Here is a 57,671-nt window from a genome sequence, read left to right as displayed (position 1 = left end):
AAAGATCAACCGCCCCTGCAAAATCGTCAACGGCGCACCCAGTTCCGCCGCCGCCATCCCCAACGCACTCGACAACTGATATTGCCCATCGACAATCTGCACCTGCCCATCGCCAGTCAGCGCCTGCCCCGGCACCTGCGCCACCCGCACCGCGCCCAACAACCGCCCGCGCACCCCAAAACCATCAAGCGTCACCTTCTGCCCCAAGATCACCCGCAGGTCTAACCGCAGCGGCAACGGTGACGACGGTTTGGCGGTGGTCAACACAATGTCCGGCGATGCCGTCACCGTACCCACCGGCAACGTGCGCGGGCGAATCCGCGCCTCCGGCACCCGTATCTCACCACCCAACGTCGCCCCCGTCGCCCCCACTTCCAGCGTCAGTTGCGGCGACACCAGCGCAAAATACTCTTTTGTATTCGCCACTTGCAGCCGCTCACCGCTGGCTGCGAGCTGCAACTGCCAATCAGAACGCGACCAGCGCCCGTCACCCGTCAATGTCACCAGTCCCCCGCCCAGCAGCGCCTGCCCCGACACCGCCACCTGATTCGGCAGCGGCGTCGTCAGCGTCAACGCCCCTTCCGTCAGCGCCAAACCCAGCCCCGTCATCTCAACATTCAACTCCCGCACCTGCGCACTTCCCCGCAGCGCCGGAGCTGCCACCGTCCCCGCCAGCGTCATCTCCGCTGTCAGCGTCCCCCGCAATTGCGCCAGCGCCGGCACCAGCGGCTCCAATCGCGCCAGCGTCAACACCTGCACCTGCATCTTGCCGCGCAGCGGTTGTTCATCACGCAGCGGCGCAGCAGGCACCCAGCCGGGCAACGCCAGCTCCGCCGTCACCGTTCCCAATTCCTTAACCGGAACCGCGATCTGCGCCGTCAAACCCGCCGCCGTCAGCGCCGCCGTCAACGCCGTCCCGCTCAGATCAAAGGTCTCACCGCCACTGCGCACCAGCCCCCGCTGCCAGCGTCCGCGCCATGATCCAGTCAACTTGCCCGCCACCGCCTGCACCACACCATGAGCATCCAACGCCCCTTCGAGATGCAGCGGCGGCGGCACCAGCGCCCGCACCACTTCCATTTCCAAACGCGGCACCTCCAGCGTCGCCGCCCAATCCTGCGCCGTCTGCATGGTCAGCGTCACACAGCCCCGCGAACCGCCCTCGTGCCGCACACACAACGGCGTTGCCGTCACTTGCGGCGCTTGCCACTCCACCGTCAACGGCTGCTGCAATTGCCAACGACCCGTTTCCGGCGCCAGCCAGTGCGCTCGCGTCACCGTCCCACGCCAGCCACCCGCTGGCAGCAGCGCCCCAGTTGCCACCACTTCCAGCGCCCGCTTGGCACCAGTGAGCGTCATCTGCCACTGCTGCGTCGTCCGCTGTCCGCTACCGCGCAGCGTCAAATGCGTCCACGACTGTGTACCCAATTGCAGCGCAGTCCCATCAACCGTCACCGCCACCCGCCCCGCCCCGCTCAGATCAAGATCACCGCTGCCCACCAATCGCTTCACCTGCTGCCCGGCAAGCTGCACCTCTGCCGCATCGACTGCAAACGTGATCTGCGGAGCCGTCAGCGCCCCACGCCAGCGCCCGTTCACCGTCACCCGCCCACTCGCTCCCGGCCACACCTGCGCCAAATCTGGTGCCGTGAGCGCCAACGTCAAATCACTGACTCCCGCCGTAGTCGCCATTCCGTCCACACGCAAGCGACTAGAACCGAGCTGCGCGGTCACTTCCGTGAAGCGCAGCATGTCACCGTCCAGCGTCACCGTTCCCGCCGCCGTCACCGGCGCACCGCGCAAGGTTCCGCTGAGTTGTTCCAATTGCAGCGTGCTCATCAGCACTGCCGTTGGTTCCGTCGTTGCGGGCAATTGTCCCTGCGTGGTCAAACGCCCACTGATGCGCCCGCGCCACTCCGCAGCGATCACCCCCGGATCAAAATCAGTCCACTCCAACTGCGCCGTCCAGCGCGGCTGCGGCATCAGCACCAAACTGCCCTGTCCGCGCACCGCTCCCGCTCCCGTCTCCACCTGCAACGCCGTCACCGTCACCTGCTGCTCACGCACCGTCCCGCTGATCGCCAACTGCGCCGGAAGCGGCACCTCGCCGGGCGTGAGCGTTGGCAGCAGCGCCGTTGCCGTCACCTGATAGTCCAGCGCCGTCGGAGTGCCGGCGAGCGTGACCACGCCCTGCGCCGAGGTCAGCAGCGACGCACCCTGCAACGGCCAGCGCAGCGCCTGCCACTCTCCGCGCAGTTGCGCGTGCGGCGTCGGCGAGGTCAACGCGATTTGACCAGTCAACCGCAGCAGTGCCGGAGTCAACGCCGCTGCTGCTGGCGGCACCTGTTGCGTCAACTGCACCGTGCGCAGCGTCAATTCCGCCGGTTGCCAACCGAGATCAAGCGCGAGATCAGCGCCGCCCCACTCCGAATGGTGCAGCGTGAGCTGTCCGCTGACATCAGCCGCCGTCAGGGTGCCGCGAGTGGTGAGCTGACCCTGCACCGTGAGCGGCGGCAAGGTCGGTTCTAAGCTGACCAGCGCCAGCGGCTCCAGCGTGATCGCGCCTTCCCAAGTCGGCGCAGTCAGCAGCGCGTCCACCTGTCCCGTGATCTGCGCGGTGATCGCGCCGCTGGTGGTCAGTGCCAAGCGCAGATGCTGCACATCACCAGTGCCATGCCCGTATCCGCGCCAGTGGTGCGGCGTGTTGGGGCTGAGTTCCCACCCGACATCCAGCGCCAGCGGATAGTCGCCCGTGACGGTCAATTGACCACTGGCGCTGACGGTGAGAGCGGAAGCGGGTAACTGCGCGATGAGGTGGCGAATGGTGAGCTGGGTGTCTTGCCACTGCGCGGCTAAACGCAGGTGCTGGAGTTGAAATGGGGCGGCGGGCGCGACGGGCTGAACGCGCAGATTGGTGAGCGTTGCTTGCGTCACTTCAAGTGGAAATGGCAGGCGCAGCGATGGCAGGGCAAAGGGAACGGCTGGCGCGGGGCTGGGTAGCAATGTGACGCTGACATCGGTCAGGGTGAGCTGGTCGAGATGCAGGATGCCGGTGAACAACGATAACGCTGACCAATCTACCCCGACGCTGCCGAATTGAAGGGTGGCGGTGGGCAAGTTCACGGTGACGCCGTGCAGTTGCCAATGTCCGATCACGCGCCCGTCTGCGCCCGCGATGTGGAGCTGTGCGGGAAAAAGTGCTTCGGCGCTGGCACACAGTAGCCGCAGCCCGGTTTGGGTGGTCAGCAGCATGATTCCGCTCGCCAGCAGCAGGCGTCCGCTGATCGTCAGCACGACGTGACGCCACCAGCGCCAGCGCCCGCTCCGATCAATGCGCGGCGGCACTGCGGCTGGGGCGGGAGCAGCGGCAGCGGTCATAAATCTGGACCGATCACGAGATGCAGTCGCGCCGGTGGTACGCCGTGACGCTGCGGGTCTTCTGACAAGGCGAAGGCTAAATCACAGCGAATCTGGCCGAGTGGTGATGCCCAGCGCACGCCGATGCCGGCGCTGAGTTCAGGAGCTGGGGCGTTGAGGCGATCAAAGGCGTTGCCAAAATCGGTGAAGAGGGCGCTGCTCCAGCGTCCGGCAAGCTGGCGCTCTATTTCGATGCTGCCGACGGCGAGGTAGCGTCCACCGCTGACGCGGTTGTCATCGGTACGCGGTCCCAGCGTCCCAAAACCCCAGCCGCGCAGCGATTGGTCGCCACCGGCATAAAAGCGCCGACTCAGCGGCAGGTCGCGCACTGCGGCGGTGAGGGTGACGCCAAGATCGCCGCGAACGATGAGGCGATAATGATCGGCAAATGCTTGAATGCCTTTGTATTGCAGTTCTCCGCTGAGATAGGTGGCTTCCGCTAACACGCCTTCTAAACCACCCAGCAGGCTGTATTTGAGCCGGTAGCCGTGCTGCGTCAGCAGTGGGTCATCGGTGAGGGTTTTTGCCCACGATACGGTGGGCACCAGTTCGTTGGTGGCACCGAGATCGCGCCCGTTGCCATCCAAATCTTCGTAGCGGTAATCAACGCCAAGGCTGCGTCGCCATCCGGTGGCGGTGCTGCTGATGTGGGCAATTTGCAGCGTTTGAGTCCAGCCGCTGCCGAGCGCGGTTTCTTCGGTGACGCTGAATTGCGGTTTGATGCTGAGGTAATCGCGGGCGGGATCGTGTAACGGGATGCGGTAATCCAGCATCAATGTGGATTCGGTTGGCGCGAGGCTCAGGGCGGTGCGCAGGCGATGTCCCCAGCGATTGAGATAGCGGCGTTGCCAATCAAGGCGCAGGCGCGGGCCGAGATCGGTGGCATATCCCAGTCCCAGCCGGTAGTGGTTTGGCAGGCTGGGGGTGGTGACGACGGTGATGGGTATCCAGTGCGCGGGACCGGGCGGAGTGGGTTGCGGGATGAGTTCGACGCTGCGGAAATAGTCGCTACCCAGCAGGCGACTTTGCAGTTGAATCAAGCGGTTGGGTGTGTACAGTGCGCCCGCGTGAAAGGTGACGTAGCGTTGCAGCAGTCCGACATCGAGATGCGGGGATTGAAAGGTGACGGCGCCTAGAAAATAGCGCGGCCCGGTGGCGAGATGGAGCTGGACGGCGGCGTGGTTGGTGGCGGGATCAACCTGCACTTGGTGAATAAGCCAGTGGGCGTCTTTATAGCCAGCGCGGGCGGCGCACGCCTGCACCTGCGCTTTGGCGGCTTCGTAGGCGCTGTGCTGGAGAACGTCGCCGCGCCGCAGCGGTAAGCTGACCGGAAAGATGGGATCGGTCGCGCCCTCTCCGCTGAGTTGATAGTCCACCGTGCTGATTGTGACTGGTGCGCCGAGGGTGATGTGGTAATGCGCTTGCCAGCGGTCGCCATGTTGCTGCACGGTGGCGTCAAGCTGCGTTTGATAAAAACCAAATGGAATCAAGGCGTCGCGGATTTGCGCTGGCGCGAGGCGATGGAGATAGTCAAGGCGGGCGGGCGTGAGTTCGCGGTCGCTGCGTTCTTGATAAATGCCTAATTGCGCCAACACGTTGCGGCGTTCTGCGCCGGTGACGCCAGTCACAGTGACTTCGAGCGTGAGCGCAGAAACCGCACTCGCAAACCACCACAAAACCCAGCTCAGGAGGCATCCCTGCCAGCGCCGCCGCCGGCGCTGCTGTGGCAGGTGAAGTGCGGAAAGAGCAGGCATGTGATCCGACAGTTGTTACACCTGCCCGATCAATTCATCTACATGCGTCGCAACGCTGCGTCCCAATGCGGAGAGCGCATATCCCCCTTCTAAACAGGACACCACCCGCTCTTGGCAATGTTTGCGGGCTAATAAATGAATCTCGCGGGTGAGCCAGCCAAAGTCGGCAGTGTGCAAATTGAAATGCGCCATATCGTCTTCGAGATGCCCATCAAAACCAGCGGAAATCATCAGCAATTGCGGCGCAAACGCATCCAATCGCGCCAGCCACGCTGCGCCCACCGCCGCCCGAAACGCTGCGCCGTCAGTCAAACGCGGCAGCGGGACGTTAATCACGTTGGGAGCGGTGCTGTCAGCGCCGGTGCCGGGATAAAACGGATGCTGGAAACTCGAACACAGCAGCACCCGCGCCTCGCCGCTGAAAATGTCTTCGGTGCCGTCGCCGTGATGGACATCAAAATCCACAATCCCGATGCGCTCCAGCCCATGTACCGCCAGCGCGTGTGCCGCGCCGACTGCCAGATTGTTGAATAAACAAAAGCCGCCGCTGGTGCGACGTCCGGCGTGATGCCCCGGCGGACGCACCGCGCAAAAAGCGGCGTGGTGGCGATCACTCAGCACCAAATCCACCGCTAAAATCGCCGCGCCAGCAGCATGTTGCGCCGCCTCCAGCGTGTGGCAATTCAACGCCGTGTCGCCATCAAGCCACACCAGCGCCAGCGGATCGGTGCCGGTGGGCGCGGCAGCAAAAATGCGTTGCACATAATCGGCATCGTGAACGCGGGTGAGCTGTTCAATGGTCGCTGCTGGCGCGTCGTAATGCGTCACCAACATCTCCATCCCGGACGCGACTAACCGATCTTGAATCGCGTACAGACGTTCGGGACATTCGGGATGATGCGCACCCATGCGATGGGCTTGACAAGAAGGATGAGAAATCAAGGCGAGGTTCAACGGACGTTCTCGCGGCAAGTGAATGGTGACGCGATGCTAATCGCAACCCAACTCGTGTGCTCGATAAAAAAGTGCCATCGACTCCACATGCGCAGTGTGCGGAAACATATCCATCACTCCCGCCGCGTGCAGCCGATAGCCCAAACTGACGAGCTGGGCGGCGTCCCGCGCCAGCGTCGCCGGGTTGCATGAGACATACACAATGCGCTCAACGCCCAAACGCGGTAACACCTCCAGCACCGCCTGCGCCCCGCTGCGCGGTGGATCAAGCAGCGCGACGGTGAACCGCTCTTGCAGCCACGGCTGGTGCTCCAAGCTGCCATCGAGATTGGCCGCATAAAACGTCACATTATCAAGCTGATTGTGGGCAGCATTGGCTTGTGCCCGCGCCACCAAACCGGCGTCGCCTTCCACACCAATCACCCGCGCCGCCTGTTGCGCCAGCGGCAAGGTGAAATTGCCCAGCCCGCAAAATAAATCCAACACCGCCTCGTGCGGCTGGATCGCTAACAATTCCAACGCTTGCGCCACCATGAGCTGATTAAGCGCCCCATTCACCTGCGTGAAATCGTGCGGCAAAAACGCCAATTGCAGCCCCAAATGCGGAAATTGATAATATAAATCAACCGCTTGCCCGGGCAACGGGCGGATCGTCTCCACCCCGCCTTCCTGCACATACAGCCGCCACTGTTCCTCCGCTGCGAGCGCCAGCAACAAGTGCTCATCCGCCGCACTCAGCGGCTGCATCACCCGCAGCACCAGCACCGTCGCCGCATCACCAACTGCGATCTCCACCTGCGGCACCTGCTCGCGGATGCTCAACTGATCCAGCGTCGCCGCCAGCGCCGTCAACCGCGTGCCGATGCTGGGATGCAACACCGCGCAGGTGCTCAAATCAGCGAGAAATCCGCTGTGGCGCTCCCGAAATCCGACCAAGGTGCGCCCTTTTTTGTGGACATAACGCACGCCCAGCCGCGCCTTACGGCGATAGCCCCAAGATTCCGCCACCACCGGCGGCAGCCATGCGCTCGGCGTCACCTTGCCGATGCGCGTCAACAGGTCAGCGAGGCTCGCTTGTTTGACCGCAATCTGCGCTCCCGCGTGCAAATGTTGCAGGCTACAGCCGCCGCACAGACCAAAATGTGGACATTGCGGCGTCACCCGTTCCGGCGCAGCGCGGAGCACTTCCACCACCGTCGCCTCATCAAAATGCCGCTGAATGCGGGTGTAACGGTAGCGCACCCGCTCACCCGCCAGCGCCCCGTCCACGAAGACGGTTTTGCCGTCGATATGCGTGAGACCGCGCCCCTCGTGAGTGAGCGCAGTGATGTCAGCCTCGACCACTTCAGTTGGCGGTGATTGACGTTTTCTGGACATGCCATGAATTCCAATAGTGCAATAAAAACTGCAATTAAGGTGTCGGTAAATGATCGTGTACGATCATCAATTTTGCGCCAGCGCGACCGCTAAACATTTGTAAATCTTCACTGAGTTGTTGCCAGCACTGTTCGCGTAATAAACTGCCATCGCCGCCCACCGTTACGGTTAAAAATAAATCCGGTTCCAATAAAAAGAAGTGAATGGTGAGCGCCGTCGGCGTGGCAGTTGTTCCATATAACATTAACTTCAATTCAAATGAGGCAGTGGCTAAACGCGGGCGCTGCGTTTCCACCCGAGCGAGACCGCAATTGGGTTCGCGGCACCGGCGGCGCAAGGCATACGCTAATTCACGCTCACAAAAGACACAAATGGCGCGTTCAATCTCGGCGAGATGACGGCGAGCATCGCGCAGGCGCTGCGGCGTATCAATTCCCGTGCGAATTTGCGTGCGCAACACGCGCCGTAACCGATCAAAGGCTTTGGGTAATGTGCCGCTGTGAAAACCGCGCTGTAATAAGCCCCGCATCGTTTCGCCGTGATGACCAATAATTGCTAATTCAATTGCCGCACATTCAATGAGCACGGGCTGAAGTGGTGGTGCGGAGACGACGGGCACGGGCGCTTTTTTAGTGAACCAGCGCCATGACCACGCATGACGCAGCCGCCATTTCAATCCGGTAAATTTGCGCCATTTCTCTTTGAAAAACGAGCTTTTCATTTTTTTGCCAACCGCTGGATGCGGCGGATGGCGGTGATTGGCGGCGTACAGTTTCCAGTTTTCTTTGAGTTCCCAGACTAAAAAACCAGCCAAGCCCGGCAATAATAAAACGGTGATAGTAACGACGGGATAAGCGACCCATTTTGGTAAAATGGTGGCGGTGACGGTGAGCAAAAAACTGGTGATGAGCGGAAAAAATGGCAACATCAATTTATGCCCAATTGTCACCAGAGGAAAGTGTTTAATTGGATTGACCTGCGGTTCCACCAAGACAGTGACATAAAATTGCATCACTGCATCGATCAGCCGCCAAATCGGTACCAATAAGGCTTTTATAATAAGCTCTAAACGTGATTCACCTAAGCGATGACTCAATAATTCTTCAATCCAATGCAAGCCTTGTTGAAAGCGGCGCGTGACTTCTTTGAAAAATTGGATGAGTTCGCGCACTAAACCAATAATGAGAGTTTGATTGACAATGCGCACCACGCGCCCCACACCGCTGGCGGTGTCATCGAGTAAATGCCGACCGGCTGGCGTATTGCGTACCAAGGTACCAAGTGCTAATGCTAACGCAAAAACAGAGAGTTCTGGCGTGGTTAATTCACCCGCAACAAGGCTATTGATTGCGATAATTGGCGTTAATAAAAAGCTGCCAACGAAAAATGGACGCAGTAAATGGCGATCAACGCTGCGCACGACGGTGGTGTCGAGCAATTGCAGCAGCGGTTGCCAGCGCAGGAGGCGGCGTAAACCGTCGTAAAGCAGGAGCCGCACGCCCCACCACAGCCCGCGCAGCAGCGCCAGCAAGATGGTGCGCACGCCGTGCGCGTGGACGATCACGTTTATCAGCGTGCCGACGGCGATGACGAGCCACAGCGGGGTTAAATCCACGCTGTGATGCGTCAATACGTCAATCAAAACGTGCAGCGTTTTTAAGCCCAAAAAGGCGAATCCAAACGGCAAAATCAGATGCGCCAAGATCAGACGTCCAACGGCGGTGCCGAACAGCGGTGCGCCCAGTTGCTGCAATCCTTTCAAATAAAACTCGCCGGGTTTGTACACGCCCGGCAGCGTGTGGGCGGCGCTGCGGTCGAACTGCGCCAAGCGGTCGCCGTTGACCAGCGCGGCGGCGGTGAAATCCGGCAGGCGCAGCAGGTTGCGGGCGACGATGTCGCGCACGTCGGTGAATTTGAGATGCCGGCGATGTTCAATCACGTCGAGCAGCTCGCGCAGCACCTTGTGCGCGGCGATTGCCTCGCGGTGATCGTGGGGACAAAAACCTGCTGCGGTCAGCGCGTGCTGCAAATGCGGTTTGAGCTGCTGTTCCAAGTGGACGGTCAGTTGCTGCGCTAGTTGGTGCAGCGGCTGATGGAAGCGTTCCACCAAGAGCGGCTCCCAGCCGAGTTGTTCTAAGCGCGTCAAGCTGGTGTCGAGAGCGCGGAGGGCTTTGAGATTGGCTTGAAAGGGCAACACCTGTCGCAGGTGGGTTTTGCCCATGCTCAATATCCACACCAGCGGGCGCAGCTCGTAATACGTCGTGCGACTTTCCAACAAGACGCGCTCTAAATCGTGCAGCAGGGTTCGCGCCGTCCAGGTGTCAGCGGGAGCAAGGCTGGCTGCACCCAGATGACTGACGAGCTGGCTGAGTTCGTGGGCGCTGCTGGCGTCTAAATTCCACTGCTGCGCCAGCAGCATCGGCAAGGCGCGTTCAGCCGCTCGTCGGCGCTGCGCCAAGCGTTCCGCTAAAGGTGTGCTGGCATCCGCGCAGGTGGTGTCGAGATGGTGAAGACGGCGCTGCGCGGCGGCGAACTGGTCAATCACGGTCGCAAATTGATCGCGGCGTTCAGCCGCTGCCGCCGTGCGCAGGGCGTGGCGTAATAGCAGCAGGGCGCAGCGCCAGCGTAATTCGGTCACGACGGCGGGAATGCCGGTGCGCCACCAAAAAGGTCGCGGCAGCGCCAAGAGGATGTCGAGAAGCGGGGCGATGCTGCCTAACACGACATCGCGCAGCCGTCCGCGCCAAGTGGTGACGGGCGTTGGCGTCATGTCGCAAGCATTCAGGGCTTGCGCGGCGGCACAGGTGCGGCGCTGTAACGGACAGGCATGAGTGGGTTCACAGGTTGCTGGCGCGGGAGCTGGCGCTGGTGGCGCGGCGATTTGGCGTTCTGGCGGCTGCCAACTCGCATCAGTGCGGGCATAAGGCAGATCGTTGGGCAGGCGCAGCGGTTGGGCTGCGGCTCCGCAGCGTTCATCCGGGCGGAGGCGTTGTAATAACGTCGGCAGCGGATCGGCAGATGGTGCGGGCGTTAAGTGCAGTCCGCTGGCGTGTAGCCAGTCGTCAATGGCTGCCCAGTCGGGAATTGCGGGAAAAAAGAAGCCGCGCACACCGGGGCTGAAATAATGCAGACGGACAATCAAGGCGACGAAGCTGCGGGTGATGAGGGCGGGGCTGAGACCAGCGGGAATGACGGCATCGCGGGTTAATAATTCGCGGATTTCTGCCAGCGCGGGCGCACCGATTAACGCGCTCAGGGCGCTGGTGGCGTCATCGCGGCGCAGATCGCGCTCGGCTTGCCACGTCCGCGCTACTTCCGCTTCAAATCGCCGCGCCCAATAGTCGCGCAGCAGGCGGGTGAAGCCAGCGGCATCTAACCGTTGCTCCACCGGCATCGGGAGCAAAATCACCTGCGCGGGTAAATTGAGACCTTCGATGATGGCGAGGGCTTCGGGATTTTCTGATTCGAGGCCGCTTAAAAAGTCCGTTGCCGCCATCAAGTAATACGTCAGCGCGGGGACGGAGGTCTCATAACCGTGCGCAGCAAGATGCTCGGCGATCAGGCGTTCCATCGCTCGCGGATGAAAGAGGAAGACGCCTTCGGTCGGTTTGAACACCCGCGCTCGAAAGAGGCGCAGGATGGAATCGGCGTCAGTCAATGACGAAAATGGCACGGGTGAATAGGCTCAAGTGGTCGCAAACATCGACAGGGCTGGTGGTTAGCAAAACGATTTGAACGCGGAAAATCAAGCGTATATTAAGCACGGAAAGGCGGCGGCGCGGGCAATTTTTCGCGCTGTGATACCCGCAGATGGTTGATTGTCATCAGAATAGTGCGAGAAGTTGCGTGTCAGTTGTCAGAAGATGCGCAACCACCTCAACTGTTCAATACTGCCACCGCGTCATGTGATTGGGTGCGCGGATGTGGCGCAAAATTTTGACCGTGTATGGTGAACTTCAATAGGAAGATTGCGTAATGCACTATCGTGTTTTTTATTTATTTGAGCGTAGCGGCGAAGCGGTATCGTCGGTGAATGCGATTGAAATGACTGCCCGCACGATTTGCGAACAGTTATTGCCGCGTTTGCAGAGTGAAGATGATTATCTTGGTTTAATTGATGCGCAGGATAATGTGTTGCAAATTTTTCGGGCGGGTGCGACCGAGTATTGGTTGGAATTGCCAATTGAAGCCGCCAAAGCCTCGTATAGTTGCCGTTTAGAATTTGCGCCATTGCAAGCATTGTTGCTGAAATTACCCGCCGTGTTTCAGCGCGAAGATATTCCTGATTTGGAATATCGCCCCTGGTAAGTGGCGCTGCTGCGTTAATTCGCCGGTTCCGATTCTGGCGGCGGTGGTTTGAAAGTGCCGCGCACCAAACGCACTCGCGCTGCTTGAAGCGTGCTGGAACGATAGGCTAAACCACTAAAAAAACTCAGGCTCCAAATGCGTTCAACGCCGCCGCTATCTATTGATGAAGTCCAAAATAATGCGGATGGCGTATTGGGAAAAACTTGCAGATTGATCGCGGGTGAGACATGACATTTTTCAATAATGCTCATCAATTCTTGTCCAGTTGGCAGCCGCCAGCCCTCGGTCAACAGCGGCGTCAAACGTCCGACTTGCAGCCAAGAGAAGGTTTTGGGACGTCCGGCGCAACGGTTTTCAGCCGCTGCCCAAGTTTGCCCCAAGGCGCAGCGTTGCCACTCCAATTCGGTGGGGGCATGGCGGACGCGGCTGCCGTCATCAAGCGCAGCAAACGCAGTGGAGGGCGTGGTTTCGGTTTGCCCGCCCACGCAAGCACCGGCGGCGCTGGGAATGTCTGCCGCCAGCGCGGGCTGCTGCGCCAGCACTGTCAGCAGCACGATGCCAATATAAAAAGTGCGGCGCATGTCAGGGGCACGGCTTGAGAATGCTGGACATCAGCCCGGCGGCGTCATGCGGCAGCGGGAGCGGCATTCCGCCCCAACCGCCGCCAGATTTGAGGCGAATGAGGTATTCCGCCCACTGTAACGGTCGCGGCAGATAGCCGACTTGTGCAGCAAATTGATTGATTTCAATCACAAAATTGTGATCGCACAGCCCAACGGGGGCGGGTGAATTGAGGCACAAATCGTGACGCATACAGGCGGCATCAAACTCATCAATCGGCGGCAGCGCCACCGTGTTGGGATGTCCGGGGCCGCACCAGTTGCCGTACAGCGGCAGGCATTTGAAAGCGTGAGCGGGCAGCGGCAGCAGACTGAGTGCCGCTACTGCGGTGCAAATAAAGGGAATGAAGCGTTGGTTCATCATGGATCAAACTCCAAATGCAATCAGGATGAAATGGCGCAACTGCCGTTGCGTGATAAAAGATATACCATCGCGCACAATTGGCAATAGTCGCGCGTGACGCTTGTGCCAAAGTTGATCCGCCCCGCGCCAGCAAGCAATTGAGTGACACTGACAAAACAGTTTACTTTGCGCTAAAAATAGCAATAACCGTTCAGAATAGAAAACTAACGGTTACGGCGTCGAATAGTTGAGGAATGAAATCACCATGAGCCGCACAATTAGTATTGAACCAGTGACGCGCATCGAAGGTCACGCCCGCATCAGTTTGCACCTCGATGATGATGGCGCAGTCACCGATGCGCGTTTTCATCTCACCCAATTTCGCGGTTTTGAGAAATTTTGCGAAGGTCGCCCCTACCGCGAAATGCCCGCACTCACTGCCCGCACCTGCGGCATCTGTCCGGTCAGTCATTTATTAGCATCTAATAAAGCCTGCGATCATTTATTAGCTATCAGTATTCCGCCGACCGCAGAAAAATTGCGGCGCATTATGAATTTAGCGCAGTTTTTACAATCGCACGCGCTGTCATTTTTTCATTTATCGTCACCGGATTTGCTATTTGGTTGGGATTCCGATCCCGCCACCCGCAACATTTTTGGCGTGATGCGCAATTATCCCGAATTGGCGCGAGATGGCATTCGGTTGCGCCAGATTGGACAAACCATTATTGAAACGCTCGGCGGCAAAAAGATTCATCCGACTTGGGTGGTGCCCGGCGGCGTTAATGAAGCGTTGACGATAGAAAAACGCGACGCGCTGCTCGCGCTATTGCCAGAAGCATTAGATATTGCGCGGCGTACTTATACGTTTTTCAAAACGCTGGTGCCTAAATTCAAAGATGAAGCCAATCATTTTGGTACCGTCCCCACGCTATTTTTAAGTTTAGTGACGCCGCAGGGTAATTTGGAACATTACGACGGTTTGTTACGCATTAAAGATGCGCAAGGTCGTATTGTTGAAGATATGGTGCCGCTGGAAGATTACGAGCGCCTGATTGGAGAAGCGGTTGAGGATTTCAGTTATATGAAATTCCCGTATTACAAACCGCAAGGCTATCCGCAAGGCATTTATCGCGTAGGGCCGCTGGCGCGATTAAATAATGCCCAAGCCTGCGGGACACCGTATGCAGATGTGGCGCTGGCTGAATTCCACATGCTCCAAGAATCCGGTCCCATCACCAGCAGCTTTCATTATCATTATGCGCGATTGGTAGAAAGCATTTATGCGATTGAAATGATGGAACGGCACTTAAAAGACCCGAGTATTCTTGATGCCCGCGTGCGTGCGCGTGCTCGCAGCAATCGTAATGTCGGGATTGGCATTTCAGAAGCACCACGCGGCACCTTAATTCATCATTATCGCATTGATGACGACGGGTTAATTAACTGGGTGAATCTTATTATTGCGACCGGACACAATAATCTGGCAATGAATCAAGCCATTCTCCAAGTTGCTGAGGCGTATGTGGACGGTAATAATTTGCAAGAAGGCATGTTAAATCGGGTGGAGGCGGTGATTCGCTGCTTTGATCCGTGTTTATCCTGCGCGTCACATGCTTTTGGGCAAATGCCGCTGCATATTGAATTAAAAAATGCACAGGGCACCGTGATTGATACGCTCATCCGCAGCAGTCAAGGATAAGCGGTGAAGACGTTAATCATCGGCTATGGCAGCCCTATTCGTGGCGATGATGCGATTGGGCCTTTGGTGGCTGATCATTTCGCCCGCTGTGAATTGCCGCCCGGCGTGAGCGCGCTCTCCCGTCATATTTTAACTGCGGAATTAGTGGCAGATTTAGCTGCGCAGGAGCGCGTGATCTTTGTGGATGCGGCAATTGATGCGGCACCAGGTGAAGTGCGATGTCAGCGATTGACGCCCAATGGCGATACGCTGTCATCAATGGCACATTTTCTGAATCCGCAAGAATTATTGGCATGGTGCGCGGCGCTGTATGGACGAGTTCCTGAGAGTTTTTTAATCTCGGCTGGTGGTGCATCATTTGATTATGCCAATTATCAACTCTCGCCGCTGGCGCAGCAGGCATTCACGCAAATGGTTGCGCAGGTGCAGCAGTTGTTCATTGCAGACGGTGATGGCTTGAATGAAACCGCGTTTTAACCATACGAAACGCTAGTGTTAAGTGAAGTGAGATGATACATGGATATTAAAAACAGCCGCGCCTTAAAGATACTCGTTGTTGATGATATGGCGTCGATGCGAATGTTTATTCGTGCGGTGTTAAATCAAATGAGAATTTTTGATATTCTCGAAGCAAGAAATGGGCAAGGGGCGCTAAAAGTTCTGGCGGAAAAAGACAATATCGACATGGTGATTTGCGATTGGAATATGCCCGGCATGACGGGTTTGGAAGTGTTGCGCTCTGTGCGAGCTAATCCAGAATTGCAAGGCTTGCCGGTGTTAATGGTGACGGCAGAAAAAAGTCAAGCGCAGGTGAAAGATGCCGTCATTGCTGGTGTGACTGGTTATGTTGCCAAGCCGTTCACTCCCGAAGTATTGGAAGCGCATATTGAAGCCTGTTTGCGTAAACGTGTCCGCTCTTCGTAAGTCAATGGTGATTGCGTATTTAATGCGACAACTTGAACTATTGAAAAGTCCAACTGTGTCATTCCTAAATTGTAAAGACGTATTCCATGACTTTCCCTAATGTAGAAATCGGTTCGGCGCGTCCGCAGACGGGACGCGAACGCTTGGCACAATATCTGGTGTTGGTGCGGCTCAATCGTCCGATTGGCATTTTTCTGCTGATGTGGCCGGCGCTGTGGGCGCTGTGGTTGGCAGGTGCCGGACAACCGCCTTGGTTCATCGTGATGATTTTTGTGCTGGGCGTGGTGTTGATGCGGTCGGCGGGCTGCGCCATCAATGATTTTGCGGATCGGAAAGTGGACGGGCACGTCACGCGCACGCAGCAGCGTCCGCTGGCGACCGGCGCGGTGACGCCAACCGAAGCGGTGGCGATATTTCTGACGCTGAGTGTGACGGCATTTGGGTTGGTGTTATTGCTGAATTGGCAGACGGTGGCGCTGTCGGTGGTGGCGCTGGCGCTGACGTTTATTTATCCGTTTATGAAGCGCTTCACGCATGTGCCGCAGTTGTTTCTTGGCGCTGCCTTTGGCTGGGCAATTCCGATGGCGTTTATGGCGGTGACGACGGCGGTGCCGCTGGAGGCGTGGTTATTGTTTGCGACGACGCTGCTGTGGGCGCTGATTTACGACACCCAATACGCGATGGTGGATCGTGAGGATGATGTGCAAGTGGGGATTAAATCGACGGCGATTCTGTTTGGTGCGTGGGATCGGGTGGTGATTGGCGTGTTGCAGGTGATGTTTCTCGGCGCGGTGCTGGCGCTGGGTTTGGCGGCGGGACGCGGCATCTGGTTTGAACTGGGGGTGCTGATTGCGGCGGGCTGCGCGGTGTATCAGCAATGGTTGATTCACGACCGCCAGCCGCTGCGCTGTTTTCAAGCCTTTTTGAATAACAATTACGTTGGAATGGTGATCTTTTTGGGCTTGGTGTTGGATTACGCGCTGCGGTGATGCGGGCTTAAAACGTGAAGCTATACAACAGCGAGAACACGTTGATTTGACGTCCACCGTTTTCTTCGGCGAACGGCGCATCAACCATATAAGACGTTGCGCCGGTGCGCGTGTGTGACCATTCCGTTTTGAGAGTGCTGGTTGGTGAGAGCCGATACGTTGCGCCAAAGGCGACGGAATACTGGTCAACCGCGCCCTGCAAATCCGCTGCAAGACGTTGTGTGGCGTTGAGCAGAGCAGCATCAGGAATGAACTCCGGCACGCGATTGCGATTAACCTTTTGATACAGCCCCAGCGCGTCCTTGTGGGAACGAATCCCCGCCCAATACACATACGGCGTCCAGCGCCCGATGGTTTTGAGCAGTGCGAGATAACCGGCGCTGGTGTCTGGACCGATGATGGCGTTGCTGATGCGCCGCCGCCCATATTCGCCCAGCACCCGCCAGTCGTGCGGCAGCGCAAGGTCCATCCCCACCGTCAACACATCAACCAGCAATTTTTCTACGGTGGGCACCGGTGGCCCCGGCAGCGCCTCAAAGACTTTGAAATAGCCAATGCCCGGCGCAATGGGCACGAAGGGGTAATCACTGGGCAGCGCACCATAATCAGATTCCACCTCCGCGTGGTGAAAGCCAATCCGCCAAGTGCTGTCATCATTGCTCGTCGCCAACACCACCCCCACCAACGTCATCTCCGTGCCGATATACAGCGTCCCGGGGGTGAATTCTGGCAACAACTCCTCCCGCATAAAGTAGCGCCAATCGCTGCGCGTCTCCCCCAGATAACTTTCCAGCGTCCACTCGCGGGTCGCGTGCAACCACGTTTTCGACACGGCCAACCCTTTGACATCCGTGCTCGGCAGCAACGAATACAATTCCTGCGGCATCCGCGCCAGCGGAAAGGTCATGCCCACGTCGCTGTTGGCGGAATACAACATCAGCGGCAGCCGCAACTTGCCCACCCGCAGCAGCATATCGTTATCCGGTCGCCACGATAAAAACGCCCAGCTCAGGCTTGGCTCCCACGCATTATCATCATGGGTGGAGGCGGCGAACTTGGTTTGCACCGTCAACTGCACCTGTTGGTTCAGCGCCGCGTCCAATTGCAGCCCCAACAAGCTGTCGTGGATAACGGTGCCGTTATCGGTGAGATGCCGTTGATACACAAAGTCTTGATCGGAAACCGCTGCGCCCAAGGTGCCAAATACGGAAAGCTGCGGCGCTGCCCACGCAAACGACGACACCAGCAGCCCGGCGGTCAATCCGGCATTAGCGAACAAACGAGGTGCGCAGCGCATGATCATTTTCTTCCGTAGTTGAAGAATGAGCGAGACTTGGCAACCGGCAGCAATTGCGCTCTTTTCCAAAAAATAGTTTAAGCAACCATTGCTTGCAACCGCGACAAATCAGCCACTTGTGAACACAATTCAGCCAATGAATGCAATAAGCGCAGCCGATTAGCGCGAATTGCCGCATCTTCAGCCATCACCATTACTTCCGTGAAAAACGCATCCACTTCGGGGCGCAATTCCGCCACCGCCGTCAATACGCCGAGATAATCGCGCTGCGCCGCCAGCGGTTGAATTGCCGCATTCAATTCAGCAACTCGCGCCGCCAGCCGCATTTCCGCCGGATCGGTGAGCAACGCCGGATCAACTGGCTGCGCATCTATCGCGTTGGTTTTACTCAAGATATTGCGGATGCGTTTATTCGCTGCCGCCAACGCTTCCGCCGCTGGCAACGCTCGAAATGCCGTCACCGCTGCGATCCGCCGATCCAAATCGCACGGATTGGTCACGCCGCAACTGAGCACCGCCGCCACCGTATCGCTGGCAACGCCGCGCTCGCTGTAATAGCCATCAAGCCGCTCCAACACATACGCCAGCACCGTTTCCACCGTGTCGGCAGCGAGAACGCCTGCATCAAAACCAGCGGCAGCCGTGCGCAACACCTCGCGCAGATCAAGATTAATATCGTTTTCAATCAATAACCTGAGCACCGCAATCGACGCTCGGCGCAGCGCATACGGATCGCGGGTTCCGGTCGGACGTTGCCCGATCCCGAAAATGCCGATCAGCGTGTCAATCCGCTCGGCGAGCGCCAGCACCTTGCCGCAATTGCTCGCCGGCAGCGCATCGCCCGCAAATTTCGGTTGATACTGCTCCGCCAGCGCCGCGCACACCTCCGGCGCTTCGCCGGAACGCTCGGCGTAATAACGTCCCATAACGCCTTGTAAACTCGGGAATTCGTACACCATCGCCGTGACCAAATCGCATTTGCTCAACTGCGCAGCGCGGGCAATCAACGCCGGCTCAAGATCGAAATGCAGCGCCAGCGTTTGCCCCAACTGCGCCACGCGGCGACTTTTGGCGGCAATCGTGCCGAGTTTGTCTTGAAAAACGACGGTTTCTAGCCGCTCGGCAAACGCGCTCAACGGCTGCGTCAAATCCTTCGTCCAGAAAAATTCGGCATCCGCAAAACGCGGCCGAATCACCCGCTCATTGCCTGCTTGAATCTGCGCCGGATCGCGGCTGACCAAGTTGGTGACGGCGACAAAACTGGCTTGCAACTGCCCAGCGGCGTCATCCAGCGGGAAGTATTTCTGGTTGCGCTGCATCGTTTCAATCAGCACTTCCGGCGGAATCTCCAAATAACTGGCGTCGAAACGACACAGCAACGCCTGCGGCCATTCCACCAGCGCCGTCACTTCCTCCAATAATTCGGCATCAATCCGCGCCTGCAAGCCAGCCGTCGCTGCGACTGCCGTCACTTGCTCCCGAATCAGCTCGCGGCGACGCGCAAATGACGGTTCCACAAAGCCGCCGTCGCGCAGCGCCTCGGCGTAATCAGCGGCATTTTTAAGCGGAATCGGCTCGGGATGATGAAAGCGATGGCCGCGAGTGCTCGCGCCAGCGGCGATGCCCAACACCGTGCCCGCAATTGGTGCGTCGCCGAGCAGCAGACAAATCCACTGCACCGGGCGCACAAATTCCGCTTCACCTGCGCCCCAGCGCATCCGTTTGGGAATCGGTAAACCGGCGAGCGCCGCCTCGGTCATCGCCGGCACGAGCTGCGCGGTCGCCAAGCCGGGGCGCTGGCTGCAAAAGCTCAACCACGCGCCTTTTTCCGTTTCCTCGCGCTGCAAGTCGGCGAATTCCACTCCGCACGACCGCGCAAAGCCGAGCGCGGCTGGCGTCGGTTGTCCGTCGGCGGTGAACGCAGCGGCGACTGCGGGGCCGCGTCGGGTGGTGATTTGCTCCGGCTGGTGCGTGGCGACGGCGCGAATCAACAGCGCCAATCGGCGCGGCGCAGCAAATTGTTCTAAATCGCCGTGCGCGATGCCGTGCGTTTTTAATTGCTGGCGCAGCCCGTCAGCAAACGCATTGATCAGCGTCGGCAGCGCCAGCGGTGGCAATTCTTCCGTGCCGATTTCAATCAGCAGATCAGCCAAGGTATTCAAACAGTTATCTCCTGCGCTGCCGCCAGTAGCGGAAAACCGAGCGCCTCGCGGCGGGCGAAATAGGATTGAGCGACGGCGCGGGATAAGGTGCGCACGCGCAGAATGAAACGCTGGCGCTCGGTGACGGAAATCGCGCCGCGAGCGTCCAATAAATTGAAGGTGTGCGATGCCCGCAGCACCTGTTCATACGCCGGCAGCGGCAGATTGCGCTCCACCAATTCGGTGCTCAGGCGCTCGCAGGTGTCAAACCAACTCAGCAGCGCGGCAGTGTCGGCGTATTCAAAGTTGTAAGTGGATTGCTCGACTTCGTTTTGATGGAACACGTCGCCGTAAGTGACGATGCCAGCGGGTGAGCGGCTCCAGACCAAATCATAAACGCTTTCAACCGCTTGCAAATACATGGCGATGCGTTCGAGGCCGTAGGTGATTTCGCCGGTGACGGGGCGACAATCCAGTCCGCCAACTTGTTGAAAATAGGTGAACTGCGTCACTTCCATGCCGTTGAGCCAGACTTCCCAGCCCAAGCCCCACGCGCCGAGCGTCGGCGATTCCCAGTTGTCTTCGACAAAGCGGATGTCATGCACCAGCGGATCAAGCCCGAGCTGGCGCAGCGAGTTGAGATAGAGTTCTTGAATATCGGGCGGCGAGGGTTTGAGCATCACTTGGAATTGGTAGTAATGCTGGAGCCGATTGGGATTGTCGCCATAGCGCCCGTCGGTCGGTCGCCGTGAGGGTTGGACGTAGGCGCTGCGCCAAGGTTCGGGGCCAATGGCGCGGAGAAAGGTGGCGGGATGAAAAGTGCCCGCGCCGACTTCCATGTCATACGGTTGCACGACGACGCAGCCCAGCTCCGCCCAATAGCGTTGCAGGGCAAAGATAAGACCTTGAAAGGTCGAGAGGTCTTCGGTGGCGAGACTCAAAAGCAGTTCCTCAAAACACGGCGAGAAGGTTGTGAGTGAGTATATCGGTTGCGGTTGATTCGTTAAAACGACAACGCGCTGCGCAGTTTTGGGGCGCAGTGCTGGCGCGGCGCACGATTTGAGCGCGATGGAGCTGGCGCTGCGACCGGCGCGGTCTAAGCAGAATCATCTGGCAATCTTTGGCGCTATGATTGCTAATGTTGCCAGTCGAGCAATTTCGTTGGGCGTCGCCGCGCTTGCGACGCTTTTTTTAGCCACAAGCGGAGAAACTTGAATGACCGATGTGATGCAGATGATTAAAGACAACGAAGTCAAATTCGTTGACCTGCGTTTTACCGACACTCGCGGCAAGGAACAGCATGTGTCCATGCCTGCCAGCGTCGTCGATGCGGAAATGTTCCGCGACGGCAAGATGTTTGATGGTTCTTCAATTGCCGGCTGGAAGGGCATTGAAGCCTCCGACATGGTGTTGATGCCAGAAGCTGACACGGCGGTGATGGACCCGTTCACCGATGAAAATACGCTGATTATTCGCTGCGACATTTTGGAGCCGGAGACGATGACCGGTTACGAGCGCGATCCGCGTTCGGTTGCCAAACGCGCTGAGGCTTATCTGAAATCGACCGGCATCGCCGACACCGCGTTTTTTGGCCCGGAGCCAGAATTCTTTGTGTTTGATGACGTGCGCTGGGGCGCGGATATGAGCGGCTGCTTCTGCAAGCTCGATTCGCAGGAAGCCGGTTGGAATTCCGAGCGCGTGTTCCCCGATGGCAACATGGGACATCGTCCGGGCGTGAAGGGCGGTTATTTCCCCGTGCCGCCAGTCGATTCACTCAACGATCTCCGCGCTGCGATGTGTTTGACGCTGGAAGAAATGGGCGTCGCAGTTGAGGTGCATCATCACGAAGTCGCCACCGCCGGGCAATGCGAAATCGGCACGCGCTTTGACACGCTGGTGCGTCGCGCTGACAAGAATCAGATCACCAAATATGTGATTCAAAACGTCGCTCACGCTTATGGCAAAACTGCGACTTTCATGCCCAAGCCAATCGTTGGCGACAACGGCACCGGAATGCACGTTCATCAATCGTTGAGCAAAGACGGGAATAACTTATTTGCTGGCGATAAATACGGCGGTTTATCGGATACCGCGCTGTATTACATTGGCGGCATTATTAAACATGCTCGCGCTTTGAATGCGCTGACGAATGCGTCCACCAATTCGTATAAGCGTTTAGTGCCCGGCTTTGAAGCGCCGGTGATGCTGGCGTATTCTGCTCGCAATCGCTCGGCATCCATTCGGATTCCATTCAGCGCCAGCCCGAAAGGTCGCCGGATTGAAGTGCGTTTCCCTGATTCAACCGGCAATCCATATCTCGCATTTTCGGCAATGATGTTGGCCGGTTTGGATGGTATTCAAAACCGCATTCATCCCGGCGATGCGATGGATAAGGATTTATACGATCTGCCGCCCGAAGAAGCCAAAGCAATTCCAACGGTCTGTCATTCGTTGGATATGGCATTGGAAGCTCTGGATAAAGATCGGGATTTCCTCACCGTCGGCGGCGTATTCACTGATGATCTGATTGACAGCTACATCGCGCTGAAGATGACTGAAGTGACACGGTTGCGCATGACTACGCATCCAGTTGAATTCGATATGTATTACAGCTTGTAATTCGCACGGAATTGATTGCTGGCGCAGGGATGCGCCTTCGATTTCAATCACTGCTCGTATTTTCTGATTTCCCGCCGGACGTGCTCGCTCACATGACAATCCAGCCCGCTGCCACTCTCGAACGGATGATCCTCGATCATCTCAATACAGCGGTGATGCTCTTTGACCAGACGCTGCGCCTGACTTATCTCAACCCCGCCGCTGAAATGTTGTTTGAAATCAGCGCCCGTCATCTCATCGGTCAACCGGCTGCCGCGCTGCTGCCGTGCCCCGATACCAATGTCGAACAACGTTTGATCGCCGCGCTCGCCGCTCGCCACCCGTTCACCGAGCGCGAGGTCAATATCTGCGTCGCCGACGGGCGCACCAAAACCGTGAATTGCACCGTGTTGCCGCTCGCGCCGAGCGATGACGGCGGGGCGTTGCTGGTCGAACTCAATCAGGTAGATCGGCAGTTGCGGATCACCCGCGAGGAACATTTGCTCTCGCAACATCAGGCGACGCAAACGCTGCTGCGCGGGCTGGCGCACGAAATTAAAAATCCGCTCGGCGGGCTGCGCGGCGCGGCGCAATTGTTGGAGCAGGAGTTGCCGGACGCGAGTTTGCGTGAATACACCCGCATCATCATTGATGAAGCCGACCGGTTGCAGGCGCTGATGAATCGAATGCTCGGCCCGAATCGGTTGCCCAGTTGCCGCGCCGTCAACATTCACGACGTGCTCGAACATGTGCGCAGCCTGATGTTGGCGGAATCGCCCGCTGGCCCCGCGATTGTGCGCAATTATGATCCGAGTATTCCCGACTGCCGCGCCGATCCCGACCGTTTAATTCAAGCCTTTCTTAATTTGGTGCGCAATGCCGCTGCCGCTGCCGGAGTGCAGGGGCAAATTGAATTAAAAACCCGCGTATTGCGCCAATTCACACTCGGCAATCAACGGCATCGGCTCGTATTACAAGCGCAGGTACACGACAATGGCGCGGGCATTCCTGCCGACATCCGCGATCAGATTTTTTTCCCGATGGTGTCCGGGCGCGTGGGCGGCAGCGGATTGGGGCTGCCAATTGCGCAGGAATTGATTAGTCAACACGGCGGTTTAATTGAATGCGACAGTTGCCCCGGCGATACCACGTTTACTGTTTATTTGCCACTGGAGTCGGCGCATGGCGCAAGAACCGAAAGTTTGGGTCATCGACGATGACCGTTCAATTCGCTGGGTATTGGATCGTGCATTGCGTAAAGCGGCAATGCACGTCACCTGTTTTTCTAATGGCGTTGGCATTTTAGAAGCACTCCAACATGAACAACCTGATGTCATTCTCAGCGACATCCGAATGCCCGGTATTGATGGGCTTGATTTATTAAAACAACTCTCCGCCCGCTATCCGCAATTGCCGGTTATTATAATGACTGCGCATTCCGATTTGGATAGCGCCGTCTCCGCTTTTAATAGCGGTGCATTTGAATATCTGCCCAAACCTTTTGATTTAGATGACGCCGTCGCGCAGGTGACGCGAGCCTGTCGGCGTGGGCGCGAAGAGCGCACCGAAACGGTTGCAGCGGTGAAAACGCCCGACATCATTGGCGAAGCGCCTGCGATGCAGGAGGTGTTTCGAGCGATTGGACGGCTGGCGCGTTCGCACATCACCGTGTTAATTAACGGCGAATCGGGCACTGGCAAAGAGCTGGTTGCGCACGCGCTGCATCGCCACAGCCCGCGCAGCGAACGTCCGTTTATTGCGTTGAATATGGCGGCAATTCCGCGTGATTTGCTGGAATCTGAGCTATTTGGTCACGAGCGCGGCGCGTTCACTGGCGCACAGGCGCGGCGGGAAGGGCGGTTTGAGCAAGCCGACGGCGGGACGCTATTTTTGGATGAAATCGGCGATATGCCGGCGGAAATGCAGACGCGGCTGCTGCGTGTGCTCGCCGATGGCGCGTTTTATCGGGTGGGCGGCGTCGCGCCGCTGCGGGTGGACGTGCGCATCATCGCTGCGACGCATCAACATTTAGAAACGCTGGTGCAGCAAGGGCGATTCCGCGAAGATTTATTTCATCGCCTCAATGTCATTCGTATTCACCTGCCGGCGCTGCGCGACCGCCGCGAAGATATTCCATTACTCATGCGGCATTTTCTCGCGCAAGCCGCAATTGAATTAAGCTGCGACCCAAAAGTATTACAACCGACTGCGATTGAACAATTACAACGTTTGGATTGGCCTGGCAATGTGCGGCAATTAGAAAATACAGCGCGATGGTTGACGGTCATGGCGGCAGGTAAACAAATTCATGCCGAAGATTTGCCGCCAGAATTGAATCCGCTATTGGCAGAAACAACGGATGATGAGGCTTGGGAACCGGCGCTGCGGCGATGGGCGCGGCAACGACTGACGCAACAGCAGGAAGCATTATTAGATACGGCATTGCCAACTTTTGAACGGATTTTAATTCAAGTCGCATTGGAACATACGGCAGGAAGGCGACAAGAAGCGGCGCGACGTTTAGGCTGGGGACGCAATACCTTGACCAGAAAAATTAAAGAATTGCGCCTTGAAAATGAAGCGGAACCCGAATCAACAACGCATAAGGAATAATTGTGGACAGTTTCAGTTTAACACTCACCAATTGTGAAATTTCAGCAATTGAGTTGGAGCACGGTAGTTTACGGCTGCGCATTGACCGCGCTGATTTAATTAAAACGCTGACTGGTTCCGCCGAGCGGACGCGCTGGTGGCAAGCGGGAGAATTGGTATTAGAGGAAGCGGTATTAGAATCGCAATTGCCGGAAGGTGCAGTGCGGTGTTTAGGTGGTGATCTTGATGACAACATTTACACTTACCGCGATATGGTGCCAATTCCATTAGTCAGTCGCGGGCATATTCGCTGCCAATTGCGCTTTGAAGGAATTGCTGCGCCGTTTATTGCCAGCGGTTCTGCGGTGCAATTAACGCTGCATGGTAGCGCAAAATATATTGAACATTTGCGCTAATGCGCAATTGGATTAAAAAATGATCACACTTGGAATTGATCGCATACTAGAAGAACCCACTCTGCGGCAGCAATTACGCGGACGGCGGCTGGCGTTATTAGGTCATTCAGCATCAATGACGCGCAGCGGGCAGCATAGTTTAGATGCGTTAATGGCATTCAACGACTTAAATATCGTTGCTGCTTTTGGCCCGCAACATGGAATGCGCGGCGATCAACAAGATAATATGCAGGAAACTCCAGATGCGTTTGATGCGCAGCATGGCATTCCCGTATACAGTCTTTATGGCACAGTGCGTTATCCAACACCTGCCATGCTTGATTGTTTTGATGTATTGCTGGTTGATTTACAAGATATTGGTACGCGCATTTATACCTATGTCACGACGCTGTGTTATTTCATTGAAGCGTGCGCCGCAAATCATAAAGCGTTATGGGTATTAGATCGCCCCAATCCTATTGGACGTCCATTAGAAGGCACGTTATTAGAGCCGGGTTGGGAAAGTTTTGTCGGGATTGGACCGTTGTTAATGCGACACGGTTTAACATTAGGTGAATTAGCGCAATGGTTTATTAATGAGCGTCAACTCAGCTTGGAATTCCAGGTGATTCAAATGCGCGAATACTTTCCTGCTGCCGCACCCGGATTTGGCTGGCCCATTCATCAATTGGCATGGGTGAATCCCAGCCCCAATGCTTCAAGTCTTAATATGGCGCGTTGTTTTCCCGGCACCGTATTACTTGAAGGCACTACTTTATCGGAAGGGCGCGGCACCACAACCGCTTTGGAGTTAGTTGGGGCACCTGATTTAGATATTGGGCGCATTATACGGCGTATGGAAAAAACTAACTGCGATTGGATGACTGGTGCTCTTATTCGTCCATGTTGGTTCAAACCAACATTTCATAAATATGCCAATCAATTATGTGCTGGCTTACAAATTCACACCGATTGCGCAGCCTATCAACATCATCACTTTAAGCCTTATCGTTTTATGGCGCTTTTTTTCAAAAGTGTGCGTCTTGAATATCCAGATTATCCATTGTGGCGCAACTTTCACTACGAATATGAAACCGAACGCTTGGCGATTGATTTATTGACTGGAAGTGCTTTTTTGCGCGAATGGGTTGATACCGATGACAGTGGCATTGGTGATTTAGAACAGCATCTTATTCGTGACGAACAACAGTGGGCTGCAATAAGTATCCCATTACATATTTATTAATTTTGTTTGTTAAAAATAGGCGCAACAGTTATGAAAGAACAACCTAACTTTTCAAAACGTCCGCTTAAAACATTACTGTTTTCTACTTTATATCCTAATAGCATTCGACCTAATCATGGCATCTTTGTTGAGACCCGCTTGCGTTATTTATTAGCTACACAAGAAGTAACCACACAAGTAATTGCACCAGTACCTTGGTTTCCGTTCAAACATCAGCAATTTGGTAATTGGAGTCAATTTGCGCAAATACCGCATTATGAAGTGCATCACGGAATTGAAGTTTGGCATCCTCGCTATGTATTACCACCAAAAATTGGTATGAATATCGCGCCATTTACGCTGGCATTGAGTGCGCGGCGCACAGTTGCTCATCTCATTCGCAGCGGGTTTGATTTTGATGTCATTGACGCGCACTATTATTATCCTGATGGTGTTGCAGCAGCGTTATTGGCGAAATGGTTTAATAAGCCGTTGTTTATCACTGCTCGCGGCACCGATCTCAATTTAATTCCGCGTTATGCAATTCCGCGCCGTTTAATTCAGTGGGCTGAACAACGCGCAACGGGTTCAATTGGCGTGTGCAAGGCACTCATGGATACGCTTGTTCAACTGGGTGGCGATGCGCATAAAACCCATGTTTTACGCAACGGTGTTGACCTTGAGCGGTTTACGCCACAAAATCAATTGGAATCACGTTTGCGATTGGATATTCCAGTAAGTCAGATTTTGTTGTCGGTGGGTAATCTTATTGAATTAAAGGGTCATCATCTTGCGATTGAAGCATTAAAGCAATTACCAGAAGCAACATTAGTGATTATTGGGGATGGTGTTGAGCGTGAAAAGTTACAGCAACAAGCTGCACAGCTTGCAGTCATCAATCGTGTTATTTTTGCGGGGGCGCGTCCGCAAACAGAATTGAAAGAGTGGTATAGCGCAGCGGATATATTGCTACTATGTTCTAGCCGCGAAGGTTGGGCAAATGTATTACTTGAAGCAATGGCATGTGGAACGCCAGTGGTCGCAACGGCTGTTGGCGGAACACCAGAAGTTGTACAATCGCCTATTGCTGGGCGCATTATTCATGAAAGAACGGCTGCGGCACTTGTTGAGGGTATTCAATCGTTAAGCAGAAATTATCCTGATCGGGCAGCAGTGAGAAAATACGCAGAACAATTTGATTGGGAAATGACAACGCAGGGGCAGATTGCGTTATTTCGGTCGGTGTGTAAGTGAATACTAAATCTAAGGTTTAATTATGCGTGATCTTTTGCTTGTAGCAATTATTGGTGTGCTTGCAATAATGGCGTTAGGACGACCATGGATTGGCATCATGCTGTGGAATTGGCTCAGTATTATGAATCCGCACCGTTATACCTATGGTTTTGCAGCAACTGCACCGGTTGCGATGATTGCGGGTCTTTTTACGTTAGTTGGTTTTTTATTTACTAAAGAAAAAGAATCACCGTTTAAAGGCGCACCAGTTTGGTGGTTGTTAATTTTTGTGATATGGATGACAATTTCGTGGCTTGTTGGCTATGATCCTGAAGGTGACTTTGATTTATGGAATCGCTCTTTTAAGATATTTTTAATGGTTTTTATTGCACTTGCCGTACTGAATAACAAATATCACATCATGGCATTCGTATGGATAACAGCGGGATCACTCGCTATTCTCGGCGCTAAAGGTGGTTTGTTTACGGTTTTAACTGGAGGGAGTTATCGCGTTTGGGGACCTGAAGGCAGCTTTATCGAGGGTAACAATGAAATGGCTTTGGCACTAGTAACAATCATTCCATTCGTACATTTTTTACAACTTCAGCTTAAACATGGTTGGCAGCGTCATTTGATGAGTGGTGTAATGTTTTTCTGTGCGGCAGCAGCATTGGGCAGTCATTCACGAGGCGCTCTTCTTGCACTCGTTGCAATGCTCGCAATTTTTTGGTGGCGTAGCAGTAAAAAAGGATCAATGGGTGTATTAATTGTTGTTGCCATGCTTGCATTGCTGCCGATGATGCCGGAAGAATGGTGGTCGCGTATGGAAACTATCGAGACTTATGAAGAAGATGCTTCAGCAAATCAGCGTATCAATGCTTGGACAGTTGCCATAGGTGTTGCGAATGAAAATCTTTCGGGTGCTGGGATGGGTTATGCCTACCAAGAATTTTTTTCACAATATGGCGTGTATGACAATCAACCAAGAGCCGCGCATAGCATTTATTTTCAAATTCTTGGAAATCACGGATATGTAGGTCTTATTATTTTTTCAATACTTTGGATTTCAACTTATTTTTCTGGCGATTGGCTTAGAAAGCATACAAAAAAAGTCCCTGAAGCTAAATGGGCTGGTGATTTAGGAGCAATGATTCAAGTTGGACTCGTTGGTTATCTTGTCGGAGGTGCGTTTTTAAGTTTAGCCTATTTTGATTTGCCTTATAATATGATGATTATAGCAGTATTAGCAAAAAAGTGGGTGGAAACTAAAGGTTGGGAACGCGATCCAAAGGTTCCTTTCCTTGAATATGCCGGCTTTTCAAAAGCCAAGAAAACCAAACTGACATAGTTGAGGGATTAAGTATGCGTGCTTATGTAATCAGTCTGGAAAAAAGACCGGATCGCTGGTCTGCTTTTATGAAACACATGCACAGCCATCAATTAAATCGTATATTTGAGTTAACATTGGTTCATGGTGTGGATGGAGAAAAGCTTAATTTAGACAGTTTGCGACATCGTGTTTCTCCACAAAATCTCGCCCAGATTGACCATCTACGCGGGCACCTTGGTTGTAATCTCAGTCATCTTGAATGTTGGCATCAGATCGCTAACGATAAAGAAATAGCGGTTGTATTTGAAGATGATGCAAGGCTTCTTGATGGGATTGACGCAAAAATGGTTCAAGTGGCACTAAACGGTTTGCCAAAAGACGCTGATTTAGTATGGCTCAACGATTATAACTTTTGGGCAAGAGAAAGCGTTAAAGTTAAAGTATTTCGCAAACTGTCTCATCTTCTTGATAATCGCTTGTCTCGTCGTTCTGTGTCATTTACGCAGATGCCAGACGTTCTAACAACAGCAGAAGCCTATATCATCACACAAAATTTTGCCCAGAAACTTTACGACGGAATTAGTAACACTCTGGGCGCTAATGATCGACAAATGCAGTTATTTATTCACAAACTTCCGCAATCAAACTATAAAATTTATCAGTCTAATCCTGCTCTGTTTACTCAAGCTGATCGCACTGATTCCGCAACGCTTATAAAAACTAAGACGCTGAAACTAATCGAGTAGCTTATGAAAATACTCAATAGTTTTAATCAGCCCTTCTTTAAGTTGCACTTTTGGTTCCCAACCCAGAGCTTGCTGCGCCAAAGAAATATCAGGTTTACGTTGGGTAGGGTCATCGCTGGGCAAAGACTCAAAAATGAGTTCTGACGAAGAATTTGTTAAAGCAATTACTTGCTGGGCAAGCTCAAGAATAGAGAACTCACATGGATTGCCCAAGTTCAGTGGTCCAGTAACCGTGTCACCAGTTCTCATAAATCGCACGAACGCTTCGACTAAATCGTCAATGTAGCAAAAAGATCGGGTTTGGTTTCCAGCACCATAAATTGTGATTGGCTTATTTTGCAGTGCCTGAACGATAAAATTTGAAACAACTCTTCCATCATGTGGATGCATGTTGGGACCGTAAGTATTAAATATCCGCCCCACCTTGATCGGGAGATTATGTTGCCGACGGTAATCAAAAAATAAAGTCTCAGCGCAACGTTTACCCTCGTCGTAACAGGAACGTATCCCAATGGGGTTGACATTACCCCAATAATCTTCAGTTTGTGGGTGAACTTTGGGATCGCCATAAACTTCACTGGTCGAAGCCTGAAAAATTTTAATTTTAAGGCGCTTCGCCAACCCCAGCATATTAATCGCCCCGTGAACGCTGGTTTTGGTGGTTTGCACAGGATCGAACTGATAATGGATTGGAGAAGCAGGGCAGGCTAGGTTATAGATTTCATCAACTTCAATATAAAACGGAAATGTAACGTCATGGCGAATCAACTCAAAAAACGGGTTGTCCAAAAGATCCACAATGTTACTTTTATTTCCAGTATAAAAGTTATCTACGCAGATCACATCATGCCCTTCCGCGAGTAACCGTCGGCACAAATGGGATCCGATAAAACCAGCGCCGCCAGTCACTAAAGTACGTTTTTGAATATGAAAATCTTTGAGAGACATAGTGTACTCACCGAAGTTTGGATTAAAAAGTAGTTGTTAAAACCGCATTTGCAGCAAAGGTAAGGCGTTTCCATAAGCTCATTAACAAATAAGCCCAAGGTAAATACCAAAATGGCTTATGCTGGATGGAACTTAAAAACGACATGACAGCAATCATGGGATCACCTGATTTGAAATGGAGAAACCCAAACCCAAATCGCATGGTTGCAAAGCGGTTTCTAAGCTCTCCAACATTATTTTTATGCCCATCTGGACTCGCTACCCCCCAAAGTATAATCGCTTTTTTAAGAATTTCATACTCGTAGTGAACTTTTGTCGGTGTACGAGCGACACTTTGTGGGAGAATTCGATAAAGTACCAAAGATGATTTTAGTTTATGTATTTCAGTAATGCGAGATGTTCTAAGCCAATAGTTATAATCATCGCCATTCCACAAACTAGGGTCAAAAAATCCCACTTTATCTATAGTGCTTTTGCGAAACATAACTGAACTGGTAAGGCAGATACAGTCAAGCAACAATTTATGGTAAATCCACCCAGATTTATCAGGGTCAGTCTCTTGAGTGTGATCCTCACGACCAAAACCGAAAGGCATAACAAAAATTCCATCGTTATTCGGTGCCCAAACATGCCAATGACAGTAAACCATTCCCACACTTGAATGCTGATTTAAATACGTTATTTGACTGCTAACTTTGTTCGATGCCCAAAGGTCATCAGAATCACAGAAAGCAATAAATTCTCCACACGCTGCGCGTATTCCTGCATTTCGTGCCCCCGGCGCTCCAGCGTTATTTTGATCGATTAAAACAATTTTTTTTCCATAACTTTTGAGAAGTTCCAGCGTATCGTCTTTCGATCCGTCATTGACTACAATGATCTCGATATTAGGGTAATCTTGGTTAAACAAACTGGATAAAGTTTCTGGTATGTATTTCGTGCAATTATAAGCTGGCACGATGACGGAAACTAATGGAATTTGATTCATTATTTTTTATCCACAAACGGAACAGAAAAAGTGTAGTATCTAATACAGATTAGCTTTCTTTTGCGAACGCTTCTCTACCCATTCCGCATAGCGGCGTGGTGTCAGTTGCGCTAACCAGCAACTTGTAATGGTGCCAACATGACGCCAAATTCGTAGTTCACGATAAAAAAATTCGGGTTCCCCGCTTTGCAAAAAATGCAGCGCCAAATAAATAACATCTGCTGCGATTTGACGGTAAATCCAGCGTGGCACTCCAAATAAGGTTGCAAGATTTAAGTTTGATTCCGAAGTATGACTGATGCCGGCTTTAAATGACCAACGTCTGAAATAACGCTTGGTCAGTATCTCGACGGCGACTGGGGTATGCACCACGAGCGTGGGGTCATAAATCACATGCGCACCCGCCCGCCGACAGCGCATCCCGAATTCATAATCCATGTGCCGAAAATGGCTTTCAGAAAACAGACCGACCCGATCAAATAATTGGCGGCGGGCAATCAAATTCGTACCGGCGGGCGCGTAGTCAACGGGGGGCGGATCGAGCTGGCGCTCGCCGCCGATATCCACACCCGCAACAATTGCTGACATTTTCGAATCAAACCAACCTGGTTGCCCGCTCTCCGGCCACAGAACCAGCGTTTTTCCGCCCACCAAATCGATGCGTTCATCTTGAAAAATCTGCGCAATGCGTCGCAGCCAGTTTGGCGAAAAAGTCACGTCGTCATCTGAAAACGCCAGCACGGAAGACTGAGCCAACCGGATACCTGTATTCAACGCAAATTGCTTACCCTGACGCGGCTCGAAGGCATACCGTAGCGTCCCCAACGACCAGTCCGCCGCAGCTTTTTCCACCACATTTTGCGTAGCGTTAGACGAGTTGTTATCGACCACGATGATGTCGATGTCCAATGACTCGCAACCCAACTGCCCGCGCAACGACTCCAGAGTCACGCGCAACAGCTCAGCGCGGTTCCAAGTGCAAAGAATGACGGTAATAGAAATGTGAGAACTCATCGGCGCTGCCCGCCCGCTTGCGCGAAAACCTGTCGATACACCGCCAGATGCTTTACGAAACAGGCAGACCAACTAAATTGCTGCGCCCACTGTTGTGCTGCTTCTGCCTTTTTCTGCCTGTGTTCGCCCATCGCCAGCACATCGGTGACCGCAGCAAGCCAAGCGTCTAGGTCATTTGGCGGCAGCACCACAGCCAGTGGACCGATTAACTCGCGCAAACTGCCCAGCGCACTAAACAGCACCGGAACGCCGGATGCTTGAGCTTCTAACGCGGGAAAACCGAAGCCTTCATAAAGCGTTGGATAAAGAACTGCAGTTGCGCCGCGATAAAGCGCACGGAGTTCAGCGTCGGACAAAAAATTAGCAAAGCATACTTTTCCTTGTAATTCAGCGGGCAAATCTGCTTGAGCCTGTTGCCTTGCCTCCGCACTAAAGCCACAAGCAACCAATTTTAAGGAAGGGTGATGGGAATGCGCGATCACCTGCAACGCCCAGCTAAAGCGTTTTCGCGCCATTGAACCGCCTAAATAGAGGAGATATGGTGCCTGCGCGAGAGCTGTTTGAATATCTGTCGGCAAAGGCGTAGAGACATTTTCAGTGAAATACTCAGAAGCAATGCCGTGATAAATCGTAGTCAATTTAGAAGCGAAAGACGGCCAACGCGCAAGAATATCATGGCGCGATGATTCGCTAATCGTAATAATCGCCGCGCATTTTGCGAGTGCTGCTGGCAAGATTTTATTCAGATAAACCGTATTGTCCGATGATTGCGGTTCATCCCACATAATCGTGTCATGCAGCGTCACAACTGTCGGTTTAGGTTGCCATAGCGGGAGTGAATTTTCAGTGCAATGCAATAAATCGACTTGGTGTTTGAGAGCTTGCCACGGCAGTCCGATCTGTTCCCACAAATGAAAACGATCTCCGCGAAAATTAAACACAGCACGTTCAACCTGCGCCGTTTCAGGCACGATTAAAGGAATACTCGGATTATTTGCGAATGCACACCAACGCAAATCTGATTCAGTAGCAGATTGCTGAAGCAGTTCAAACACATATTTACCCATGCCCCGAATGTGCTGGGTATTAAGACAAGTGGCGACAAGACCAATGTTTATTGTCATTTAAGACCGCTCTGAACGTAAATCTTAAAAGATGATTAAGAGGAGGGAGTCATAATAATTTCTGCTGGCATCACAGTGACTTTTTGCCGCCCACCACCGAGCCACCAAGAAACCTCACCAAAAGTACTGCCATTTGGAAAAATTAAGTGTTCACCCTTTGACAATAAGTAAAGATCGGCAGTTGCATCGATCATTGAACGGTAATTTTTGTTAGGAAGTTCAAGGATACGATTCGGCAACGCATCATAAAAGAAATTGGAAATTGATCGATCCATTGTCGAAATAAAGAATCGCGTATTACTTGGAAATATACGCATGTGTTCGACAATTGATTCTAGTTTGGGGACGTTTGGATGGTCTTTCGGATCAGTCGTATTGCGAACCTGAACGCATACATCATTGTGGGTTAATTGCATTTCTATAATGCGTTTTTGAACTGCATCTGAAGGTTTCAGCATTGCAAAAAATGCGAGATAACGGTCAAGATATTTTTGCGGCGTTCGTTCAAAACAAAAATCAATTGCAGGAAATGTCTTTCCCCAGCGCGTAATTAAAAATTCATCGGATAAGTCATCATCAATATCAAAGCGCCAATATGCTCGCTCACGAAATGTTTTCTTTTCAGGATGTGTGATGATCGGCGGGAGAAACCCGTTTAGAGGCATCGAGTACTCTTTGAAGTTTTTAACACCATCAATGTGGATAATGTCTGACAATCGGCAGTTCACCCAACCACGCTGATTCCAGAGGAGGGTAACATCGTCTAATCCATAATTAGCATGATATGAGGCTAGTAACTTTAGTCGATTGCCAAGACCCATATAGTTGATATTGATAATAATAAACTTTTTATTCAATACAGGAAAAAGGCGATGCCAGATTCTGCGTAATCGGTTTTCACTGATGATTTTCATTTTATCATGATCCTAATACACGAAATTGTTTAAATAAAGGATCGTTTATTAAAGGATGCTTAAGAATAAATAAGGTTACAAACCAACACAAAAGACATGCTGCAGTGGCAGTTATCAGTACAGGATAACCCACTGGAACGTCACGATCAAAACCTGCATGAATAGATAAAATAATAGGTAAGGTCAGGGCAAAAAGCGTTACCTTTGCGCTCAACCAGAGATTTGATAACAGACTTTGGTAGTTATTTGGAATACAACGTGCCTTAAATGTGTATAGTAACAGTGGATGAATCGTAAAAGCAACTAAATAAGCTACTGCACAAGCGAATAATGATTTATAAATAACTGCGCTACCAACAACAAGCAAGGCGCGTAACGGTTGAAAAATCAGTTCTGATTTAGTAACTAAATCAATTCGACCAGTTGCCATAATTGCACTTAAAACTAAGCTCGATGTCACCACAACAGCTCCCGCCAAACAGAATATAGGAACAAGTGGTGCTGCTTCATCCCATTGTGATCCAAATAACAAACGTAAGAGTTCCAGTGCATACAACGCGGTGAACCCATAAAATGGCCAAGCAATAACAGTCACTACGGTTACGCTTTTAATGTAATTTTCTTCAAGTGATTCACCATCACGATGCGCCTTAGCAAAGGCAGGAAAAGCAACACCTTTAACCGCCGTCATCACATCTCGATGAAACAGATTCATCAATCCTTGAGCACGGCTGTACATAGCTACGGGAGCAAAGCCAAGAATTTTACCCAAAGCGAGATCGTTAATATCCATTGCAATGGTGGTAACAATTCCCGCAAGTGTATTTTGCCCACCAAAGTTCAAAATGACATGCCATTCAGAAAAACTAGGCAGCAACAACTGCCGTTTGCTTCTCACAAGCCAAGCAGTAATGCCAGTAGCGATATTCGTAGCGACTGCACCAACCGCTATACTATTTGCACCAAATCCTGCATACGCCAAGCTAACGGTGACACAAAAACCAACAAATGCTGCGAGTAGTGAAACAACCATGATTTGCTTGAAAGCCATATCGCGTCGCAATAACGATAGCGAAATCGTACAAAATGGCATCACCAAAAAGTTTAACGAACTAATACGCATGGTCTGCGCAATTCGCATGTCGTTATAAAATTGAGCAACTGATGGTGCAACAAAAAAAGTAACAAAAAATAAAACAACACCAATAACTAATGTAAATCCAAAGGCGGTGCGGATATGCGCTTCAGTGAGATTTTTCTCTTGGATAAGATAATTACCCACCCCAAAATCCCGTAAAACTTGAGCAATACCAATCACGGCAAGACTGACTGAATAAAGACCAATTTCTTCTGGAGTTAATAAACGAGCAAGTAAGATATTTGACAGCAGGGAAATAACAATAAGCAAATAACGCTCAATAAGGGAAAGCGCTAAAGCACGGCGAACGCTCGTCATCGTTCTAACCAACAGTTATCATTGCTCATTATTGTCACATCGGTTATCAACATGTCTTCATCTTTACTGCGTTTTGCAACCCATTTGTTATCGCCCGCCGGAATACGCGGACGCTTAACTATTCTAATCTACCATCGCGTTCTCGCTGCACCAGACCCGCTGCAACCCGACATTCCTGACGTGATTGCGTTCGATCAACAACTCAGGTGGCTCGCCCCGCTGTTTCATGTGTTGCCATTAAATAAAGCACTTGAAAAACTCAAAAATGGCACTCTGCCAGCACGCACCGCGTGTATTACTTTTGATGATGGTTATGCCGACAACCTCATTCAGGCGTTACCCGTATTGCAGCGCCATTCTATGCCTGCCACCTGTTTTATTGCGACCGATTATCTCGACGGCGGGCGCATGTTTAATGATACCGTCATTGAAGCGGTGCGCCGTGCCCCCGCAACCCACTACGATTTGTGTGATCTTAGTCTCAATTCCGTCGATTTAACATCATTAAATAAGCGGCAGCAAGCAATTGCTAACCTCTTGTCGCAGCTCAAATATCTTCCACAACCCGCCCGCACAACCCGCGTTGCCGCCCTCGCAGCGCGGCTGACTTCCGAACCGCTGCCGGATCATTTGATGCTCACCAGCGCCCAATTGCGCACTCTGCACCGCAGCGGCATGGACATCGGAGCGCACACCGCCAGCCATCCCATTCTCGCCACGCTCACCGCCGCTGACGCTAAAGCTGACATTGCGCGGGGCAAAACGCGGCTGGAGCACTTGCTGGACACTGACATCCCGCTGTTTGCCTATCCGAATGGCAAACCCGGCAGCGATTACACCCAGCGCGATGTTGATACCGTGCGCGAGTTGGGATTTGCCGGTGCCGTGTCAACCGCTTGGGGTGCCGCAACCGCCGACTGCGATTCGTATCAATTGCCGCGTTTCTCGCCTTGGGCGCACCAGCAACTGCGCTTTCAATGGCAACTGCTGCGCAATTTGCGCCACCCCGTCGCGCCATAACCATCACATCATCACCACCAGCCGCACCGCATCCAATCGCACCTCCGCTCGCGTCAATGCCAGCGTGAGCTGCGCCCGGCGGTGCTGCAATCGCCCAATTTCATCCGCCCGCACCGTCGGATTGACCAGCGCCAGCGTCGTCAACCGCTCCACCTCCGCGCCGAGCTGCGTATGCAGCTCGGTCTGCGCCGTCGCGGTCAACGCGCCCAGCGCCGCGTGCGCCAGCCGTTCGCCCTGCTCAAACAGCGGCAGCAAACGACTGCGCTGCGAGGTGATGACCGTCTCCACCAATTCCGCGTTATGACTCAGGCACTCGCCATCCAGCGCATCTGGCGCAAACTCCGCCGTCACTTCCTCACCCGCTGCATTGAGCACCAGTCGCACCACCGTCGGCGGTAAAAAGCGCCCAACGTGCAATGCTGGCGGCGCGAGACATTCCACGATGTAGAGCAATTCCAGCAACAGCGTCGGTTGTCCAAAGCGCCCGTTGCGCACCAAAGTGATTGCCGCTGCGCCGAGATCGGAGGCGGTCAGCAATTCCATCGCCTCGCGCACCATCGGATGTTCCCACGTCAAAAAGGCGTGGTCTTCATGCGCCAGCGCCGCTGCGCGGATAAACGTTGCTGTCAATCCATCTTCTGGCAACTGCGGGAAGCTGTCGTGCAGCATTTCCGTGCCGGGGCGCACCACCACCGCGCTGCCGCTGCCGTCTTCAAAATCGACTCCAAACGCATCCCAAAACTGCTGCATATACGCCGCCACTTCGCCGCTGGCGTCGCGTTCTTCCAACGCTGCGATCAGCGCGGCGGCGCGTTGCGGATGATGCGAATGCAGCTCCAGCAGGCGATCACGTCCGGCGGCGAGTTCAGCGTTGAGTTGCGCCGTCAATCGTTGCGCCTCCGCAATCAGCCCATCGGTCAGACTTGGATCAGCGAGTGCTGCGAGCAATTGCGGTTTGAGCTGCGCATAAACGCCGGCGGCGGCGGGACAAATCGCGTTAAACGCACTCAACCCTTCGGCGTACCAGCGGAACAGCACAGCGTCAGCGGTGCCGACGCGATACGGAACGTGCAGACGGATGGTTTCGGTTTGTCCAATGCGATCAAGGCGACCGATCCGCTGTTCCAACACATCTGGCTCCAGCGGCAAATCAAACAGCACAAGGTGATGAACGAATTGGAAATTCCGCCCTTCGCTGCCGATTTCTGAGCACAGCAAAATCTGGGTGCCATCCTCAACGGCGGCGAAATATGCCGCAGCGCGATCCCGCTCAACGATGTCCATGTGCTCGTGAAAAACGGCGGCATGAATGCCAGCGCGTTGGCGCAGCGCTTCGCGTAGTTCCAACACGGTCTGCGCGTGAGCGCAAATCAGCAGCACCTTCGCCGGGCGCAGCTCGCGCAGCGTCGTAATTAGCCAATTGAGGCGCGGATCAGTGTCAAATGACGCTGGCGCGGCGGCGTCAGATGCAGTGAGCGCCGGCAGCGGATACGCCAGCAATTGGCGTTCGGGGAAGCCGTGAATCGCAGCGCGAGTGTTGCGAAATAACACGCGCCCGGTGCCGTGACGATCCAGCAGTCGCGCAATCACGCTGGCGCGGGGCAGTTGTGCGCTGTCATCCAGCAGCGTTTGCAGCAAGGTTTGATCTGCCGCCGTCAGCGGTTGGTCGTCCAATAAGCGCGTCGCCAACTGCGCAACTGGTGCATAACCCGCTGTTTCCGCTTCAAATGCCGCTAAATCGTGAAACCGCGCCGGATCAAGCAACCGCAGCCGACCGAAATGCCCGGCGCGTCCGAGCTGTTCTGGTGTCGCCGTCAACAGCAACACGCTGGGCGTGCGTTCTGCCAACGCCGCAATCAAGGCATATTCGGCGCTGACGGCAGTGGGCGACCAGCCGAGGTGATGCGCTTCATCAACCACCAGCACATCCCACTGTCCGGCGAGCGCAGCGCGTTGAATCGCCGGGCTGGCGAGCAACACGTCCAAACTGCACAACACCTGCTGCTCGTCTTGAAACGGATTGCCGCCAAAAGTTAAATCGACGCGCTCATCGTCAAATAACGCAAAGCGCAAATTAAAACGGCGGCGCAATTCCACCAGCCACTGATGCAGCAGTGGTTCCGGCGTCACGATCAACACGCGCTGCGCCTGTCCGGTCAACAGCAGCCGCTGCAAAATCAAGCCAGCTTCAATGGTTTTACCCAGCCCGACTTCATCCGCCAACAGCACTCGCGGCGCTTCACGTCCCGCCACTTCCGCCGCTACGCTCAATTGATGCGGAATCAACGCGACACGCGCTCCGAGCAGCCCCAGCGTTGGCGACTGCGCCTCGCGCATTCCCTGCAACCACGTCTGATGCCGCAGCCGCAACCAGTGCGCGGCATCCACCCGCCCCGCCAGCAGCCGCTGCTGCGGACGATTGAGCTGCAAGCGATCATCAAGCGCCGTTTCCGGCACCGCGCAGGTTTGCCCATCCAGCGTTTCACACTCGTAGGTGATGAGACCGGCGCTGGCGCGGCTGCCAATCACCCGCAACGACTGCCCGCTGCGGTCGCGGATGCGCTCGCCGACGTGCAATTCCACCCGCGCCAGCGGCGCTTGTGCCATCGCATACAGGCGCGTTTCACCGCTGGCGGGAAAAGCAATGCGCACATGTCGCCCTTCCACCGCTTCCACCACACCCAAACCGAGTTCGCTTTGGGTCGTACTCAACCACCGTTGTCCGGGAATAAATGCGTTCATTACCTTATTTCATTCGCCAATGGGTTATTTAATCAAAATCAAATGCAGTTTTTTGAGTTGTCAATTGTCAGCGACAACCGTGTTTTTTACTGACAACTCAAATTAACGTGAATCAACCGCCGCCGGAATAGGTGCCAGCAACCGCGCTTCAAAATCCGTCAACACGCTAAATTCCACCCGCCGCGACGCCGCCGGCAGCTCGCGCCCCGCCGCATCTCGAATCAGCCGCGAAGATGACAACCCCACCGCCGCGATGCGCTGTCGAAACCACTGCTCCGCCTGCAACGGCTCCAAACCGTAGGCAAAACGCAACACCGCCTGCGTGCGCTGTTGACTCAATTCCATGTTGGCAAAGTACGCCTCCACCGCGCTACTGCCGAGATTCCACTCGCTCGACGTGTGTCCTTCAATGCGAATTTCCCGAATCACGTCCTGAAATCGGCGCAACTGCGCGACGTAACGCGGTAAGAAATCCCGCAGGATCGCTTCAAATTCCGGCTTAATCCGCGCCGAATTGCGATCAAACAACACATCTGGCTCTCGAAAGCGCAGCGTCAACGTCGTTTGATCAAACTCCGCATTCCAGCGCCGCAAATCCGCTTGAAACTCCTGCTCCAATGCCTGATAAATCGCCCGCCGCGCCTCCACTGCCGTCATGCGTACTTCTGCGACAACTGCATGATTTTGTTTAATTTGCAACATATACAGCAGCGCCAAAAATAGAAAAATCATCATCAGCGAAGACATCAAATCCGATAATGCGATCCAGTGAAATTCATCCTCTGGCGACGCGGACGGGCGGCGCGATGGCGCAGTCATAGCGGATTCCCCGTGGTCAGTTCAGACGGGCGCGTGCCGCTGAGACGTTGCTGCGCGGTCAGCGCCGAAATCACCGCCGTTTCAATGCTATCGAGCATCTGTTTCAGCCGCTGATCCACCGCCGGAAACGCCGCATCTGCGCGGTCGCGCAATTGGGCAATGCTGGACAGCAACGCTTCCAACGCGATGCTTTCACGCCGCAGCTCGCTCATCGTGTGATGTTGATCTTCGATATAACGCGAGATGTGCCGCGTTTGTTCCGTGAGCGCGTGCAAACTGGCTTCCGACTGGGTGACGCCGCTGAGAGCGTGATCCAATTGCTGCCCGAGCGTTTCCAAATGCTGCCGATAGTGTTCCTGCCATTGCAGCAACTTCTCCACCGCTGCATCCAGCCGCCGGAAATTTTCACCAAATTGCGCACCAAGATTGGTGTTGAAATCGCGGATCACTGCCTCGAGCGCGACGATGAGCTGGCGCGATCCGACTTCACTCAATTGTTGGGCAAATTGTTGAAATGCCGCCAATTGTTGCGCGTGGTGCTGCTCGAGCGTTTGCACCAGATGGGCGTCGAGTTGCGCGATTTGCTCCACCATTTGCTGCGTCGCCGCCAACTGCGCATCCGCCATCATCACTTGATGTTGCAGCACCAGCGCCGGGGTCAATTCTTCCGGCAGCAGCGTGCCAATTGGACTGCCGGCGGGTGCCGCAGATGCCGCGCCGCTGCGTTCTGGCCCCAACACCAGCGTCAAACGCAAAATCACCGCTAAAAAAATGCCGGTGATACTGGTGATAAACGCCATTTTCAGCCCGTTGAGCAGCAGCGGAATACTGGCCTCAATGTTGTTCACGTCAAAATGCAGCAATCCGGTCGAAATACCGAGAAAGGTGCCGAGAATGCCAAAGGTGGTCAGCAGCGTGGGGGCGTGATGATAAAAGGCTTCTGCTCGCCGTAATGCGATCAAAATCAAAGCACTGATGAATATGCCAAACAATAAAACGGAGAAGCCGCCGATGACGAGCAGTGCGTCATCAAAGCGTCCCAAGGTGGCGAGCAAACCATTGGCAATTGAGTCAAGCATGAAAATGACCTGCGGTAAGATGGCGACATCAGCGCGTAAAGTGGCGAATCACGGTAACGCCGCTTGAATAAAATCGAGAGCACACTACAATACGCGATCTTTAGCGCCCTTAGCTCAGTTGGTAGAGCATCTGACTTTTAATTAGGTGGTCGCGCGTTCGAGTCGCGCAGGGCGCACCAAATCAAATATACATTCAAGCGGTTAGCGATCATGCGCAGCCGCTTTTTTTGTGCCCAATGCGGTTGATTGTGCGGTCGCCGCCCGCAGCGCCACCGCCACACACAAGCGCCCCGGCTGCGGCACCGTCAACGTCAACTGCCCACCGTGCGCCGTGATAATTCGCTGCGAGATCGCCATCCCCAGCCCCGTGCCCAGCGGTTTCGTCGTGAACCAAGGCTCCAAAATGTTCTCCACCTCGGACGCCGCCAGCTCCAAACCGTCATTGCTGAGGCGCAATAACGCGCTGTCAGCAACGCGGCTCACCTCAATTTCCAGCACCCCAACTGCCGCCGTCTCCAGCGCATTGCGCAGCAAATTATCCAGCACCTGCCGCAATAAATCGGGATCGCCATTGATCCAAGTGTGCGGCTGCAACCGCACATGCAGCGCCGTTGCTTGCAGCTCAATTTGATGCTGATACAAGCTCACCTGTTCACGCACCACCACGTCCAGCGCCAGCCGCTGCACCTGCGGACGCAACGGACGGGCGTAATCAAGCAATCCGGTCACCGTTTTATTGGTGCGTTCCACCGCCGCCAGCACGATCTCCAACAAGCGCCGATGTTCTGGCTGCAATCCATCGGCTTCCCATTGCAGCCGCTGCAAACCCATCGCCATCGCATTGAGCGGATTGCGGATTTCGTGCGCAATCGCCGCCGCCGCCCGTCCCAAACTCGCCTCCTCGCGCTGGCGCGACAACTGCCGCTCATACGCCAACCGCTGCCGCTCGTGTCCGCGTTGATGGCGATATAACAACCAGCCACCCACGCCCGCCGCGCTGCCCAGCGCCAGCATGAATCCCAGAAATTGCCACCACAGCCGCCGTCGCATCGTCAACAAAGAGCCGGCATCTAAATCAAGCATCAGCTCGGTTCCCGCGACGGCAGCGACGGCGTGAGCAACCGTCCGCCCGTCCGCCAATTGCCGCATCGTGATCGGCGGCAGTGGCGCTGGCGGAATGGTCAGCGCCCGCGGGGTGCCTGCCAATTGCACCTTGACCACGCCCGGCAATTGCGCCACTGCCGCCAACGCACTGGGCAACCCAATTGCCGCCTCCAATGCTTCCGTGTGGCGGCTATCCAAACCCACCAACACGCAGCCTGGTGGTGCCGCTACGCCAAACACAATCGTATGCACCTCCGGCAGACGAATGAGTTGCTCTAAACGCTGACAATCCAGCGGTGCTGACGGTTGCCACCCCGGCGGGCCCTGCACGACATCTTCCGCCCGAATCAGATGAATCACTGACAATCCCGCCTCCTCCGCAAAGGCGGTCAACTCATCCGCCCGAAAAGGCGCAACGCCGTCCAAATACATGACAAAGCGGGCGGAATTGCCGAGAAAGCGCGTCAAAATATCCGCCAGCACCTGTTCCGCCAACACCGCGCCCTGCGTGTGTAACAGCACCGCATCCGTCAACAGCCGCGCTCGCGTGCTGGCATCCTCCAAAAACACCTGCTGTGCTTGGCGGGTTTGCACGAAAAACCAACTCACAACCAGCGCAAACAGCAGCCCAAAAACCAACAGATGCCCCAGCCACAGTGACGGCACCCGCCGCTGCGTCGAAAAATCAACGTCCAACACGTCGTCCTCCCGGTGGGCGCGGCACGCCCCGCTGTAACCGCGCTCTCACGCCAGTACGATCCGTTGCCATCCCGCGCTCCAGCGGCATCAAACGTGCTCCCGCAGTTGTGCCCGCCGCACTTGGCCACAACCGCACCAAGCTGCCGGGCGCTAACTCCGGCGCCAGCGTCGTCGCCTCCAGCCTGATCTTCAGCACCGTTGGCGCGGTCGCCGCATCCGCATTGGGCACCGTCACCGTCACCTGCTCAGGTTCAATGGCGAGAATCCGCGCCAGCACCGGCTCCAATTCAGCAGCCATGGCGGGAGCCGTCGCCAACAGCAGCGCCAGCATCAGCATCAATCCACTCGGCGCAGCGCGGCACCTCAAAATGTCCACCCTAACCCGCAGCTCGTGATCTGTTGCTGGAAGCTGTGCTCATCTCGCGTTGAGGCGCTGTCCAGCCAATCAACGCGACAAAACCAAGTGCCTTGATCGCGTGATTGCCAACGCAGACGGCGCAGCACCACCACTCCGACTGCGTGTTGCTCATCCGTCCGCTCTTGCTGGCGCGGGGCACGGTCATACCGGAGCTGCGACCATTGCAAATTGAACGTCAGCGCCCACTGCGCCAGCGGTTCCCAGCGCATCTCCGCACCGATGCCGCGCTGCGCGTACCGCTCACTAATCACCGGCGAAGCGTTGCGAGCAGCAGTCAAAGTCAGCACTGAGGCGTGAGTGGGCGACCAATGATGACTCACATCCAGCGCCACACTGTTGCGCCAATCGGTGCGTTGTTGGTTGGTGGCAGAGCGCGGTGGTGGGGGCGGTGGCGCGGTGGCGGGTTGGCGCTGGCGCGTCATTTCTGACGCATTGCGCGGTTCAGAACCGGGACGACCTGCCCACAGTTCCGCTGCATGAAGATAAGCAAGCTGGCGCGTTTCACCCGTCACTGCCACCGCAGTACGCGCCGTGAGCGTGTGGTCATAACGCACCGTCGCCGCCAGCTCGTCACGTTCATCAGGCGGCACGAGGCTGTCACGATACGCCGCTGCCGCCAGCGCAACGGTCAGCAACCCCGCACCGTGCGCCAGCTCGCGCTCCCAATCGGTATGCAGCGTCAGGCGTGACAGCGCGTCAGTCGCTGCATAATCGCGGTACCAACCATCCAGCCCCACCGTCACAGTGGCAGAGGTCAAACGCAGGTGTTGGGCAGCATTCAATATCACATCGGCAAAATTAAGCGCGTGTGCTTTTGCAGTTTGCGCCGGATTAGAATCTTGACCGGTGCTGAATTCACCATTGAGATAAAATGTGTCATCAGCCGCCACCAGCGCATGATGTCCACTGCATAAAACAAATGCGCTGAATATAATGAGATAAGTCGCTGGTTTCATCATATAAAATAACCGATACGAAAGCGCCGCAGCTTGCATATTTAATTCAGTCAATCGACACCCTGCCTGCATTTAATATGCGCATAAAGCGGCGCTGCCATGAGGTGAATTATGGAGTACAAAATCCGTGCATCATTCATTGCCAACAGCGGTACCAGCCTGCCGTAAAGCAGACAAACTGTGCTAACGTGAACACCGTATTTTCACGCATTTGACCGCGCACTGCCGTCAATTCAATTTAATGTCGCCGCCCGTTTTCAAGGACTCGTCATGGAGCAGTCATTGTCATCCTCGCCCACTTCCCCCACTCCGCCGGGATTGCGTGTTCTCGTCGCCAGCAGCGAGGCGCACCCGCTGATTAAAACCGGCGGTTTGGCGGATGTTGCCGCCAGTTTACCGGCCGCGCTGCGCCAGTTGGGGTGCGATGCGCGGTTGATTATGCCCGGCTATCCTCGCGCCATGCGGCAATTACGCGCCGCGCAGCCCGTGTGCGAACTACAAATGCCCGGCTGCCGAGTGGCGGTGCGGATTCTCGCCGGGCTGCATCCCGATCACGATTTGCCGATTTATTTGGTTGATGCGCCGGAATCGTTCACCCGCGAAGGCAATCCGTATACCGATTTGAGCGGGCGCGATTGGGGCGATAACGCCGAACGCTTTTTGCTGTTTTGCCGCGTCGTGGCGCTGCTGGCGCAAGGATTACCGGCGCTCAAATGGCAGCCAGACGTGCTGCACGGCAACGATTGGCAAACCGGACTTGCCCCCGCGCTGTTGCAAGAGACGCCGCAGCGCCCGGCGACCGTGTTCACCATTCACAATCTCGCTTATCAAGGGCTGTTTGATCGCGCCACCTATGACCGGATCGGGCTGCCAGCGGCGTTGTGGACGCTGTCCGGGCTGGAGTTTCATCAACGCCTCTCGTTCATTAAAGGCGGGATCGTCTTCTCCGACCGCGTCAACACCGTCAGCCCCACTTATGCCGCCGAAGTCCGCACCCCGCGTTTTGGCTGCGGTTTAGATGGATTATTGCGGCAGATCGGCGGGCGGTTTAGCGGCATTCTCAACGGCATCGACTACGACGTGTGGAATCCCGCCAGCGATCCGCTCATCGCGCACCACTACGACCGCGACCAGTTCGCGCTCAAAGCAGACAATAAAATTGATTTACAACGTGATTTTGGCTTGCCGCGCAACGAAGATGCCTTCGTCATCGGCTACATCGGGCGCTTGGTGGAACAAAAAGGCGTCGATTTAATTCTGGCGATTTTGCCGGAAGTGCTGCGCGATCCGCGCATTCAAGTGATGATCGTCGCCGCCGGTGAACGCCCGATTGAACAGGCGCTGCGCGAGTTCGCCGCCCAATATCCGCGTCAAATGGGCGTGTTCATTGGCTATGACGAGGTGCGAGCGCACCGGATTGAAGCTGGCTGCGACGTGTTTTTAATGCCATCGCGGTTCGAGCCGTGCGGACTCAACCAGATTTACAGCCTGCGCTACGGCACCGTGCCCATCGTTCACCGCACCGGCGGGCTGGCAGACACCGTCGTCAACAGCACCCCGGAAACGCTGGCGCAAGGTCGCGCCACCGGATTTTTAGTGGATGAACTCCAGCCGCAGGCGTTGCTTGCCACCATCTGGCAAGCACTGCGGTTGTATCGGGAGGAGCCAGACGGCTGGCGGCGCTTGGCCACCACCGGCATGGCGCAGGATTTCAGTTGGGAAGCGAGTGCGCGGCAATATCTGCGCCTGTATGCCGACGCCAGCGCCGAGCGCCACAACCGTCTCCACGCCGCGTCAGCCTGAGCAACTCAAGCCATTTGGACAGGAATCGCGGCACTGGTGCGAGTGACGCGATTGTCTTCATCGAGATACACCAACGCCGGTTGGAAAATCTCCGCTTCAACCTCGGTCAAATTCACATACGCACAGATGATGATGCGATCACCGGGCGCGGCACGATGTGCGGCCGCGCCATTCACTGAAATCACCCGCGAACCGGCTTCAGCGCGAATGGCATAAGTGGTCAAGCGTGCGCCATTTGTGACGTTATAAATCTGGATTTGTTCATATTCCCGAATGCCCGCCAGCGCGAGCAATTCATCATCAATTGCGCACGATCCCTCATAATTCACTTCGGAATGTGTCACGCAGGCCCGATGCAGCTTGCACTTTAGCAGCGTTAAATACATCTCTCATTCATCTCCATTAAAAGCCGCTCGAACCTGAATTAAAAAACCACGTTTCTTTTATTCACTTCTACTCGGTGCGCAGTTTAGCGCAGTCGATGTTGCAATGCAGCATCAGCGCGTCACCCGCACGTTATCAATCAAGCGCGTGCGCCCCAACTGCGCGGCAGCGAGCACCACCAAGTCTTCATCCGCTGCCGTGACCGGCGCAAGATCAGCCGCCCGTCGCACTGCCACATAATCTGGTTTGAAATCAGCCGCTTGTAGCGCCAGCACTGCCGCCTGCTCCACCGCCGCCACCGCTGCGCCGGATTGCAATGATTGCGCGGCGGTCGTCAACGTTTGATACAGCAGCGGGGCGCGGGCGCGTTCGGCGGGTGACAGATAACTGTTGCGCGAACTCAGCGCCAAGCCGTCGGCTTCGCGCACCGTCGGCAGCCCGATGATTTCCAGCGGCAGATTTAAGTCGCGCACAAAGCGGCGAATGACCAGCAGTTGCTGGAAATCTTTCTCGCCAAACAGCGCCACGTCGGGCTGCACCATGTTGAACAGTTTGCACACAACCGTCGCTACGCCCGCAAAATGCCAGGGACGGCTCGCGCCGCACAATTGCGTTGATAAATCAGGGACTTCAAGCCGCGTCTGCGCTGCCTGCCCGTGCGGGTACATCTCCGCCACCGCTGGCGCAAATAACAACGCGCAGCCGCTGGTCTCCAAGTGGCGCTGGTCTTCCGCCAAGGTGCGCGGATAAGCCGCTAAATCTTCGCCCACGCCGAATTGCAGCGGATTGACAAAGATGCTGACGACGACGTGCGCGGCGTGGCGCTGCGCTGCTTCCACCAGCGCCAAATGTCCGCGATGGAGATTGCCCATCGTCGGCACCAGCGCGATGCGTTCACCGGCACTGCGCCAGATGGCAAGTGTGGCGCGTAATTCAGCAAGTTGGGTGAGATGGAGCATGGCGCTGTTCCCGCGTCAATATGGCGTTTCCGCCGCTGCTGGAAAACTTCCGTCGCGCACGGCGGCGGCATAAGCGGTCACGGCAGCGGCGATGGAGGCGTGTCCAGTCAGAAAATTGCGGCTGAAGCTCGGCGGACGTCCGGCGTTGAGACCGAGTAAATCGTGCAGCACCAGCACCTGACCATCGCAGCCCGCACCTGCGCCGATGCCGATCACCGGAATCGTTAAGCTGGCGCTGATGTCTTGCGCCAGCGCCGCCGGGACGCATTCCAACACCAGCAGGCTGGCGCCGGCTGTTTGCAGCGCCAGCGCGTCGTGGCGAATGGCTTCGGAAGACACTGGATCGCGCCCTTGGAAGCGATACCCGCCGAGCCGATGCACCGATTGCGGTAATAAACCGAGATGGGCGCAGACCGGCACGCCCTGTTCTGTTAAGCGCCGCACGGTCGGCACCAACGGGGTGCCGCCTTCTAATTTGACCATGTGGGCACCGCCTTCTTGCATCAGTCGCGCTGCGCTGACCAACGCCTGCTCTGGCGTGGCGTAGGTTAAAAACGGCAGGTCGGCAATGACGAGTGCGCGGGTGCGTCCGCGAGCAACGCAGGCGCTGTGATACGTCATGTGTTCTAGCGTCACCGGCACGGTGGTGGCGTGACCTTGCAGCACCATGCCGAGCGAGTCGCCTACCAGCAGCACCTCAATCCCAGCGGCATCCAGCAGATGCGCGAAGCTGGCGTCATAACAGGTCAGGCACACGATGCGCTCGCCACGCGCTTTGAGCGCGGTCAGCGTCGTGACGGAAACGGGCGCAGTGGACATTCGGCAACGCTCTCCGGTTGTTTGTTTTGAGTGGTCAGTTGTCAGTTTTCAGTGCCGCTGGCGCGGGGCGACGGCGGGGACGAGGGCGACGGCGGCGTTTGGCAGCGCCACTTCCCGTGATCATATTGTTGCGTTCGCTGGCGCTGGCAGCTTGAAAGCGCGTCCACCATTCCGCTAATTCGGACTCCGCCTCGCCTGCTTCCGCCCGCAGCACCAGAAAATCATACGCTGCCCGGAAGCGCGGATGTGTCAGCAAGCGGTAGGGGCGTTTGCTGTCGCGGTGTTCAAAGCGCGGTTGCAGCGCCCAAATATCCCGCATCGGCAGCGAATAGCGTTTGGGAATGGCGATCAGCCGTTGCTGGCGCTGACAGACTTCGCTTGATGCCAGCAAGATCGCATCGAGTGACGCTAAACCATTGTTTTGCAACTGTTCTGCCCGCTGCCGCACCGGTTCCCATAACAGGACGGCAAATAAAAATGCTGATGCGACGGGTTTACGAGCGCGGAGGCGTTGATCGGTATTGTCTAAGCCGCGACTCACGAAAGTGAGCGGAAAGCCGTGTTCTTCGTGCGCGAGACAGCGTTCCGTGTCTGGCAGCAATTGCCCAAACAGTTGGTAATGGCGCAGCTTTTCAAACACTTCTAAGCCATAACCGGATTGAAAGAGTTTGAGCACTTCATCAAACAATCGCGCTGGCGAAATGTCCGCCAGCAAGGGGCCGAGACTAAAGAGTGGGCGCTCGGTTGCCGGTTCAATCATAAAACCCAGTTTGCAGGCAAAGCGCACCGCCCGCAGCATTCGCACTGGGTCTTCTCGATAGCGTTGCTCAGGATCGCCGATCAAGCGCACCACGCCTGCCTGTAAATCCGCGAGTCCGCCGACGTAATCCACCAGCGAAAAATCGGCGATGTCGTAATACAGCGCGTTAATGGTGAAATCGCGCCGCAGCGCGTCTTCTGCGATGGTGCCGTAAATGTTGTCGCGCACGATGCGACCATTTTCGAGCCGCCGATCCAGCGGATCCGCATCGACATCGCAGCCGCGAAAGGTCGCTACTTCCACGATGTCCGCGCCAAAATGCACATGCGCCAGCCGAAAGCGGCGCCCAATCAGGCGACAGTTGCGGAACACCTGCCGCACCTGTTCTGGCGTGGCATCAGTGGCAATATCAAAATCTTTGGGCTCGTGACCGAGCAGCAAATCGCGGACGCCGCCGCCGACTAAATGGGCTTGGAAATTCTCCTGCCGCAAGCGATACAACACTTTCAGCGCGTTGTCGCTGATATTGGCGCGGGAGAGGTGATGTTGTGGACGCGGGACGATCACGGGTTGGATCGTGCCTGTCGAGTGGGAATCGAATGCCTGCATGAGGTTTGTGTCGAGCGGGTTCCTTGAAGCAGTGCGGCAACGCTGTGGAGTCACATTGGAAGATGCCAATGTCAACGTGAATGCCGCCGTGAATGGGTGGTTTCAGCGCGTCGCCGCTTGTGAAGCGGCGTCATGTGCGTATATTATCGCATCCTTCACTACCTTAACGCTCCCTTCGTCTAGTGGTTAGGACACTGGCCTCTCACGTCGGCAACAGGGGTTCGAATCCCCTAGGGAGCGCCAAATTACGCTAAAGGCTTGCACCGTGTGCAAGCCTTTTTTATTGCCATGTTAAAATTGTCACCGCGCTCATCAACGCAGTTTTTTGCGGATTGGAACCTAAAATGACTGAATTAAAACGGCTCTGGGTGCTATTTCGTCCGTATCGACTCTGGATGCTGCTGGGCACGGCGGCAGCGACGCTCACTCTGCTGTCAAACGTGATGTTAATGGCGGCAGCGAGCTGGTTTCTCGCAGCGATGGCCACCGCCGGAGCAGCGGGAGTAGCGATGAATTATTTCGTCCCCGCCGCGCTGATCCGGGGCAGCGCCCTGTTGCGCACCGGCGGACGTTACGCCGAGCGCCTGATTACGCATGAAGCCACTTTGCGGCTGCTCGCCAGCCTGCGGGTATGGTTTTATCGTCATTTAGAACCGCTCGCGCCAGCCTGTTTGCAGAACTATCACAGCGGCGATTTACACAGCCGCATCCGCGCCGACATTGACGCCCTCGATACCGTTTACGTCCGCATCGTCGTACCGGTGCTGGTAGCCGCCATCAGCATTCTGTTATTCACGGGACTCTTGTTCAGCGTTGACCCGCTGCTGGCACTCAGCGCCCTGACTTGTTACCTGCTGGCAGGCGTCGCGGTGCCGTGGTGGGCGCAAGCGCGGGGACAAGCACTCGGACAACGTCTCATCGACGAAGAAAGCGCCCTGCGCCGCACCGTGCTTGACGGCGTGCAAGGGATGGCAGAATTGAGCGTGTATGGTGCCAGCGCCCGCCACGCCAACCAGCTTGATGCGTTGAGTCGGCATCTGATCAACGCCCAAGCGCGGTTCAGCAGCGATCGCGGGATCACGCAAGCGGCAGTCAGTCTCAGCGCCGGTCTCAGCCTCTGCGCAGTGCTGTGGATCGCAATCCCGCTCGTGCGCAGCGGCGCACTGGCTCCGCCGCAACTCGCCTTATTGGCCGTGTTCACCTTAGCCAGTTTTGAAGCCATCATCCCGCTGCCGCAAGCGTTGCAACTGCTCGGACGCAGCGTCGCTGCGGCTCGCCGTCTGTTTGAAATCATCGACACCGCGCCAGCCGTTGCCGCGCCGTCGCAGCCCTCGCCGCAACCGCAACGCTTTGATCTCAGCTTTGAGCACGTCACCTTCCGTTATCCCCACGCCAACCGCGCTGCGGTGAGCGACCTCAGCCTGCACATCCCGCACGGCAGCCGCGCTGCGGTGATCGGCGCGACCGGAGCGGGCAAAAGTACGTTATTCAATTTGCTGCTGCGCTTTTGGGCGGCCGACAGTGGCACCGTGCGCCTTGGTGGGCACGATGTTCTGGACTTTCATGGCGATGACCTGCGGCAATACCTCGCAGTGGTCAGTCAACACACCCATTTATTTGACGCCACCATCCGCGACAACCTTTTGCTGGCGCAACCAGCCGCGATGCCCGCCGCGCTCGAAGCTGCCTGCCGCGTCGCCCAGATTCACGATTTCATCGCGGCCTTGCCTGACGGTTATGACACCTGGGTCGGTGAGACTGGAGTGCGGTTATCGGGTGGGCAAGGACGCCGGATCGCAGTGGCGCGTGCTTTGTTAAAAGATGCGCCGATTGTGCTGCTGGATGAGCCGACGGAAGGTTTAGATGCGACCACCGAGCGGGAATTGATGGTTGCGTTAGATCACCTGATGCGGGGGCGGACGGTGCTGTTGATTACGCATCGACCGGCAGGACTAGATTGGGTGGATCAAGTGTTAGTGCTCGACGACGGGCGCGAATTAGCTCGCGGCGACGTTGCGGTGGTGGCAGCCGCGACGCAAGCAATTTTGCTGCGGCAAACGACAGATCAGCCAGTCCAATTGAAGATTTAAGGTGAAAAACACAACTTCAGTTGTGATGCAGGGTTTAGGATGAACGTTGTTTACTGGCGCACTGTCAAATCAACGTTTTAGTGTCAGAATGTCTTTATAGGTTAATTCGTTTAGTGCGCATTCTGCTATTTTTGCATACGCACTAAAAACGCTGTGACCAGCGTGTATCTGTTTCATTTCTTTGCGCGGAGAAAATTTATCAATACCTCCGCTCAATCTAACGCATAAAAAATAAAACCCAATCTTATCAGTCAACTGACTCAATTTTTGACGCTGATAATCGTTAAGTGAAATATAGGGCGGGGTGTACATCAGCGTTTCCCTTCCTAACTTCCGTTGTCGCAATGAAGGTTCTAAATCAATTAGTCTAAATGAACTTCCATCAAAAAGTACATTTTTGAAGTTAATGTCACCGTGTATAAACCCGGTGACAGAAAGTTCATCAAGATCGCTCGCCAAACACGTTAACAGATAGGGTAACGCTTCTGTTGTCCAAGACTTTCGTGAAAGTCTCACTTGTTGATAGGTTAATTTGTGTTCAGCATCGGACAAAGAGAAGGTTATTGTGGGGATGAAGTGATGATGCCTTGAAAGAATCTCAATTTTTGTTAGTCGATCTTTCCAATCTGCATCAAGCAAATCATCTACCGCATAAACCTTCTGAAAATAATTCCGCTGCATCAAAGTATTCTATCCGGCGATCAGCAACCTTTTTACTCAATCTCAATGCCTAATTTTTTAGAACGTCGAATAACTGAGCAACATCTCCCTCGTAGGCAGAATAATAGTCATAGTCATTTCTTCTATATGAAAGCGAGCCAGTATCATATTCACCTTCGCTATAGCCTTGCCTTATTTTGTGTGTAAAGTCATAGACGTAAAGTCTGGAAAAGTTAAATGATATTTTCAAAAAAATATCATCTAAGTTTTCTAGCGAGCCTGTGGAGTTGAAAACAAATCCAATGTAGTACTCGTCAACAAGTTTGTTTCCGACATCTTCTAACTCAGAAACGATTCCTAATGCTTCACGATTGTCCTCAAGTACCTTTTTAAGGCTTGTTAATGCACGTAAATCGTGCAATCGTGCATATTGTTTGTATTGTTCATCCTTATCCTCAGATACTATTTTCTCAGAATATTCATCTAATAATTCTTCGAACACATCATCATCGAATTTGTCACAAGTGTTTCCGAATACGAATACACCGAAACTAGATGGAACAGACGGAACCTGAAGTAACTCAATCATTTCTTTCATGGTCAGTTCTTTTGCTTCTTCAGGACATTCGTCTCCATAGTAATACAAAGAATCATCATCATCTCTCTCATTCATCAACAACAAATAATCCAACTCAAACTCTGACAAAGAGTGTGAACAATTTAAACAAATAGAGTCATGTATCGGTTGTACCTGAGTTTTAAATATGGAATTGATTAAAGCAACATTCTCTTCCGTTATTGCAATTATATGGTCAGGCGATCTTGATGAATCAGCTGGACTTCCCTTAGACTTCAGAGCGTTAAATGTAAATTTATTGGCATATCCCGACCATACATCAAAATCCATCCTATCAAGGTCACTTGAACCGCAGGGTGGTAAATCAACCTCATTAAATTTTAGCAACTTCCATAATATATCTCGTTCTTCTACACCATCAGTCATGGTGTAGTAAGAACCAAAGTCATTGTATGTGTAACTTCTAACCAGAACAGCAACAGGGCTATTCAATATCATTTCCGATAAATAAGATTCCTCGAATCCATCTCCAAGTTCAAGCTCGACGTCATCTCCGTCCTCATCTGCGTCGTCCCATAGTAAAACGCTAGGCACACGCCATTGATTTTTAATAGTAACACTGCATCTCATTTCTTTAATGAACACTATTTCTGCTTCACTGAAAACTACTTTTGCTTCACTCGTATCGTTACTCATTTCTGATTCTCCAGTTGTGTCATGTATGTTAAATCAACCATCAAATACAACAGTTTCCGTATCACTGTTAATTTGCCAGTGATTGCTGTAAACCATTCTCTTGAGATCAAATTAAAACTCAACATCTATTTGATGTCAACAAGTCTTTGCGCGGAAAAAATTTATCAATAACTCCGCTTAAAACTTCGCTTTCAATCCGCGCACCTTACTGCGAAAATCCGCAGTGACTGCTTCAATATCTTGATCGCTCGACATGACCTTGGGCGTCAAAACCACCACCAATTCCGTGCGATTTGCGCCTTTGGTGCGTTCCCCAAATAGTCCGCCAATTACCGGCAACCGATACAGCCCCGGAATACCTTGTTGACCATCGGTGCGTTGATCCTGAATTAGCCCGCCGAGCACCACCGCCTGATTCGACCGCACCGCCACCGAGCTGGTGATATTGCGGGTTTGAAACGTCGGCGAATTGATCGCCGAACTTTCGGTTTTTGCCACCGTGCTCACTTCCTGCTCAATCTCCATTTGCACCAAACCGCCCGGCGTCACTCGCGGCTTCACTTTCAGCATCACGCCGGTCTTTTTATATTCAATGCTACTGAGCAAGCGATCCGTATCCGTCACCGTACTTTGCTGCGTCGTCGTCGCCACCGGCACTTCTTGTCCGACTTGAATACTCGCCGTTTGATTATCCATCACCATAATTGACGGCGACGACAGCACATTGACGCGATTTTCGCCCGCCAGCGCACTGAGCGTCGCCCGGATCGACGCCGGATTCGACATCACCGCCCAATTGAAGCCCGGAAATGTCGTGCCAATCCCCGACACCTTGGCATCATCCAAACTGCCGTCGAGCGAAACGTGACTCTGCCCTTTTGACTTGCTGCCAAACAGCTCCCACTGCACGCCATATTGCAGATTGCCGCCCAGCGTGATCTCCACAATCGTCGCCTCCACCAACACTTGCAGCGGCACGATGTCCACTTGTTTGAGCGCATCAAGAATCTTTTTGAAATCACGCGGATTGGAGCGCACCAGCAGCGAATTGTTCACCACATCGGCGACGATGCTGACGCTAGACGACATTTCGATGTCGCGTGATGACGCCGTGCGCGGCGTGGTTTGATTGGACGCAGTCTCAGCCGTGCTGCCATCGGTTTTCTTTTTCGATTTAATGCTGGCGCGTTCCAAACCCGGCGCAACGCTGCCAGCGGTTTGATTGCGGTCGCGGTCATCGGCATTGCCAAACAATTCCGACAACACCCCCGCCAACGCCTCCGCGTCACCGTGTTTCACGCGATACACAAACAGCCGTTCTGACGCATCGCCGCTGGCCTCCGCCAAATCGAGCCGCTCAATCCAGCGTTGCATCTGGCGGATGTATTGCTCCTGCGGCGACACCACCAGCAGCGCGTTGGCCGTCTCCACCGGCACAAACCGAAACAACCCTTTCAGCGGATTCGTACCGCCCTCATCGGTCAGCAAGCCCTGCAACTGCGTCACCACGTCATTGGCTTTGGCGTACTCAAGCACAAACAAACCGACCGCCAACCCCGACATCCAATCCACATCAAATACCCGAATCGTCTCCAGCAAATTGCCCATCTCCGTGCTGGTGCCAGCGATCAAGAGCAAATTGCGCAGCGTATCGGTACGAATCACGCTGCCTTCTGGTGCCAGCGGCTGCAAAATCCCGCTCATCTCCTCCGCGCCGATGTAGCGCAGCGGCACCACCTGAATGCTGTAGCCCGACGGCAGCGCCCGATTCGATTCCCCCAACTGCGTCTGCACCTTGCCCGACATCGCATTGGTCAGCGGCACCACCTCGTAGGTCTCACCGCCCCGCGCCAGCAGTGCCGCATTATTCATCCGCAGCAACGTCTCCAGCGTCGCCAACAAATGCTCACGGCGCAGCGGGCGACCGGTTTGCAGCGAGACCTGACCCTGCACACTCGGATGCAGCGTGTAATTGACCTTCAACAGATCGCCGAGCACGACCTTCACCACCTCGCGCAGATCGGTGCCATCAAAATTCAGCGTCACATCGCCGGGCGTCGTATCGACACGCGGCGGCGTCACCTTGCGCATAAACACCCCGTTACCCGCCTGCACCACCGCCGTTTTGGGCGTGGTCTCATCGCGTCCCAACGGAATCGTCTCCGCATTCACCCCACCGCGATCTTGAAACGCAGCGGATTTCTGCGCGGATTTCGCATCAATGAGATGACCTTTTGGCTCGCCAATTTTGAGCGTCGGATCCCACTGACCGCGCTCACAAGCGGTCAGCGCCAGCGCCGCAGCCGTGAGCAGGAAATATCGTTGCCAGCGGCAGTTGGCAGCAAACAAAACGGACATCACATTGATCCTCAACAACATTTAGACGTGAGCGCGATTAACGCTCCGACGGCGGGGTTGGCGCACGGCGATCAGCGCGGGGTGGTGGCATTCCAGCAGGCGCACGCGCTGGACGCTGCGGCACCTGTTGCGGCGTGGGTGGAACTGGCGGGGCAGCGGGCGGTGGCGACGCAGGCAGTTTGCTGTAATCGCGCAGCACCAAGGTATAAACCTCGCCGTCTCGCGCCAGCGCCACCCCATCCTCAAGAATCTGCTCCACCGTCCAGCCTTTCAAATCATCGCCGAGGCGCAAGCGCAGCGGTTTCGGTTGACTGGGATCATGCACCCAGGCCGACAGCAGCGTCGGCGTCAACACCACAGCGGTCAAATCCAACGCCTCCAATTCGGCAGTCGTCACCGTTTCAGCGGGCGCATTGGGCGCAGCTTCTGGCGGCGGCTCCGGCTTGCGGTCGGGGCGAAACAGCGGACGCTCCACCACGCTGGCGTAATGCTCAGAATCAAGCGGTTCTGCGGGTGCAATCGGCTCTGGTGCAGCGGCTGGCGCTGGTGCCGGGACTGCTGGCGCGAGCGGGGCTGGCGCTGGTGGCGGCCACTCGCGCCACTGCCAGCCCAAGAGCGCGATCAATGCTGCGCTCACCACCAGCAGCGCCAGTCGGATCATTTCCGCACTCCGGTCAGCGCCAAGCCGAAAATATCGAGTTGCAGCGTCAATTCACCGGCGGGATTGCTG

47 protein-coding genes and 2 tRNA genes (1 of these 49 running past the window's edge) are annotated in these 57,671 nt (G+C 54.8%); 18 read left to right on the top strand and 31 right to left on the bottom strand.

All coding sequences use genetic code 11. The features are described 5' to 3' along the window. The 5 genes in view from CKO12_RS04520 to CKO12_RS04500 are tightly spaced (at most 36 nt apart) and all read right to left on the bottom strand, a layout consistent with a single transcriptional unit that may run on beyond the window. Positions 1-3,378, bottom strand: partial view of a translocation/assembly module TamB domain-containing protein gene (locus tag CKO12_RS04520; protein ID WP_200153546.1) — the 5' portion only. Its footprint begins 384 nt before the window's first position; only the first 3,378 of its 3,762 coding nucleotides appear in the window; its start codon is at positions 3,376-3,378; the stop codon falls past the left edge of the window. Continuing rightward, the gene (locus CKO12_RS04515) at positions 3,375-5,171 is read right to left on the bottom strand and encodes an autotransporter assembly complex protein TamA (protein WP_200153545.1); all 1,797 of its coding nucleotides are present in this window, start codon (positions 5,169-5,171) and stop codon (positions 3,375-3,377) included. The genes CKO12_RS04520 and CKO12_RS04515 overlap by 4 nt, the downstream gene beginning before the upstream one ends. Positions 5,172-5,186: 15 nt before the next feature. Then, positions 5,187-6,125, bottom strand: a complete 939-nt coding sequence (locus CKO12_RS04510; RefSeq protein ID WP_200153544.1) for a histone deacetylase family protein — start codon at positions 6,123-6,125, stop codon at positions 5,187-5,189. Between the two features lie 36 nt (positions 6,126-6,161). Further along, positions 6,162-7,502, bottom strand: a complete 1,341-nt coding sequence (gene rlmD, locus CKO12_RS04505) for a 23S rRNA (uracil(1939)-C(5))-methyltransferase RlmD (RefSeq protein ID WP_200153543.1) — start codon at positions 7,500-7,502, stop codon at positions 6,162-6,164. Between the two features lie 34 nt (positions 7,503-7,536). Further along, positions 7,537-11,175, bottom strand: coding sequence for a sulfite exporter TauE/SafE family protein (locus CKO12_RS04500; RefSeq protein WP_200153542.1), 3,639 nt, complete (start codon positions 11,173-11,175; stop codon positions 7,537-7,539). A 302-nt stretch (positions 11,176-11,477) separates the two neighbouring features. On the opposite strand from CKO12_RS04500, the gene CKO12_RS04495 reads away from it, so the two are divergent. Next, complete coding sequence (locus CKO12_RS04495; RefSeq protein ID WP_200153541.1) at positions 11,478-11,810, top strand: hypothetical protein; 333 nt, start codon at positions 11,478-11,480, stop codon at positions 11,808-11,810. 14 nt (positions 11,811-11,824) lie between these two features. Here CKO12_RS04495 and CKO12_RS04490 read toward each other — a convergent pair whose 3' ends face one another. Together CKO12_RS04490 and CKO12_RS04485 are read right to left on the bottom strand one after the other, a co-directional pair. Further along, positions 11,825-12,391, bottom strand: a complete 567-nt coding sequence (locus tag CKO12_RS04490) for an Lcl C-terminal domain-containing protein (RefSeq protein ID WP_200153540.1) — start codon at positions 12,389-12,391, stop codon at positions 11,825-11,827. 1 nt (position 12,392) lies between these two features. Next, entirely contained in the window at positions 12,393-12,794 is a 402-nt protein-coding gene (locus CKO12_RS04485) for a phospholipase A2 family protein (protein ID WP_242466203.1), read from the bottom strand. Between the two features lie 244 nt (positions 12,795-13,038). Between CKO12_RS04485 and CKO12_RS04480 the strand changes: the two genes are divergently transcribed. The 4 genes from CKO12_RS04480 to ubiA all read left to right on the top strand — a co-directional run bounded on the left by CKO12_RS04480 (position 13,039) and on the right by ubiA (position 16,388). Continuing rightward, complete coding sequence (locus CKO12_RS04480) at positions 13,039-14,475, top strand: Ni/Fe hydrogenase subunit alpha (protein WP_200153539.1); 1,437 nt, start codon at positions 13,039-13,041, stop codon at positions 14,473-14,475. A gap of 3 nt (positions 14,476-14,478) precedes the next feature. Then, positions 14,479-14,952, top strand: a complete 474-nt coding sequence (locus tag CKO12_RS04475) for a hydrogenase maturation protease (RefSeq protein WP_200153538.1) — start codon at positions 14,479-14,481, stop codon at positions 14,950-14,952. 39 nt (positions 14,953-14,991) lie between these two features. Next, the gene (locus tag CKO12_RS04470; protein ID WP_200153537.1) at positions 14,992-15,399 is read left to right on the top strand and encodes a response regulator; all 408 of its coding nucleotides are present in this window, start codon (positions 14,992-14,994) and stop codon (positions 15,397-15,399) included. Positions 15,400-15,485: 86 nt separating this feature from the next. Beyond that, positions 15,486-16,388 carry a 4-hydroxybenzoate octaprenyltransferase gene (gene ubiA / locus CKO12_RS04465; protein ID WP_200153536.1) on the top strand — a complete coding sequence of 301 codons (903 nt, stop codon included), beginning with the start codon at positions 15,486-15,488 and terminating at the stop codon, positions 16,386-16,388. 7 nt (positions 16,389-16,395) lie between these two features. Here ubiA and CKO12_RS04460 read toward each other — a convergent pair whose 3' ends face one another. From CKO12_RS04460 to CKO12_RS04445, 4 genes are all read right to left on the bottom strand, one after another. Further along, the gene (locus CKO12_RS04460; RefSeq protein ID WP_200153535.1) at positions 16,396-17,685 is read right to left on the bottom strand and encodes a hypothetical protein; all 1,290 of its coding nucleotides are present in this window, start codon (positions 17,683-17,685) and stop codon (positions 16,396-16,398) included. A gap of 77 nt (positions 17,686-17,762) precedes the next feature. Beyond that, entirely contained in the window at positions 17,763-19,847 is a 2,085-nt protein-coding gene (gene glyS / locus CKO12_RS04455) for a glycine--tRNA ligase subunit beta (protein ID WP_200153534.1), read from the bottom strand. Then, on the bottom strand, positions 19,844-20,767 hold the full coding sequence (glyQ, locus tag CKO12_RS04450; RefSeq protein ID WP_200153533.1) for a glycine--tRNA ligase subunit alpha: 924 nt from the start codon (positions 20,765-20,767) through the stop codon (positions 19,844-19,846). The genes glyS and glyQ overlap by 4 nt, the downstream gene beginning before the upstream one ends. Positions 20,768-20,777: 10 nt before the next feature. Then, positions 20,778-20,936 (bottom strand): hypothetical protein, encoded by a 159-nt coding sequence (locus CKO12_RS04445; protein ID WP_200153532.1) that lies wholly within the window; start codon positions 20,934-20,936, stop codon positions 20,778-20,780. 105 nt (positions 20,937-21,041) lie between these two features. Here CKO12_RS04445 and glnA point away from each other — a divergent pair, with 105 nt between their 5' ends. The 8 genes from glnA to CKO12_RS04405 all read left to right on the top strand — a co-directional run bounded on the left by glnA (position 21,042) and on the right by CKO12_RS04405 (position 29,945). Beyond that, positions 21,042-22,445, top strand: a complete 1,404-nt coding sequence (glnA, locus tag CKO12_RS04440; RefSeq protein WP_200153531.1) for a glutamate--ammonia ligase — start codon at positions 21,042-21,044, stop codon at positions 22,443-22,445. Between the two features lie 92 nt (positions 22,446-22,537). Then, positions 22,538-23,644: a nitrogen regulation protein NR(II) gene (glnL, locus tag CKO12_RS04435; protein WP_200153575.1), complete on the top strand. Its 1,107-nt coding sequence runs from the start codon at positions 22,538-22,540 to the stop codon at positions 23,642-23,644. Further along, positions 23,607-25,037, top strand: a complete 1,431-nt coding sequence (gene ntrC, locus CKO12_RS04430) for a nitrogen regulation protein NR(I) (protein ID WP_200153530.1) — start codon at positions 23,607-23,609, stop codon at positions 25,035-25,037. Before glnL ends, ntrC begins: the two co-directional genes overlap by 38 nt. Positions 25,038-25,039: 2 nt before the next feature. Then, positions 25,040-25,432 carry a hypothetical protein gene (locus CKO12_RS04425; RefSeq protein ID WP_200153529.1) on the top strand — a complete coding sequence of 131 codons (393 nt, stop codon included), beginning with the start codon at positions 25,040-25,042 and terminating at the stop codon, positions 25,430-25,432. A 19-nt stretch (positions 25,433-25,451) separates the two neighbouring features. Then, a complete protein-coding gene (locus CKO12_RS04420) occupies positions 25,452-26,657 on the top strand; it encodes an exo-beta-N-acetylmuramidase NamZ family protein (protein WP_200153528.1) in 1,206 nt (401 codons plus the stop codon). A 30-nt stretch (positions 26,658-26,687) separates the two neighbouring features. Then, positions 26,688-27,890 carry a glycosyltransferase family 4 protein gene (locus CKO12_RS04415; RefSeq protein ID WP_200153527.1) on the top strand — a complete coding sequence of 401 codons (1,203 nt, stop codon included), beginning with the start codon at positions 26,688-26,690 and terminating at the stop codon, positions 27,888-27,890. Positions 27,891-27,912: 22 nt separating this feature from the next. Further along, positions 27,913-29,217 (top strand): putative O-glycosylation ligase, exosortase A system-associated, encoded by a 1,305-nt coding sequence (locus tag CKO12_RS04410; RefSeq protein ID WP_200153526.1) that lies wholly within the window; start codon positions 27,913-27,915, stop codon positions 29,215-29,217. Between the two features lie 14 nt (positions 29,218-29,231). Beyond that, positions 29,232-29,945, top strand: coding sequence for a glycosyltransferase family 25 protein (locus tag CKO12_RS04405; RefSeq protein ID WP_200153525.1), 714 nt, complete (start codon positions 29,232-29,234; stop codon positions 29,943-29,945). On the opposite strand, the gene CKO12_RS04400 is transcribed toward CKO12_RS04405, so the two are convergent. From CKO12_RS04400 to CKO12_RS04375, 6 genes are read right to left on the bottom strand one after another with little or no spacing between them, the layout of a single operon-like run. Continuing rightward, positions 29,934-30,893, bottom strand: a complete 960-nt coding sequence (locus CKO12_RS04400) for a UDP-glucuronic acid decarboxylase family protein (RefSeq protein WP_200153524.1) — start codon at positions 30,891-30,893, stop codon at positions 29,934-29,936. The two genes, CKO12_RS04405 and CKO12_RS04400, sit on opposite strands and share 12 nt — an antisense overlap. Positions 30,894-30,915: 22 nt before the next feature. Continuing rightward, positions 30,916-31,881 (bottom strand): glycosyltransferase family 2 protein, encoded by a 966-nt coding sequence (locus CKO12_RS04395; protein WP_200153523.1) that lies wholly within the window; start codon positions 31,879-31,881, stop codon positions 30,916-30,918. 39 nt (positions 31,882-31,920) lie between these two features. Continuing rightward, positions 31,921-32,895 carry a glycosyltransferase family 2 protein gene (locus CKO12_RS04390; RefSeq protein ID WP_200153522.1) on the bottom strand — a complete coding sequence of 325 codons (975 nt, stop codon included), beginning with the start codon at positions 32,893-32,895 and terminating at the stop codon, positions 31,921-31,923. After that, positions 32,892-34,019 carry a glycosyltransferase family 4 protein gene (locus CKO12_RS04385; protein ID WP_200153521.1) on the bottom strand — a complete coding sequence of 376 codons (1,128 nt, stop codon included), beginning with the start codon at positions 34,017-34,019 and terminating at the stop codon, positions 32,892-32,894. The genes CKO12_RS04390 and CKO12_RS04385 overlap by 4 nt, the downstream gene beginning before the upstream one ends. Before the next feature lie 35 nt (positions 34,020-34,054). Beyond that, positions 34,055-34,933 carry an O-fucosyltransferase family protein gene (locus CKO12_RS04380; RefSeq protein WP_200153520.1) on the bottom strand — a complete coding sequence of 293 codons (879 nt, stop codon included), beginning with the start codon at positions 34,931-34,933 and terminating at the stop codon, positions 34,055-34,057. A 4-nt stretch (positions 34,934-34,937) separates the two neighbouring features. Then, the gene (locus tag CKO12_RS04375) at positions 34,938-36,389 is read right to left on the bottom strand and encodes a lipopolysaccharide biosynthesis protein (protein ID WP_200153519.1); all 1,452 of its coding nucleotides are present in this window, start codon (positions 36,387-36,389) and stop codon (positions 34,938-34,940) included. A gap of 51 nt (positions 36,390-36,440) precedes the next feature. On the opposite strand from CKO12_RS04375, the gene CKO12_RS04370 reads away from it, so the two are divergent. Next, positions 36,441-37,409, top strand: a complete 969-nt coding sequence (locus CKO12_RS04370; protein WP_200153518.1) for a polysaccharide deacetylase family protein — start codon at positions 36,441-36,443, stop codon at positions 37,407-37,409. A 3-nt stretch (positions 37,410-37,412) separates the two neighbouring features. Here the strand turns inward: CKO12_RS04370 and rapA are convergent, their stop codons facing one another. From rapA to CKO12_RS04355, 3 genes are all read right to left on the bottom strand, one after another. Further along, on the bottom strand, positions 37,413-40,151 hold the full coding sequence (gene rapA / locus CKO12_RS04365) for an RNA polymerase-associated protein RapA (RefSeq protein WP_200153517.1): 2,739 nt from the start codon (positions 40,149-40,151) through the stop codon (positions 37,413-37,415). Positions 40,152-40,253: 102 nt separating this feature from the next. Beyond that, positions 40,254-40,970 (bottom strand): OmpA/MotB family protein, encoded by a 717-nt coding sequence (locus CKO12_RS04360; RefSeq protein WP_200153516.1) that lies wholly within the window; start codon positions 40,968-40,970, stop codon positions 40,254-40,256. Continuing rightward, positions 40,967-42,049 (bottom strand): hypothetical protein, encoded by a 1,083-nt coding sequence (locus CKO12_RS04355; RefSeq protein WP_200153515.1) that lies wholly within the window; start codon positions 42,047-42,049, stop codon positions 40,967-40,969. The genes CKO12_RS04360 and CKO12_RS04355 overlap by 4 nt, the downstream gene beginning before the upstream one ends. Positions 42,050-42,152: 103 nt before the next feature. Here CKO12_RS04355 and CKO12_RS04350 point away from each other — a divergent pair. Further along, a tRNA-Lys gene (locus CKO12_RS04350) sits at positions 42,153-42,228 on the top strand. 22 nt (positions 42,229-42,250) lie between these two features. Here CKO12_RS04350 and CKO12_RS04345 read toward each other — a convergent pair. The 3 genes from CKO12_RS04345 to CKO12_RS04335 are packed head-to-tail and all read right to left on the bottom strand — an operon-like array spanning position 42,251 to position 45,280. Next, entirely contained in the window at positions 42,251-43,852 is a 1,602-nt protein-coding gene (locus tag CKO12_RS04345) for a sensor histidine kinase (protein WP_338032693.1), read from the bottom strand. Then, the gene (locus CKO12_RS04340) at positions 43,839-44,228 is read right to left on the bottom strand and encodes a hypothetical protein (RefSeq protein WP_200153513.1); all 390 of its coding nucleotides are present in this window, start codon (positions 44,226-44,228) and stop codon (positions 43,839-43,841) included. Before CKO12_RS04340 ends, CKO12_RS04345 begins: the two co-directional genes overlap by 14 nt. Further along, positions 44,216-45,280 carry a surface lipoprotein assembly modifier gene (locus CKO12_RS04335; protein WP_200153512.1) on the bottom strand — a complete coding sequence of 355 codons (1,065 nt, stop codon included), beginning with the start codon at positions 45,278-45,280 and terminating at the stop codon, positions 44,216-44,218. The genes CKO12_RS04340 and CKO12_RS04335 overlap by 13 nt, the downstream gene beginning before the upstream one ends. A gap of 216 nt (positions 45,281-45,496) precedes the next feature. Here CKO12_RS04335 and glgA point away from each other — a divergent pair, with 216 nt between their 5' ends. Then, a complete protein-coding gene (gene glgA / locus CKO12_RS04330; protein WP_200153511.1) occupies positions 45,497-47,029 on the top strand; it encodes a glycogen synthase GlgA in 1,533 nt (510 codons plus the stop codon). 5 nt (positions 47,030-47,034) lie between these two features. On the opposite strand, the gene panD is transcribed toward glgA, so the two are convergent. From panD to pcnB, 4 genes are all read right to left on the bottom strand, one after another. Next, positions 47,035-47,415 (bottom strand): aspartate 1-decarboxylase, encoded by a 381-nt coding sequence (gene panD, locus CKO12_RS04325; RefSeq protein WP_200153510.1) that lies wholly within the window; start codon positions 47,413-47,415, stop codon positions 47,035-47,037. 111 nt (positions 47,416-47,526) lie between these two features. Next, entirely contained in the window at positions 47,527-48,372 is an 846-nt protein-coding gene (gene panC, locus CKO12_RS04320; protein ID WP_200153509.1) for a pantoate--beta-alanine ligase, read from the bottom strand. Positions 48,373-48,387: 15 nt separating this feature from the next. Then, positions 48,388-49,191 (bottom strand): 3-methyl-2-oxobutanoate hydroxymethyltransferase, encoded by an 804-nt coding sequence (gene panB, locus CKO12_RS04315; protein ID WP_200153508.1) that lies wholly within the window; start codon positions 49,189-49,191, stop codon positions 48,388-48,390. Between the two features lie 34 nt (positions 49,192-49,225). Further along, positions 49,226-50,560, bottom strand: a complete 1,335-nt coding sequence (gene pcnB / locus CKO12_RS04310; RefSeq protein ID WP_200153507.1) for a polynucleotide adenylyltransferase PcnB — start codon at positions 50,558-50,560, stop codon at positions 49,226-49,228. A 168-nt stretch (positions 50,561-50,728) separates the two neighbouring features. On the opposite strand from pcnB, the gene CKO12_RS04305 reads away from it, so the two are divergent. Next, positions 50,729-50,803, top strand: a tRNA-Glu gene (locus tag CKO12_RS04305). Between the two features lie 101 nt (positions 50,804-50,904). Next, entirely contained in the window at positions 50,905-52,650 is a 1,746-nt protein-coding gene (gene cydC, locus CKO12_RS04300) for a thiol reductant ABC exporter subunit CydC (RefSeq protein WP_200153506.1), read from the top strand. Between the two features lie 69 nt (positions 52,651-52,719). On the opposite strand, the gene CKO12_RS04295 is transcribed toward cydC, so the two are convergent. The 4 genes from CKO12_RS04295 to CKO12_RS04280 form a co-directional block, all read right to left on the bottom strand. Next, on the bottom strand, positions 52,720-53,331 hold the full coding sequence (locus CKO12_RS04295) for a hypothetical protein (protein WP_200153505.1): 612 nt from the start codon (positions 53,329-53,331) through the stop codon (positions 52,720-52,722). Positions 53,332-53,380: 49 nt separating this feature from the next. Continuing rightward, a complete protein-coding gene (locus tag CKO12_RS04290) occupies positions 53,381-54,583 on the bottom strand; it encodes a hypothetical protein (protein ID WP_200153504.1) in 1,203 nt (400 codons plus the stop codon). A gap of 177 nt (positions 54,584-54,760) precedes the next feature. Next, on the bottom strand, positions 54,761-56,941 hold the full coding sequence (gene gspD, locus CKO12_RS04285) for a type II secretion system secretin GspD (protein WP_200153503.1): 2,181 nt from the start codon (positions 56,939-56,941) through the stop codon (positions 54,761-54,763). A gap of 37 nt (positions 56,942-56,978) precedes the next feature. Further along, positions 56,979-57,566 (bottom strand): hypothetical protein, encoded by a 588-nt coding sequence (locus CKO12_RS04280; protein WP_242466202.1) that lies wholly within the window; start codon positions 57,564-57,566, stop codon positions 56,979-56,981. Positions 57,567-57,671: the final 105 nt, after the last annotated feature.

It is taken from the genome of Chromatium okenii, assembly GCF_016583745.1.
In the GTDB taxonomy this organism is placed as follows: Bacteria; Pseudomonadota; Gammaproteobacteria; order Chromatiales; family Chromatiaceae; genus Chromatium; species Chromatium okenii.
The sequence above is the reverse complement of the archived record's forward strand: the minus strand, read 5'-3'. Positions and strand labels throughout refer to the sequence as shown.

Coding starts and splice junctions, on each gene's coding strand:
- CKO12_RS04515 (WP_200153545.1), bottom strand. CDS start 5,171: ATGCCTGCTCTTTCCGCACTTCACCTGCCACAGCAGCGCCGGCGGCGG.
- rlmD (WP_200153543.1), bottom strand. CDS start 7,502: ATGTCCAGAAAACGTCAATCACCGCCAACTGAAGTGGTCGAGGCTGAC.
- CKO12_RS04495 (WP_200153541.1), top strand. CDS start 11,478: ATGCACTATCGTGTTTTTTATTTATTTGAGCGTAGCGGCGAAGCGGTA.
- CKO12_RS04490 (WP_200153540.1), bottom strand. CDS start 12,391: ATGCGCCGCACTTTTTATATTGGCATCGTGCTGCTGACAGTGCTGGCG.
- CKO12_RS04485 (WP_242466203.1), bottom strand. CDS start 12,794: ATGATGAACCAACGCTTCATTCCCTTTATTTGCACCGCAGTAGCGGCA.
- CKO12_RS04480 (WP_200153539.1), top strand. CDS start 13,039: ATGAGCCGCACAATTAGTATTGAACCAGTGACGCGCATCGAAGGTCAC.
- CKO12_RS04470 (WP_200153537.1), top strand. CDS start 14,992: ATGGATATTAAAAACAGCCGCGCCTTAAAGATACTCGTTGTTGATGAT.
- ubiA (WP_200153536.1), top strand. CDS start 15,486: ATGACTTTCCCTAATGTAGAAATCGGTTCGGCGCGTCCGCAGACGGGA.
- CKO12_RS04460 (WP_200153535.1), bottom strand. CDS start 17,685: ATGCGCTGCGCACCTCGTTTGTTCGCTAATGCCGGATTGACCGCCGGG.
- CKO12_RS04445 (WP_200153532.1), bottom strand. CDS start 20,936: ATGATTCTGCTTAGACCGCGCCGGTCGCAGCGCCAGCTCCATCGCGCT.
- glnA (WP_200153531.1), top strand. CDS start 21,042: ATGACCGATGTGATGCAGATGATTAAAGACAACGAAGTCAAATTCGTT.
- glnL (WP_200153575.1), top strand. CDS start 22,538: ATGACAATCCAGCCCGCTGCCACTCTCGAACGGATGATCCTCGATCAT.
- ntrC (WP_200153530.1), top strand. CDS start 23,607: ATGGCGCAAGAACCGAAAGTTTGGGTCATCGACGATGACCGTTCAATT.
- CKO12_RS04420 (WP_200153528.1), top strand. CDS start 25,452: ATGATCACACTTGGAATTGATCGCATACTAGAAGAACCCACTCTGCGG.
- CKO12_RS04415 (WP_200153527.1), top strand. CDS start 26,688: ATGAAAGAACAACCTAACTTTTCAAAACGTCCGCTTAAAACATTACTG.
- CKO12_RS04410 (WP_200153526.1), top strand. CDS start 27,913: ATGCGTGATCTTTTGCTTGTAGCAATTATTGGTGTGCTTGCAATAATG.
- CKO12_RS04405 (WP_200153525.1), top strand. CDS start 29,232: ATGCGTGCTTATGTAATCAGTCTGGAAAAAAGACCGGATCGCTGGTCT.
- CKO12_RS04400 (WP_200153524.1), bottom strand. CDS start 30,893: ATGTCTCTCAAAGATTTTCATATTCAAAAACGTACTTTAGTGACTGGC.
- CKO12_RS04395 (WP_200153523.1), bottom strand. CDS start 31,881: ATGAATCAAATTCCATTAGTTTCCGTCATCGTGCCAGCTTATAATTGC.
- CKO12_RS04390 (WP_200153522.1), bottom strand. CDS start 32,895: ATGAGTTCTCACATTTCTATTACCGTCATTCTTTGCACTTGGAACCGC.
- CKO12_RS04385 (WP_200153521.1), bottom strand. CDS start 34,019: ATGACAATAAACATTGGTCTTGTCGCCACTTGTCTTAATACCCAGCAC.
- CKO12_RS04380 (WP_200153520.1), bottom strand. CDS start 34,933: ATGAAAATCATCAGTGAAAACCGATTACGCAGAATCTGGCATCGCCTT.
- CKO12_RS04375 (WP_200153519.1), bottom strand. CDS start 36,389: ATGACGAGCGTTCGCCGTGCTTTAGCGCTTTCCCTTATTGAGCGTTAT.
- CKO12_RS04370 (WP_200153518.1), top strand. CDS start 36,441: ATGTCTTCATCTTTACTGCGTTTTGCAACCCATTTGTTATCGCCCGCC.
- rapA (WP_200153517.1), bottom strand. CDS start 40,151: ATGAACGCATTTATTCCCGGACAACGGTGGTTGAGTACGACCCAAAGC.
- CKO12_RS04360 (WP_200153516.1), bottom strand. CDS start 40,970: ATGACTGCGCCATCGCGCCGCCCGTCCGCGTCGCCAGAGGATGAATTT.
- CKO12_RS04355 (WP_200153515.1), bottom strand. CDS start 42,049: ATGCTTGACTCAATTGCCAATGGTTTGCTCGCCACCTTGGGACGCTTT.
- glgA (WP_200153511.1), top strand. CDS start 45,497: ATGGAGCAGTCATTGTCATCCTCGCCCACTTCCCCCACTCCGCCGGGA.
- panD (WP_200153510.1), bottom strand. CDS start 47,415: ATGTATTTAACGCTGCTAAAGTGCAAGCTGCATCGGGCCTGCGTGACA.
- panC (WP_200153509.1), bottom strand. CDS start 48,372: ATGCTCCATCTCACCCAACTTGCTGAATTACGCGCCACACTTGCCATC.
- panB (WP_200153508.1), bottom strand. CDS start 49,191: ATGTCCACTGCGCCCGTTTCCGTCACGACGCTGACCGCGCTCAAAGCG.
- pcnB (WP_200153507.1), bottom strand. CDS start 50,560: ATGCAGGCATTCGATTCCCACTCGACAGGCACGATCCAACCCGTGATC.
- cydC (WP_200153506.1), top strand. CDS start 50,905: ATGACTGAATTAAAACGGCTCTGGGTGCTATTTCGTCCGTATCGACTC.
- CKO12_RS04295 (WP_200153505.1), bottom strand. CDS start 53,331: ATGCAGCGGAATTATTTTCAGAAGGTTTATGCGGTAGATGATTTGCTT.
- CKO12_RS04290 (WP_200153504.1), bottom strand. CDS start 54,583: ATGAGTAACGATACGAGTGAAGCAAAAGTAGTTTTCAGTGAAGCAGAA.
- gspD (WP_200153503.1), bottom strand. CDS start 56,941: ATGTCCGTTTTGTTTGCTGCCAACTGCCGCTGGCAACGATATTTCCTG.